This window comes from Cupriavidus sp. IDO (genome assembly GCF_000812465.1).
Lineage (GTDB): Bacteria > Pseudomonadota > Gammaproteobacteria > Burkholderiales > Burkholderiaceae > Cupriavidus.
Window position 1 is genome coordinate 1 of sequence record NZ_JWMA01000181.1, and the last position, 55,409, is coordinate 55,409.

The 55,409-nt window shown below is 66.1% G+C and carries 52 protein-coding genes and 4 pseudogenes (1 of these 56 running past the window's edge); 18 read left to right on the plus strand and 38 right to left on the minus strand.

The features are described 5' to 3' along the window. Positions 1-116, plus strand: a pseudogene (locus RM96_RS40425) (esterase); the annotation flags it as partial. A 515-nt stretch (positions 117-631) separates the two neighbouring features. On the opposite strand, the gene RM96_RS32340 reads toward RM96_RS40425, so the two are convergent. From RM96_RS32340 to RM96_RS32370, 7 genes are read right to left on the minus strand one after another with little or no spacing between them, the layout of a single operon-like run. Beyond that, the gene (locus RM96_RS32340; protein WP_039015831.1) at positions 632-1,696 is read right to left on the minus strand and encodes a 2-aminoethylphosphonate aminotransferase; all 1,065 of its coding nucleotides are present in this window, start codon (positions 1,694-1,696) and stop codon (positions 632-634) included. Continuing rightward, entirely contained in the window at positions 1,696-2,892 is a 1,197-nt protein-coding gene (gene aepY / locus RM96_RS32345; RefSeq protein ID WP_039015832.1) for a phosphonopyruvate decarboxylase, read from the minus strand. The genes RM96_RS32340 and aepY overlap by 1 nt, the downstream gene beginning before the upstream one ends. After that, entirely contained in the window at positions 2,889-4,595 is a 1,707-nt protein-coding gene (aepX, locus tag RM96_RS32350) for a phosphoenolpyruvate mutase (RefSeq protein WP_039015833.1), read from the minus strand. Before aepX ends, aepY begins: the two co-directional genes overlap by 4 nt. Next, the gene (locus tag RM96_RS32355; RefSeq protein ID WP_039015834.1) at positions 4,592-5,365 is read right to left on the minus strand and encodes a phosphocholine cytidylyltransferase family protein; all 774 of its coding nucleotides are present in this window, start codon (positions 5,363-5,365) and stop codon (positions 4,592-4,594) included. The genes aepX and RM96_RS32355 overlap by 4 nt, the downstream gene beginning before the upstream one ends. 29 nt (positions 5,366-5,394) lie before the next feature. After that, entirely contained in the window at positions 5,395-6,399 is a 1,005-nt protein-coding gene (locus RM96_RS32360; protein WP_039015835.1) for a flippase-like domain-containing protein, read from the minus strand. Next, positions 6,396-7,223 (minus strand): HalD/BesD family halogenase, encoded by an 828-nt coding sequence (locus RM96_RS32365; RefSeq protein WP_039015836.1) that lies wholly within the window; start codon positions 7,221-7,223, stop codon positions 6,396-6,398. Before RM96_RS32365 ends, RM96_RS32360 begins: the two co-directional genes overlap by 4 nt. 7 nt (positions 7,224-7,230) lie before the next feature. Continuing rightward, positions 7,231-7,899, minus strand: coding sequence for a CDP-alcohol phosphatidyltransferase family protein (locus tag RM96_RS32370; RefSeq protein ID WP_039015885.1), 669 nt, complete (start codon positions 7,897-7,899; stop codon positions 7,231-7,233). Positions 7,900-8,138: 239 nt separating this feature from the next. Between RM96_RS32370 and RM96_RS32375 the strand changes: the two genes are divergently transcribed. Beyond that, on the plus strand, positions 8,139-8,285 hold the full coding sequence (locus tag RM96_RS32375) for a hypothetical protein (protein WP_193752567.1): 147 nt from the start codon (positions 8,139-8,141) through the stop codon (positions 8,283-8,285). 319 nt (positions 8,286-8,604) lie between these two features. Here the strand turns inward: RM96_RS32375 and RM96_RS32380 are convergent, their stop codons facing one another. Next, on the minus strand, positions 8,605-9,168 hold the full coding sequence (locus RM96_RS32380) for a PadR family transcriptional regulator (RefSeq protein WP_039015837.1): 564 nt from the start codon (positions 9,166-9,168) through the stop codon (positions 8,605-8,607). Between the two features lie 272 nt (positions 9,169-9,440). Here RM96_RS32380 and RM96_RS39620 point away from each other — a divergent pair, with 272 nt between their 5' ends. Continuing rightward, positions 9,441-9,593, plus strand: coding sequence for a hypothetical protein (locus RM96_RS39620; protein WP_193752568.1), 153 nt, complete (start codon positions 9,441-9,443; stop codon positions 9,591-9,593). 108 nt (positions 9,594-9,701) lie between these two features. On the opposite strand, the gene acpA is transcribed toward RM96_RS39620, so the two are convergent. Next, positions 9,702-11,834, minus strand: coding sequence for an acid phosphatase (gene acpA, locus RM96_RS32390; RefSeq protein ID WP_039015839.1), 2,133 nt, complete (start codon positions 11,832-11,834; stop codon positions 9,702-9,704). Positions 11,835-12,097: 263 nt separating this feature from the next. Here acpA and RM96_RS32395 point away from each other — a divergent pair, with 263 nt between their 5' ends. Next, entirely contained in the window at positions 12,098-13,453 is a 1,356-nt protein-coding gene (locus RM96_RS32395) for a cytochrome-c peroxidase (RefSeq protein ID WP_039015840.1), read from the plus strand. A gap of 54 nt (positions 13,454-13,507) precedes the next feature. Here RM96_RS32395 and RM96_RS32400 read toward each other — a convergent pair whose 3' ends face one another. The 3 genes and pseudogenes from RM96_RS32400 to RM96_RS39110 all read right to left on the minus strand — a co-directional run. Beyond that, on the minus strand, positions 13,508-13,945 hold the full coding sequence (locus RM96_RS32400) for a hypothetical protein (RefSeq protein WP_039015841.1): 438 nt from the start codon (positions 13,943-13,945) through the stop codon (positions 13,508-13,510). A gap of 177 nt (positions 13,946-14,122) precedes the next feature. Beyond that, on the minus strand, positions 14,123-14,317 hold the full coding sequence (locus tag RM96_RS32405) for a hypothetical protein (RefSeq protein WP_039015842.1): 195 nt from the start codon (positions 14,315-14,317) through the stop codon (positions 14,123-14,125). A gap of 197 nt (positions 14,318-14,514) precedes the next feature. Then, a pseudogene (locus tag RM96_RS39110) lies at positions 14,515-14,667 on the minus strand (phosphoribulokinase); the annotation flags it as partial. 16 nt (positions 14,668-14,683) lie between these two features. Between RM96_RS39110 and RM96_RS38185 the strand changes: the two are divergent. The 3 genes and pseudogenes from RM96_RS38185 to RM96_RS38195 all read left to right on the plus strand — a co-directional run. Further along, a pseudogene (locus RM96_RS38185) lies at positions 14,684-14,902 on the plus strand (hypothetical protein); the annotation flags it as partial. Then, positions 14,893-15,176 (plus strand): annotated as a pseudogene (locus RM96_RS40430) (hypothetical protein); the annotation flags it as partial. The pseudogenes RM96_RS38185 and RM96_RS40430, both read left to right, overlap by 10 nt. After that, the gene (locus RM96_RS38195) at positions 15,100-15,261 is read left to right on the plus strand and encodes a formate dehydrogenase accessory protein FdhE domain-containing protein (RefSeq protein ID WP_238587493.1); all 162 of its coding nucleotides are present in this window, start codon (positions 15,100-15,102) and stop codon (positions 15,259-15,261) included. The pseudogene RM96_RS40430 and the gene RM96_RS38195, both read left to right, overlap by 77 nt. A gap of 34 nt (positions 15,262-15,295) precedes the next feature. On the opposite strand, the gene RM96_RS32415 is transcribed toward RM96_RS38195, so the two are convergent. The 14 genes from RM96_RS32415 to RM96_RS32480 all read right to left on the minus strand — a co-directional run bounded on the left by RM96_RS32415 (position 15,296) and on the right by RM96_RS32480 (position 30,796). After that, positions 15,296-17,029, minus strand: a complete 1,734-nt coding sequence (locus RM96_RS32415) for a bifunctional protein-serine/threonine kinase/phosphatase (protein ID WP_039015844.1) — start codon at positions 17,027-17,029, stop codon at positions 15,296-15,298. Position 17,030: 1 nt separating this feature from the next. Beyond that, complete coding sequence (locus RM96_RS32420; protein ID WP_039015845.1) at positions 17,031-17,843, minus strand: formate/nitrite transporter family protein; 813 nt, start codon at positions 17,841-17,843, stop codon at positions 17,031-17,033. A 339-nt stretch (positions 17,844-18,182) separates the two neighbouring features. Next, entirely contained in the window at positions 18,183-19,220 is a 1,038-nt protein-coding gene (fba, locus tag RM96_RS32425) for a class II fructose-bisphosphate aldolase (RefSeq protein ID WP_039015846.1), read from the minus strand. A 41-nt stretch (positions 19,221-19,261) separates the two neighbouring features. Next, a complete protein-coding gene (locus RM96_RS32430) occupies positions 19,262-20,500 on the minus strand; it encodes a phosphoglycerate kinase (RefSeq protein WP_152624259.1) in 1,239 nt (412 codons plus the stop codon). Between the two features lie 9 nt (positions 20,501-20,509). Then, complete coding sequence (gap, locus tag RM96_RS32435; RefSeq protein WP_039015847.1) at positions 20,510-21,520, minus strand: type I glyceraldehyde-3-phosphate dehydrogenase; 1,011 nt, start codon at positions 21,518-21,520, stop codon at positions 20,510-20,512. A gap of 49 nt (positions 21,521-21,569) precedes the next feature. Continuing rightward, positions 21,570-22,265, minus strand: coding sequence for a phosphoglycolate phosphatase (gene gph / locus RM96_RS32440; protein WP_039015848.1), 696 nt, complete (start codon positions 22,263-22,265; stop codon positions 21,570-21,572). Further along, on the minus strand, positions 22,265-24,277 hold the full coding sequence (gene tkt / locus RM96_RS32445; protein ID WP_039015849.1) for a transketolase: 2,013 nt from the start codon (positions 24,275-24,277) through the stop codon (positions 22,265-22,267). Before tkt ends, gph begins: the two co-directional genes overlap by 1 nt. 9 nt (positions 24,278-24,286) lie before the next feature. Next, positions 24,287-25,165 carry a phosphoribulokinase gene (locus RM96_RS32450; protein WP_039015850.1) on the minus strand — a complete coding sequence of 293 codons (879 nt, stop codon included), beginning with the start codon at positions 25,163-25,165 and terminating at the stop codon, positions 24,287-24,289. Positions 25,166-25,176: 11 nt separating this feature from the next. Further along, on the minus strand, positions 25,177-26,271 hold the full coding sequence (locus RM96_RS32455; RefSeq protein ID WP_039015851.1) for a class 1 fructose-bisphosphatase: 1,095 nt from the start codon (positions 26,269-26,271) through the stop codon (positions 25,177-25,179). Positions 26,272-26,323: 52 nt separating this feature from the next. After that, entirely contained in the window at positions 26,324-27,034 is a 711-nt protein-coding gene (gene rpe / locus RM96_RS32460) for a ribulose-phosphate 3-epimerase (RefSeq protein WP_039015852.1), read from the minus strand. Position 27,035: 1 nt separating this feature from the next. Continuing rightward, positions 27,036-27,800, minus strand: a complete 765-nt coding sequence (locus RM96_RS32465; protein WP_039015853.1) for an HAD family hydrolase — start codon at positions 27,798-27,800, stop codon at positions 27,036-27,038. Positions 27,801-27,803: 3 nt separating this feature from the next. Further along, positions 27,804-28,727, minus strand: a complete 924-nt coding sequence (gene cbbX / locus RM96_RS32470; RefSeq protein WP_039015854.1) for a CbbX protein — start codon at positions 28,725-28,727, stop codon at positions 27,804-27,806. A gap of 146 nt (positions 28,728-28,873) precedes the next feature. Beyond that, on the minus strand, positions 28,874-29,293 hold the full coding sequence (locus RM96_RS32475) for a ribulose bisphosphate carboxylase small subunit (protein WP_039015855.1): 420 nt from the start codon (positions 29,291-29,293) through the stop codon (positions 28,874-28,876). A 42-nt stretch (positions 29,294-29,335) separates the two neighbouring features. Beyond that, complete coding sequence (locus RM96_RS32480) at positions 29,336-30,796, minus strand: form I ribulose bisphosphate carboxylase large subunit (protein ID WP_039015856.1); 1,461 nt, start codon at positions 30,794-30,796, stop codon at positions 29,336-29,338. A gap of 162 nt (positions 30,797-30,958) precedes the next feature. Between RM96_RS32480 and RM96_RS32485 the strand changes: the two genes are divergently transcribed. Beyond that, the gene (locus RM96_RS32485; RefSeq protein WP_039015857.1) at positions 30,959-31,909 is read left to right on the plus strand and encodes a LysR family transcriptional regulator; all 951 of its coding nucleotides are present in this window, start codon (positions 30,959-30,961) and stop codon (positions 31,907-31,909) included. An 84-nt stretch (positions 31,910-31,993) separates the two neighbouring features. On the opposite strand, the gene RM96_RS32490 is transcribed toward RM96_RS32485, so the two are convergent. The 3 genes from RM96_RS32490 to RM96_RS32500 form a co-directional block, all read right to left on the minus strand. Continuing rightward, a complete protein-coding gene (locus tag RM96_RS32490; RefSeq protein WP_039015858.1) occupies positions 31,994-32,458 on the minus strand; it encodes an RcnB family protein in 465 nt (154 codons plus the stop codon). A 159-nt stretch (positions 32,459-32,617) separates the two neighbouring features. Then, on the minus strand, positions 32,618-33,508 hold the full coding sequence (locus tag RM96_RS32495) for an IclR family transcriptional regulator (protein WP_082016819.1): 891 nt from the start codon (positions 33,506-33,508) through the stop codon (positions 32,618-32,620). A 130-nt stretch (positions 33,509-33,638) separates the two neighbouring features. Beyond that, the gene (locus RM96_RS32500; protein WP_039015859.1) at positions 33,639-35,204 is read right to left on the minus strand and encodes a class I adenylate-forming enzyme family protein; all 1,566 of its coding nucleotides are present in this window, start codon (positions 35,202-35,204) and stop codon (positions 33,639-33,641) included. 197 nt (positions 35,205-35,401) lie between these two features. Between RM96_RS32500 and RM96_RS32505 the strand changes: the two genes are divergently transcribed. Further along, positions 35,402-36,130, plus strand: coding sequence for an SDR family oxidoreductase (locus RM96_RS32505; protein ID WP_039015860.1), 729 nt, complete (start codon positions 35,402-35,404; stop codon positions 36,128-36,130). A 214-nt stretch (positions 36,131-36,344) separates the two neighbouring features. Here the strand turns inward: RM96_RS32505 and RM96_RS32510 are convergent, their stop codons facing one another. The 3 genes from RM96_RS32510 to RM96_RS32520 form a co-directional block, all read right to left on the minus strand. After that, a complete protein-coding gene (locus RM96_RS32510; protein WP_039015861.1) occupies positions 36,345-36,962 on the minus strand; it encodes a 2-hydroxychromene-2-carboxylate isomerase in 618 nt (205 codons plus the stop codon). Positions 36,963-37,217: 255 nt separating this feature from the next. Beyond that, positions 37,218-39,248, minus strand: a complete 2,031-nt coding sequence (locus RM96_RS32515) for a sensor histidine kinase (protein WP_052279884.1) — start codon at positions 39,246-39,248, stop codon at positions 37,218-37,220. Between the two features lie 5 nt (positions 39,249-39,253). After that, positions 39,254-40,657 carry a sigma-54-dependent transcriptional regulator gene (locus RM96_RS32520; protein WP_039015862.1) on the minus strand — a complete coding sequence of 468 codons (1,404 nt, stop codon included), beginning with the start codon at positions 40,655-40,657 and terminating at the stop codon, positions 39,254-39,256. 286 nt (positions 40,658-40,943) lie between these two features. On the opposite strand from RM96_RS32520, the gene RM96_RS32525 reads away from it, so the two are divergent. The 9 genes from RM96_RS32525 (at position 40,944) to moaA (ending at position 49,772) form a co-directional block, all read left to right on the plus strand. Beyond that, a complete protein-coding gene (locus tag RM96_RS32525; protein ID WP_039015863.1) occupies positions 40,944-42,374 on the plus strand; it encodes an L-lactate MFS transporter in 1,431 nt (476 codons plus the stop codon). A 37-nt stretch (positions 42,375-42,411) separates the two neighbouring features. Beyond that, positions 42,412-42,534, plus strand: coding sequence for an MFS transporter small subunit (locus RM96_RS39735; protein WP_202966766.1), 123 nt, complete (start codon positions 42,412-42,414; stop codon positions 42,532-42,534). A gap of 280 nt (positions 42,535-42,814) precedes the next feature. Further along, positions 42,815-44,263, plus strand: a complete 1,449-nt coding sequence (locus RM96_RS32530) for a cytochrome ubiquinol oxidase subunit I (protein WP_039015864.1) — start codon at positions 42,815-42,817, stop codon at positions 44,261-44,263. 13 nt (positions 44,264-44,276) lie between these two features. After that, positions 44,277-45,284 (plus strand): cytochrome d ubiquinol oxidase subunit II, encoded by a 1,008-nt coding sequence (cydB, locus tag RM96_RS32535; RefSeq protein WP_039015890.1) that lies wholly within the window; start codon positions 44,277-44,279, stop codon positions 45,282-45,284. Beyond that, complete coding sequence (locus RM96_RS38200) at positions 45,284-45,433, plus strand: DUF2474 family protein (RefSeq protein ID WP_082016821.1); 150 nt, start codon at positions 45,284-45,286, stop codon at positions 45,431-45,433. Before cydB ends, RM96_RS38200 begins: the two co-directional genes overlap by 1 nt. Before the next feature lie 4 nt (positions 45,434-45,437). Continuing rightward, a complete protein-coding gene (locus RM96_RS32540) occupies positions 45,438-47,531 on the plus strand; it encodes an FUSC family protein (protein ID WP_039015865.1) in 2,094 nt (697 codons plus the stop codon). Further along, positions 47,518-47,730: a DUF1656 domain-containing protein gene (locus RM96_RS32545; protein WP_039015866.1), complete on the plus strand. Its 213-nt coding sequence runs from the start codon at positions 47,518-47,520 to the stop codon at positions 47,728-47,730. The genes RM96_RS32540 and RM96_RS32545 overlap by 14 nt, the downstream gene beginning before the upstream one ends. Continuing rightward, complete coding sequence (locus RM96_RS32550) at positions 47,727-48,542, plus strand: HlyD family efflux transporter periplasmic adaptor subunit (protein ID WP_039015867.1); 816 nt, start codon at positions 47,727-47,729, stop codon at positions 48,540-48,542. Before RM96_RS32545 ends, RM96_RS32550 begins: the two co-directional genes overlap by 4 nt. 129 nt (positions 48,543-48,671) lie before the next feature. Then, positions 48,672-49,772 (plus strand): GTP 3',8-cyclase MoaA, encoded by a 1,101-nt coding sequence (moaA, locus tag RM96_RS32555; RefSeq protein WP_039015868.1) that lies wholly within the window; start codon positions 48,672-48,674, stop codon positions 49,770-49,772. Positions 49,773-49,777: 5 nt separating this feature from the next. On the opposite strand, the gene RM96_RS32560 is transcribed toward moaA, so the two are convergent. The 6 genes from RM96_RS32560 to RM96_RS32585 all read right to left on the minus strand — a co-directional run. After that, a complete protein-coding gene (locus RM96_RS32560; RefSeq protein WP_039015869.1) occupies positions 49,778-50,044 on the minus strand; it encodes a transcriptional regulator in 267 nt (88 codons plus the stop codon). Beyond that, positions 50,031-51,491: an aminotransferase-like domain-containing protein gene (locus RM96_RS32565; RefSeq protein WP_039015870.1), complete on the minus strand. Its 1,461-nt coding sequence runs from the start codon at positions 51,489-51,491 to the stop codon at positions 50,031-50,033. The genes RM96_RS32560 and RM96_RS32565 overlap by 14 nt, the downstream gene beginning before the upstream one ends. A 67-nt stretch (positions 51,492-51,558) precedes the next feature. Further along, positions 51,559-52,767 carry a molybdopterin molybdotransferase MoeA gene (locus tag RM96_RS32570; protein WP_039015871.1) on the minus strand — a complete coding sequence of 403 codons (1,209 nt, stop codon included), beginning with the start codon at positions 52,765-52,767 and terminating at the stop codon, positions 51,559-51,561. Further along, entirely contained in the window at positions 52,761-53,600 is an 840-nt protein-coding gene (gene fdhD / locus RM96_RS32575; protein WP_039015872.1) for a formate dehydrogenase accessory sulfurtransferase FdhD, read from the minus strand. Before fdhD ends, RM96_RS32570 begins: the two co-directional genes overlap by 7 nt. 153 nt (positions 53,601-53,753) lie before the next feature. Further along, the gene (locus RM96_RS32580) at positions 53,754-54,200 is read right to left on the minus strand and encodes a phosphate-starvation-inducible PsiE family protein (protein WP_039015873.1); all 447 of its coding nucleotides are present in this window, start codon (positions 54,198-54,200) and stop codon (positions 53,754-53,756) included. Between the two features lie 16 nt (positions 54,201-54,216). Next, positions 54,217-55,409 carry the 3' portion of an FdhF/YdeP family oxidoreductase gene (locus RM96_RS32585; RefSeq protein WP_039015874.1) on the minus strand. The gene runs 1,135 nt beyond the window's last position, so the window shows 1,193 of its 2,328 coding nt (coding positions 1,136-2,328); its start codon lies beyond the right edge, outside the window — the gene reads right to left on this strand; its stop codon occupies positions 54,217-54,219.

Here is a 55,409-nt window from a genome sequence, read left to right on the forward strand (position 1 = left end):
GTGCCGGACATGCGTGGTCGGGCGGCAGCCGCCGCGGCACCTACACCGATCCGAAGGGGCCCGACGCCAGTGCGGAAATGCTGCGATTTTTCCTCGCAAATCCGCGCGCGGACTGAAGCGCGCACGCGGCGGAAACGCGCCGGCTTCTCGCTCCAGATCGCGTCACTCGGATCTCGACGCTGGCATGAGATTCCAGGAAAGGTGAGCAGACGAACTGGGTTACGCCAGATTCAGACACATTCCAACTTTGCTTTTGAGCAAACAGGTAACAACGGCCGAAAACCGCGCCGACTAGACATTTGCAAGTTCCCGAAATGATTTAACATAACATACATTATGCGCAGACACTGTAGCGGCTAAGCGGCTTTGCGGCCCAATTCATTGCACCTTCCGTAGTCGCCGCCATATTCCATAATTTCATGATCGTCAAATTACCGACTCATCTGCCGAAATGCCGGATGCCAGGACCCCTGCCATCTGCGAGGCAAACTGCAAGAGTTTTCATAAGGGTTTATGTGATTAGGCATCGTCGTTCGGCGGCGATGTGTTGGCAGTCAACGATCCCGACGAGCAGCAAAAGCGATTGCGCTACAACGAAACTGTGCGGTCACTGCAGCAAGCCGAAGTGGCATCAAGTCATCAATGCCGCAACCCCCTGCAGCAGGCGCTCGATGTCGTGCGCCTGAATATGCCCCATCGTGGAGATCCGGAATAGTTCGTTCGACAGCTGCCCCTGCCCTGCATAGATCACGAAGCCGCGCGCTTTTAAGCCGTCGTGCAACTGCGTGTACGACAAGCTCGCCGGCAAACGGTAAGCGCGCAGGACGACAGAGGACTCGTCCGCGGGCAACGGGCTTGCGATGCCACGCAATGCAAGTCCCGCGCGCACTTGCTCGGCCAGGGCTGCATAGTGCGCGTGCCTGGCGGGCTGGCCGCCGCTTTCGTCGAACTCGCGGAGCGCTTCCACCAGGGCGTAGTAGGCGTGCACGGACGGGGTGAAAGGGGTATTGCGCTGATCCTGCAGGCGTGCCAGCCGGCCAAGATCCAGGTAGTAGGTCCGGCTTTCTGCCTGGGCCAGCGCGTCACGCCGCGCGATCACGAAGGCGGCGCCCGGCACGCCGTGCAGGCACTTGTTGGCAGTGGCGGCCACGGCGGCAATGCTGCCGCCGAAGTCGATCGTCTCGGCGCCGAAGCTGCTGACCGCGTCGACCAGCAAGCGAACGCCTCGCTGGCGGCAAACGGCGTCGAGCGCGTGCAGATCGTTCAAGCGCCCGGTCGTCGTTTCATGGTGGATCACCGCCACATGGCCGATGGTCCGGTCCGCGTCGAGCATGGCGGCCAGCCGGTCGAGATCGGGCGCCTGCAGCCAGTCATGCCTGATCACCTCATGGTCGATGCGGTATTGACTCGCAATCTGAGTGATGCGCTCGCCGTACACACCGTTCTCGACAATGAGCAGCTTGCCGCGTGCGGGCACCAGCGCGGCAATCATGCTTTCGACCGCTGCCGTGCCTGACCCGGTCATCAATATCGCGGCCCACTCGGCAGGGTCCAACTGGTAGATGTCAAGCAGCCGCGCGCGCGCCTCGTCCTGCAAATCGAAGAATTCGCTTTCGCGATGACATAGGTCGGGCTGCAGCAGGCTGCGGCGGACGCGTTCGGACAAGGTCACCGGGCCGGGGTTGAGCAATAGCATCAGTTCTCTCCGTGATCAGCGCCGATGTGGCGCGCGAGGCGGGACTTCACTTCCGCGGGGGTGATGGTGGGCCGGGGCAGGCCATCCGGCGTGCCGGCGCGTATCATCAGGCGCACGAAACGCGAGCCGGGAGCGGGTGCAGCCGGATCGACAGACACAGCCGCCGCAAGCCAATCGTCAAGCAGTTCGAGGCGGTCGCCTTCGACCGCCGAGGCATAGCCGCAAGCCGCCGCCACGCCGGCGAATGACACATTGGGCGACACCGTGGCCTGTGCGCCGGTCGAGTCGTGGGCGCCGTTGTCGAGCAGCACGTGCGTGAGGTTCGACGGCCCGTATGCGCCGAGCGTGGCGAAGTTGCCCATGCGCATCAAGGCGGCGCCGTCGCCGTCGATGGCGACCACATGCAGGTCCGGGCGCACCAGTGCGAGGCCGAGCGCAAACGACGCCACGCAACCCATCGAGCCCACCATATATAGCTGGTTTGGCCGGTCATCGAGCGCATACAATTCGCGGCCGCAGAAACCGGTCGATGCCAGTACCACCGTCGAAGCGGCCGGCGTATGCGCAATCACGCGCTGCAGGGCATCGCGACGCGAAGGCAGCACATCCGGCGCGCCCCCCCGCCATTGCGTGCGCGCCTCGCATCGCGCACGCGGCGCGGGTCGATCCCGCGGCTTGAGCGCATAGGGCGCGACACTGCCCTTTTGCATGACCAGCGCGTAAGGGCGTCCGGTCGCGTCCATATGCGCCATCGCGCGGTCGAGCGCCGGGCCGATGGCGGCCGCATCGGTCGGGAACAGCTCCCAGGGTATCTCCATGGTGTCGAGCATCGCAGGCGTGACCGGGCCCATCAGCGCGTGCTGCGGCTCGTCCGCGGTGCCCGGCTGCCCTCGCCACGTCACGATCAGCAATTGCGGCAGGCGAAACGTCCAGGTCAGCGAAGTGAGCGGGCTCACCGCATTGCCAAGGCCGGAGTTCTGCATCATCGTGATGCCGCGCTGGCCCCCTCTGGCCCCGAGCGTCACGCCTGCAATCAGCGCTACCGCGTCGCCTTCGTTCGCCGACGAGACGTAGTGCAACGATTGATCCTGCAGCACGTAATTGATGAAGGGGGTGAGATACGAGCACGGCACCCCCGCATACCAGGAGAAGCCACGCGCCAGCGCCGCCTCGATAAACTGAGCTGCTTCGATCATCGGCGTTTCTCGCTGCCGGGTACGGCCTGGCCGAACGGCATCCGGGCATGCGCGAATTCGCCCGCGCGCTGGTAGTCCTCCAGGTCGTTCACGCTGCGCCAGTGGCCGTGCACATATTTCACGTCGATCTCCTCGCCTGCGTCGATCAAGGCGTTGAGCAGGTCAGGCATGTCCAGCGTGTCGGAATCCGCTCGCGCACGCAGGCCGGCAAGCGTCTGCTGCAAGGCCTCACGCCCGGCGCCGCGCACGCACAGCAGGCCGATCCAGCGCCCCTGCGGCGCCTGCCCGCCGGTGACGGCCACTTCCCGCGCCTTGTTCGATACATGCCGCAGCAAGACCTTCTGGCCGAACAGGGCGCGATCGTCAGGCGCGGAGCAGTAGGCGAAATCGCGTACGCTCTGATTCGACGGTTGCGTCTGCGACGAGTCGACCACCACGCTGAAGCGACAATCGGTCTCGAACAGGTCGCGCAGGAAGTAGCTGCGAAAGAGCAGGTCACCGTAGGCGATCACGGTATCTGTATGCAGGCCGTCGGCCGCGCACGCAAGCGACGCCAGTTCGCCGGTACTCGCGTGGCGCTCGTTGCGCACCAGCTTGACACCCGCGCTCTGGATCGCATCGGCATGATAGCCGCCGACCACGGTGATGTCGTGGATGCCCTGCATCTTGAAGGCGTCCACCAGCCAGCGCAGCAGCGGCTTTCCCGCGACCGGGAGCATGACCTTGGGCCGCTCGGCAGTCAGGGCGTCAAGCCCTTCACCCCGGCTCGCCGCCAGCACAACCGCCGCGCCGGGCGCCTCGGAGCCGGACAGGTACAGCCGTTCGGCGGCGGAGTACTCGTCGGCATCCTGCAGGCGGAAGATCTCGCTCACCGACGCGATACGGTCCTCGACATGAACCAGCGTCTGGGTGTCGTGGATCTCCCTGGCCACCGCCTGCATCGACGATGCCGCCGCACGGATCAGGTGGTTGGCCCAGATCACGAGGCTGATGCCGGCCTGGCGAAACACCTCGGTGGGGGTGCTGTAGTACTTGGTCGGCACGATCACCAGCGGAGCGCGGCCGGCCCACTCGCTTGCGAACTCGAGGATCTCATCCGGCCGGGACAGCTTGCTGTGGATCAGGATCGCGTCGGCACCGGCCTGCCGATAGGCCTCGGCCCGGCGCAAGGCCTCGTCCATGCTCCAGCCTGCGATCAGTGCTTCCACGCGCGCGACGATAGAGAAATTGGCATCCGTCTGCGTATCCTTGCCTGCCTTGATCTTGCCGCAGAATTCGTCGATCGTGGCCAGCGGCTGGCGTTCGCCGTCGATAAAGCTGTTGGTCTTGGGGAACTGCTTGTCCTCGATGCACAAGCCCACGATGCCGCGCTGTTCGAGCTTCCTCACCAGGCGCCGCACATTGTTGAAGTTGCCATAGCCGGTGTCGCCGTCGACCAGGATCGGCAAGCCGCTGGAATCGGCCATGAATTCAAGCGTGTCGACCACCTGGGTCCAGCTTGCCTCGTTGTTGTCGCGCACGCCGAATTGCGCCGAGATCGCCAGGCCGGAGGCCCAGATGGCCTTGAAGCCTGCTTCGCGCACAATCCGGGCCGAGAGCCCGTTGTGGGCCTCCATCATGAATTCGAGTTCGCTGCCCACCAGCAACTGGCGCAGCGTGGCGCTGCGCGACGCCGTCGACAAAGCCGGATCGCGTGCGTTCATGGCGTGACTCCCGAGGCGACTCCAGACCGGCGGAGCTCTGGCAACACTTCATCGCGCGCGCGTACGACGTCGCCCGGGAAGTCGATCTCGAGCCAGGGCGCACCGGTCACGTCCGCGATCTCGAATGCGTGGCCGCCCTCCAGCAGCAGATCGCGCACGGCTTCCTCGTGCGGCATCTTCTCCTGGTTGCGCTCGACATACCCCGCGACGATCTGCGCCAGGCGGCGCGCGGTCTGCTCCCTAAAACGGAAGAAGCCGACCGACTCGCCGATCGTGTCATATTCCAGGCCCACCGCGACCTGCTTGCGCAGCTCGACTGGAACGCCGTCCCGCAGGCAAAGCTTGACTGGCTCGTCGCCGGTTTCGAAGTCGCGGTCGATCAGCAGGCGGTTGACGCTGTCGCCGGCAACCAGCGCGGCGAGAATGCGCTCGTCGTAGAGCACGTCGGCGTCCATCAGCAGCACGTCGCCGCCGCGCGTGAGCGCGTCGGCGACGGTATGCACGGTCAGGACGCTGCCGAGCGCGTAGCGCGGATTCAGAACGATTTCAGGATGGGGTAAACGTCCGAGCCGATCAAGTTCGGCCTTGACCTGTTCAGGCTGGAAACCGAGCGCAAGCACGATCTCCGTGACGCCCGCCGCGTCCAGCATGCGTAGATGCCGTTCCAGCAGGGTGATGCCATCGAAGCGCAACAGGCACTTCGGGAATTGCTCTTCGGGCGGTTGCTGCAAACGCAGGCCAAGGCCCGCGGCAAGAATAATCGCTCGCATATTGTTCTCCGCTCCCCTGCAAATCGCCATCAATCGGTAGCCGGCACACCCCCCATGCTTCGCCGCCGGTGGTTTCGTTCACTCCAGTACAAATACAGAAGCCCGGGCGCGCCAAGCGCGATTTCCCGGGCGCGCTTGATCAGCGACAGGGCCAGCGCCGCATCGGCAGGCAGGCCCACCAATGGCGCGAGCAGCAGGTAGCCAGCCTCCTGGGCACCCAGCGAGCCGGGAATCGCAAACGCGGCGCCGCGGATCGCCTGCCCGGCGCTTTCCAGCAGCAAGGCGTCGAGCCAGCTGACGGGATGGCCGAGCAACCGCAGGGCCAGCCACACCTCCCCGGTGCCGACCAGCCAGCCCGCCAGGCTCAGCGCGAAGGTCGCGGCGACCTTGCCGGGCGCGCGATAGATCTGCCGCACGGCTGCGTCCACGGCATCGGCACGCGTCGTCAGCGCAGACCAATCGCGCTTTCCCGGCAATTTCGACAGCAAGCGCAGCACGCGCCCAAACAGGCCGCGCCGCTGCGCCACATAGAACCCGACCATGCACAGCGCGAGCAGCGCGGTGACGGCAATGGCCGGCAGGCGCAAATCCTCGCTAGCGCCGCGCGCCGTGGACGCGCCGAACAGCACGAGTCCGAGCACCGCGAACACCAGTTGCGCGATCGCTTGCAGCGTCGTGCTGACGGTGATGGCCGCGGCAGCGTCGCGCATGCGCACACCGCGTTGCGCGAGATGGCGCACCATCAGCACCGGTCCACCTAGCTGTCCGGCGGGCAGCAGGCTGTTCACGGACTCGCCCACCCAGCGCGCAAGCAGTGCATCGCGCATGGTGCGATGCCCGGTGTGGCGACCGAACAGTACGAAAATGGCACCTGCATCCAGCGCCAGCGGCAGCAGGTGAAACGCCACCACCAGCAGGCTCAGCCAGCCCGCGGACATCAGCGTCGACGCCACCGAGCCGAATCCGGTGAAGGCAATCAAGGCGACAAAGAGCGCCGCACCGACCGACAGCGAAATCATCGACGCACGCGTCATACCCGGGGCTGCTGGCCCCTGGCCAGCCGTTTGAATACTTGCCGGAAACCGAAATAAGCGAGCGCGTCCTTCATATTGGAGACGAAACGCAGCCAGGGCCGCATGCCCGGGTCGGTGACGTATTCGAAGGTCAGCGACACCCGCATCTGGTTCGCCCCGAGCGGCGTGATGCGGTGGCGCAGCTTGTCGCCATCGAAGAAAACGAGGCCACCAGGGGGAATCTGTACCGACCCCGCTTGCGTGGGCACATCGGGCTCGCGCGTGTGCAATTCGTAGTCGAGACGGCACGACGATTCGTCGATCACGCCGAACAGCAAGGTATAGCGCCGGCCGTTGTAGTAAGAGGTGTCGTAATGCCAGCCGATATGATCGCCCTCGCGCGTGTAGTAATAGAGTGCGTAGGCATGCGGATCCTGCTCTGGCGAAGGCAGCAGCCGCTCGCCGCAGATCTGTTCGAGCCAGCCGATCAGCGCCTTGGACCGATAGAGTTGCGCGATAAAAGGCGCGTGCTGGTCGATCGTATGGCGGCTGACGCTGCCGCCCTGCTTGTGGCCCGGGAGATAATTGCGATTGATCTGGTCTCGCAAGGCCTGGGCGCTGGCAACCAGCCCTTCCGTGACTTCATCCGGCAAAAATTCGCCCACATGCAAGAACGCACCCTGGCGCTCGAATTCCGCGCGCAGCCCACTGTGCCCGAGTGTGACAACACGTGCGGCCACATCTGCATCGGGATCGGCGCGCGCATCGGCAGGGTCGGCGAACGGCTGATGCCGCTCGCCAGGCACGGTGAGAAGATCCGGGTCCGCTTCGGCTTGTTCGCTCATCGGCGCCTCATGGTCTGGAAGCCGCTGTAACGGGGCGAGCGCGCCGCACGACGCGCCAGTAGTCGATGACCACCCATGCCGCGAACAAGGGCGCACCGATCGACGCCGCCGTCAGGAACGGGGCGACGGCACTGCTCAGGGTCACAAGTGGCACGAGGTAGAGCACATCCTCCGTCTCGAAGCCACCGATCGAGGCCTGTTTCGTGGCGGTCTTGCCAGCAAGCGCTTCGATGCGCATGCGCAAGAAGAAGATCAGCGCCACGGCCACGCCCGCCACGCTGCCGCGCACGACCACTGACACCGCAGCGTCCTGAAACTGGCCCGAGACGCCGATCCCCATGCTGACGAAGAGCAGGATAGTGACCACTGCGTCGCTGAAAAGATCGTAGAAATGGCCTAACTTGCTGGATTTCCCGCTGATCCTCGCGAGTTCTCCGTCAGCGTGGTCAATAAAATTGGAAAGCACGACCAGCAGCGCACCGCCATTCACCCAGGCGAAGCTGCCTTGCGCGAGGCACGCCGCGCCGGCCATGCCGGTCAAAAGCCGGAGTGTAGTCAGATGATTGGGCGTAACCCAGGAATCCTTGAGCGGTTCGACAAGCCGTCGCGCCAGACGTGCGTCCCATGTGCGCGGAGATGGCGGCGGCGCAGGCGGGTCCATCGGATGGTTGCTCATCTTGCAAATACCCCATGGCAGGAAATGCGACATGGACAGGACTGCAGGGCAAGTTCGCGAGCTTTGCTTGGCAGTGTTTCAATCTGAAGGACCAAGGTCGATCGCGCGCCAGATTCCGCACTGCAGTCGCGTTCATGTAATCGCGTCCAGACACTGCAACCGCAAGCCCCGGGCCAGGTGCCGTCCCTTGCGTGCACAAGACAAGTGCACTCCGGCCTTCATTGGCGTCAATGATAGACGTGATTCCGACAAGCTGTCGAGGCAGCGACCGTCTCAACCTCGAGCCCCTGATCCCCCTCCTCTACAAGCTGGACAAGATCGAGCAGGCCTACGCGCTATTCGCCATTCAGCGCGACGGCGTGCTGAAGGTGGCTATCACGCCCTGACGGCCGCCTCGGCAGGTTCAGCAGGTACAACCCGCGCCAGCGCCGCCATGGGCATTGGCCACCAAGAACAGCCGCCGGAACGGGAACAAGGTGGTGCCGTCCGCCAGCGCCATTCCTTGACCGGGTCGTCGCCGTGCAGCACCTGCAAGTACTCGGTTCCCCAGATGTCGAGGCTGGCACGCATCGGCGCAAGCAGCGCGCGCTCGACCGGGGCGGGGTCCGTATGCAACGCGTTGATCTGATGGAAGATTCTCTGCGATTCTCTCGGCCCATCAGTTCAAACTCGCAACCGGTTGCGAAGCCCTGAATTCGCCCGGGGTCAGGCAGGCCTGCGAGCGATCATTTCCGCCACCTCGTCGCACCACGCGATATAAGTCTGTTCCGCCAGCACGCCGCGGCGCGTCACCAACAGCGGTCCAAGCTGCTGCTCGGTCAGCACGGCCTGCCTTTCGAGAAAGAACGCAAGCTGGGCCTGGTGGTCCGCACGCACCTCGCGGATCTGCTGCAACGCCATCTCGCGCGGCAGCAAATCGAAGCACAACACCCGCAGTATCTGCTCGTCCTTGATGGCCGGGCGCGGTGAACCATTCGCCACCCAGGCCGTCAGCTTCTCGCGTCCAGCAACGGTCATACTGTAGATCGAGCGTTCCGGCCCGCGCGTGCCTGGCAAGCGCTCTGATTTGATGAATCCATCCGTCTCCAGTTCTCGCAAAGCCGGGTACACCGAGCTGTGTTCAACCGACCAGCAATGCTGGCCCGCCATCTGCAGCCATTTGGTCAGTTCATAGCCGGAACGCGGCTGGCTATGTATCCCGGCAAGAAGAACATGCTTCAGCGGCTTTTCCTTGCTTGCCCTGGCTTCCTTCAGATCACTCACTCGCATTGCTCCTTAATTGCGTCAACGCGCACGCGGAATGACTATGGTTTTTTTGACATAGTTAGAAACCCGTGGAACTATGTATTTATCAACATACCCGATTTTACCCTATCCCCCGGGCAGCGACTGCGCCAGGCGTCGCAGCGTCGACCGGGTGCAGCCAGTCCGCGTGTCGCCGCCTCTGAGCGCCAAGGTTGGCTGGAGAGGCTGCGCCGGCCGGTGCCGACAACATCAGCTACATCGGTTTCATTTTGCTCATTGATACAAGGAAGAGAATCATGCCCAAAGAAACCATGCTCGTCACCGGCGCCGCCGGCAGCGTCGGCTCGACCGCGCGCGCGGCTATCGCCATGTTGCCGACAGACTTCGCCGCAATGACGCTGCGATGGCGACGGTCCTTGCGCGCAGATCAGCCGTATCGCTGGGCCTGAACGTATCGAACCCGACCACGCCAAGCCGTAAAAAAAGGGCAGCCCGTGCAGGACTGCCCCCCCTTGCTCCACGCCTCAGGCATCACGGCCTGCCGGCGCATCAACAGCTCACTGCTGTGCCGGGAAAGTCAGCGCATTGGTCAGGTCACCCATCGGCCTGGCGTTGTTGAGCACCAGCGAGGCATCGCGCAATTTCAGCCCCGGCAGCGTTGGCAGCGCGAAGCGGTGCGTGATGAAGCGCAGCACCGAGGCGGTGTCGTACTGGGTGTGGTCAACGTAGCCCTTCTTCGCGAACGGCGACACCACGATCGCCGGGATCCGCGTGCCCGGGCCCCAGCGATCGCCAGTGGGCACTGCCGCGTGGTCGTAGAAGCCGCCGTTTTCGTCGTAAGTGACGACGATCAGCATGTTCTTCCACTGCGGGCTCTGCTGCAGCTGGCCGATGACGCCGGCAATGTGCGCGTCGCCGTCGGCCACGTTGGTATAGCCAGGGTGCTGGTTCAGGTTGCCTTGCGGCTTGTAGAACGTCACGGCGGGCAGCTTGCCGGCGGCGGCATCCTGCAGGAACTGGCTGTCATAGTCCTTCAGGTGCGCGTTGCGGTAGTCCGCGTGCGCGACCGGATCGAACGAAGCGTAGTAGTTGAACGGCTGGTGGTGCGGCTGGAAGTTGGGCGTGGTGTTGTTGTAGATGCCAGTCGGGTCCTGCGCCACCTTGGACCAGGCGCCGGCGTACCAGGCCCAGCTGATGCCGCGCGCGTCCAGCAGGTCGGCGATGGTGGTCTGGCTCTGGGTGGGCAAGGTGGTCGAGCTGGCGGGGTCGGCGAACAGCTTGGTGCCGTCGCTGGCCGTGGGCTTGTTGCCGCTCGGCTGGTAGGCCGGCTGCATGGTGTTGACCGCGTAGAACATGCCGGCGGCATCCTTCGGCGTGAGCGCGCCGTCGTTCAGGTACGTGGCCGCGCCGTTGAGCACCGAGGACGGGTTGCTGGTGCCCGGGGTAAGGCGCACGAAATTACCGCCCGCGTCGACGTCGATCGCGGAGATCTTGCCCTTGGCCACCGAGGTGTCGGCGTTGGGATACTGCGGCGCACAGGCGCAGATCAGGTACTGGTGGTTCAGGAACGAGCCGCCGAACGCGCCCATGAAGAAGTTGTCGGCCAGCACGTAATGCTGGGCGATCTTCCACATGGCCATGCTGCTGCCATCGTAGTAGCCCATCGACAGGCCGCCGGCATCGGAGTAGGCAGCGTACTTGTCGTTCTTGCCGCCATGGATCTGCATCTGGTTGTTATAGAAGCGGTGCACCAGGTCACGCGTGGTGACCGACTGCGACACCACCACGCCAGTGCCGTTGACGCCGGCCGGGTCATCGATGCGGAACGGCTTGTTGGCCCAGTTCGCGGTGCTGGATTGCGGCAGCGTGACGGTCTGCCCCGCTGCGGTCAGGCCGCCCCAGGTGGGCGGCAGCACGGGAAGCGTGGAGCCGTCGAAGTCCTTCTGCGGCTCGGCGTTGCCGGTCGAGGCCGGGTTCACGCCCGGGACGCCGTTGGCGCCGGGGAACAGGCCGTAGAGGTTGTCAAAGCCGCGGTTCTCGGCGTAGATCACTACCACGGTCTTGATATTCTGCAGCGCCAGGCGCTTGGCCACGCGCTCACGCACGTCCTGGCCGATATCGCCGCCGTCGGCCACCGACTCGGCGATCAGGTCGACGGTCTGCTCGATCTCGGCCTGCAGGATGGCCTTGATCTTGCTGTCGCTTTCCTTGTTGTGGTCGGTCAGCAGCTTCTCCGCCGGCACGCCCAGGCGGGCGGCCACCTGGGACTTTGCGTCATCCAGGCTGCCGCCGTTGCTTTCCATCAGCGCGACCAGTTCGGTGGAGATGGCGCTGACGATGCCATTGGCGCCTGCCGGCGCGCGGAACACCAGTGGGCGCGTCACGGCGTTATGCACGCCGCCGTCTTCATTGCGGAAGGCATCGGTGCCGATCTCGGCCACCACGGCGCCCACGCCAGGCAGGGTGAATGCGCCCTGCGCGTCGGTGAAGGTGCTGGCTTCGCCGCTGTCGCACTTGCCATTGTTGTTGGCGTCGAGACAGGCGCGGGCATGTTCGAAATAGCTGCCGGTGACGACGCCGGAGGTGCTGGCGGACGGTGTGGAATTGCTGCCGGAGTCGCTGCCTCCGCAGGCAGTCATGCCCAGGGCAGTCAGCACTGCCAGGGACAACGGTCGGAATGCTCGGCTCATATCGATCCTTGTTCTATTTACTGGTCGGGGACATTGCTCTTGAAACGCCGCAGGAGTCTCGCGCCGCTCTGTTTCAGCTTGATGACCAGCGTGGACCACGTAGGAAGCCACGGATCGCGCGATGATCGCCCGGGTGCGTCATGGCACTGTCATGGAGCCTTGCTAGGCTGTCCCGCCATCTGATACCCGGGTTGCGTCTCCGCCCGGGTCTTGTGCATTTGGCCGCCCCGCTTCTGCCTCCCGCTCCCCTGCCCCCTTCCTTCATGCTGCCGATCCCGTCGCTGTTGAACGCCCCGAGACCCTCGTTGCAGCCGTGGGGACGCGCTGCCGCCGGGGTCTTGCTGATACTCGCGATCGCGCTGCTCGGGGCATGCGGCAGGCAGCAGGCGCAAGCGGTGCAAGGATCGCCGGCTGCTTCCGGCGTGGCCGCAACCGCCAGCCAGCCCGTGCCGGCCTCCGCGAACGCCTTCTACACGATGCTTGCGACGCGCAGGCCATCGGTACCGGCCATGCGCGCACTGGGCAAGGCATTGTTTTTCGATCAGACGTTGTCCGCATCGGGAAAGCTTTCCTGCGCGAGCTGCCATAGCCCCGACCATGCCTACGGGCCGCCGAACGATCTGTCAGTACAGCTTGGGGGTGCCGATATGCGGCGCACCGGCGTGCGTGCCGCGCCGTCGTTGCGCTACGAGCAGAACGTGCCGCCGTTTACGGAGCATTTCCACGAGAACGACGGCAACGACAGCGAAGACCAGGGGCCGACGGGCGGGCACAACTGGGACGGCCGGGCGTCCTCTACCCATGAGCAGGCGCGCATTCCGCTGCTCTCGGCCCACGAGATGGCCAACCAGGATCCGGCAGCGGTGGTGGCGCGCGTTCGCGCGGGCCATCACGCTCAGACATTCCGCGAAGTGTTCGGGCCGGACATTCTCGACCGCGACGACGCTGCCTTCCAGGCCGTGCTGATGGTGCTCGAGGTGTTCCAGGAAACGCCGGCGGAGTTCTACCCCTACACCAGCAAGTACGATGCCGTGCTGCGCGGAAAGGCGAAACTGAGCCCGCAGGAGGCGCGCGGACTACAGTTGTTCAACGATCCCGCCAAGGGAAACTGCGCCGCGTGCCATCCCGGCACGATCAGCGCCGACGGGGTGTTCCCGGCGTTCAGCGACTTCGGGTTCATCGCGCTTGGCGTGCCGCGCAACCGCAAGCTGGCCGGCAACGGCGACCCCGCTTTCTTCGACCAGGGCTTGTGCGGCCCCGACCGCACCGACCTGAGCAAGCAAGAAGCCTACTGCGGCTTGTTCCGGACGCCATCCTTGCGTAATGTGGCGACGCGCAAGGCCTTCTTCCACAATGGCGTGTTCCACTCGCTGGAGGAAGTGATGCACTTCTACGCCGAACGCGACACCCGCCCGGGCAAGTGGTATCCGCGCAAGCCGGACGGCGGCGTGGACAAGTTCGACGACCTGCCCGAGCGCTATCGCGGCAACGTCAATATGGAGCCGCCCTTCGGCGGCCGTCCGGGCGGCCGTGCCGCGCTGACCGAAGGCGAGATCCGCGACGTGATTGCGTTCCTGAAAACGCTGACCGACGGCTACCGCGCTCCGGCGGCACCCTGATCGGGGTTCCAGCCTCGGTTCAGGCGAAACCACCGTGCCCTGCGGGACCAGCGGTCAGCCGAAGCAGCCCAGGTAATACTGCTGGGCACGCAGCGCGTCGGCATGCTCGCGGTAGCGGTCGGCGCGGCTCCAGTACTCGGTCTCGCTCATTGCACGCTCGGTCGCGCGCAACCGGTAATCGAGGATCAGGCACTGGTTCAGGAAGAGGTTCTGGGTCCGCAAGTTCCAGTCGTCGTCCCGTTCGCGCTGCGCCCTGACCTGCTCCGCGGTCTGCGCGCGAATACGCGAGTAAGCCTCGTTTGCCCGAGAAGTCTTCGCGACGTTGGGCACCGTTTGCACGTGGCCCTGCAAGGTGCTGGTGACATGCCTGTAGCCGGCCGGGCAGGACGCCGACGTGTACAGGACATCGCTCTGGCTGACGCATTTGGTGACGGCCTGCGCCAGGCCGCTGGCGGCCAGCAGCGCCAGCATCACGGCAAGTTGTCTGGACATGGCGATACCCCTCGTCGAACCACGATGAAATCAATGTAGTTCGGATTTGCACCGATGCCAGCGTGTCGCGCAGCCGCTTGTCATGTGGAATGCGGGGGTGCGGAACCAGGCACTCGCCTGCGGTCCTGCTCCCCTCCCCGGCTGACCCCAAGCCCGGTCGTCAGCCGTGGCCAGTCATCATCCCAGCTCCTGAAAGGCGTGCCCATTGGCCTCCAGCCCCTTCACGAGGTCGGGTGGCAGTTCGCTCTCCGAGACCGTGCCCTCAAGCTGCCACTGCTTCGCGTCCTTGAGGTCGGGGAGTCCTGCGCCCTTGCGCACATAGAGCCCCAGTGTCGGTTTCTGCAGATTGATGTAGAAGTCGAATTCCTGCATTTGCGAATCTCCCGTGAAAGCAGTGATTGCTCTTCCGAATTCGGGACTGGCCAGTCATTACATCACTTCCGAACGCACCGCACCGTACGGCTACCGACTTGTACGAAGGTGCACCGCTGTCCTCGTCGATGTAGTCGAGCGGCACCAGCTGGTTTGCTTCCCGATAGTAGGCCGTGACCGAGCCCGCTGCAATGTCATATCAGCAGGTTGGGATACAGGGCAACACCGACATCGTCGGTGATCACGCCACCATGCAGCCCCTCGTAGAACAGCAGGTTGGTGTCGGCCGGCAAGGGCGTCCACGTCCACTCGGTGAAGGTGCCGGGCTCCTGCCCGAACGGGGCCGCCTCCAGAAAGCCAGGCAATTTCGACCTGATGTACGAGGGCAAGGTCAACGGCTATGTCGTCCAGGGGTTCAACCCCCTGGCCGCGATGCCTGACAAGAACAAGTCCTCGGCCGCGCTGTCGAAACTCAAGTTCCTCGTGGTCATCGACCCGCTGGTGACCGAGACCTCGAACTTCTGGCGCAACGAGGGCAAGTTCAACGACGTCAAGACCGAAGAGATCATGACCGAGGTCTTCCGGTGTGGCGCGCCTATATCGCCGAGTATTTCCCGATTCCCCTGCTCCGTCTCGCGATCCTGGCCCATTCCGTTGCCTCGGGCTGATTCTGCTGATCGCGGGTCATATCTACCTGGCGATCTGGGTACGCGGTTCGATCACGGGCATGGTGACAGGCTACGTCTCGCGCGCCTGGGCCAAGCAGCACCATGACCGCTGGTATGCGCGGCGTGTGCCACGGTTATCTGAAGGTCATCTCACTGGAACGCGACCCGCAAGCCGAGGCCGTGGCCGATGACCTTGCCACCCTGACCTTGGACGATGCCGTGACGGCGGAGGGCTATCAACGCACCAGGTTCAATCCCTTCGCTCTGCCGGGATGAGGCCGCATTCGAGGATGACGCCGCCGATACGCTCTCAATGACCTGTGAGCCGCAAGCCCAGCAGCAACATTACCGATAGTGCCAGCAGCAGCGTCAGTGACTGCCAGAAGCACACCGGATTGCGTTCAATAAGCGGGATCGGACGGCGACTTTGGTATTGACGTCCGGGGGTATGCAGGTCCTGAATGAACTCGGACAGCGCTTCCTGCCGCTTTCGCCCGCAGGGATGCAAGGCTCTGCGCAGCACACCATCGATCCACGGGGGCAATTCGGGCCGCCGCTCACGCGCAGGGATATAGCGCAGGCGCCGAAGATCACGGGCTGTGCGCAGGCGTGTTACCTGCAGGCCATAGGGCAATTGCCCCGTCAGCATCTGGTACGTGATCACTGCCAGCGAGAACAGGTCGGACGCGGTGCTGCCGCCCAGTCCAAGGAAATACTCCGGGGCGGCATACTGCAATTCGCCGACCGGCGCCTGCGCGTATGGGGTGCGCGTACCTTCGGCCAGGCCCGCCACATGCACTGCCCCAAAGTCGATGATCCTGACCGTGCCCGCGCCGTCTATCATCACGTTCTCGGGCCGCAAGTCCTGGTGCAGCATTTGCCGGTGGTGAAAGGCCTGCAGCCCTTTGGCGACTTGTTCCACGATCCGGCGCACGATGTCGAGATCCGGAGACGGGTGGTCTGTCATCCACTGCGCCAGTGTATGCCCGTCAACATACTCCATCGCAACGTGCAAATACTGTCGCGGACGGTCGGCCGCATGGGGCTTGAGCACATGCGCATTATCGATCCTGCGTGCCACCCACTCCTCCAGGAGGAAACGGTCAAGGTGGTCCGGATCCTCGCGCAAATCGACGGATGGCGTTTTCAGCGCGACATGACGGCCACTGCGCTGGTCCACTGCCAGGTGCACATGGCTGCGTGAACTCGCATACAGCTCGCGCACAATGAGGTAGCCATCGAAGTGCATGCGCGGCTGCAACGGAGGTGGCAGGGCCAGGCACCGGCGTTCGGTATGAAGGTCCTGCGTATCGAGGTCCGGCAGCTCATCCACCCGCACCAACTGGACAGTGACGTTATCCTCGCTGCCTTGCGCCAACGCGGTGGAGACAAGCATTGCCGAGGCTGCATCCAGATCATCGCCATGCACTGCGAGCGCCTGGTGCACGGCTTCGCTGTCGAGGTATTCATAGGCGCCGTCAGTGGCAAGGATGTAAACCTCGCCGACTTCGGCTCGCCAGCTGCGGTGGTCGATCTCGACGGTGGGCCCCACACCGAGCGCACGGCCCAGGTAAGACTCGACCGAAGACACGCGGATGCGATGGTCTTCCGAGAGTTGTTCCCAAGCCTGCGGATGCAGCCGGTAGATGCGCGAATCGCCGATATGAAGCAGGTGTACCTCTCGACCCTTGAAGATCAAGGCGCTGAAGGTACAGACGTAGCCGCGGTCCTTGTCGAAGCGCGCATCGCTGCGCTGGGTGTGTGCGTGCAGCCAGGAATTGAGTGCCGCGAGCACACGTTGTGCCGACCGTCGCACGGTCCACGTTTCGGCCGTGCAATAGTAGTCGTCCAGGAAGCCGTGGACGGCGGCGGCACTGGCCACCTGGCTGACCGCGCTACTGCCGATGCCGTCGGCCAGCGCAACGGCGATGCCCTTGGTGCTGAGCCGTGGCTCGGCAGGAAGCGTTGCGCCATGGAAATCCTGGTTGACGCGCTTGCGCCCGGCTTGCGAATGCTGGCCGACTGAGACGCGCAGGGTGCTCATTTCAGGCCAGGGCGCGTTTCGGTGCGGTCTTGTAGTGGGTGGAGTACAGCGCCGCCCCGACGAACGTCAAGCCACCGACGACGTTGCCGAGCACGGTCGGAATTTCATTCCAGAGCAGGTAGTCCATCAGCGTGAACTTGCCGCCAAGCATCAGGCCGGAGGGAAAGAGGAACATGTTTACGATGGAGTGTTCGAAGCCCATGTAAAAGAACACCAGGATAGGCATCCACATCGCAATGACCTTGCCCGACACCGAGGTTGACATCAGGGCGGCGACCACCCCGGTGGACACCATCCAGTTGCACATAACCGCGCGAATGAAGAGCGTCAGCATGCCCGCTGCGCCGTGGGCGGCGTAGCCAACGGTGCGGCTCTCGCCAATGCTGCCTATCTTCTGGCCGATCACGTTCGGGGCTTCGGTGAAGCCAAACGTAAAGATGATGGCCATGAATACTGCTACGGTGAGTGCGCCAGCGAAATTGCCGCAGAAGACGAGCCCCCAGTTGCGCATCACGCCGCCCCACGTGGCACCTGGCCGCTTATCGAGTACGGCGAGCGGAGCCAGCGTAAAGACACCGGTCAACAGGTCAAATCCCAGCAGGTAGAGCATGCAGAACCCCACCGGGAACAGCAATGATCCGATCAAAGGATTGCCGGTATTGACGTTGACACTGACCGCGAACGCGGCAGACAACGCCAGGATTGCGCCAGCCATGTAGGCTCGGATGAGGGTGTCCCGGGTGGACATCAAGAGCTTGGATTCACCAGCATCGACCATCTTGCCGACAAACTCGGCAGGAGCTAAATAGGCCATCGCGCATTCCTTTAATCGGTGAGATCAAAAAAAAACGTCCGCATCCAGGTAGCAGCCCATGCTGCTGCCCCGGATGCGGACGCCGTTGTCCACGTGGTCCGGTCCGCCGCTTCACCGACAGCGGGGACCGGTACCAGGCCGCCATTGGCCTGATGGCAACCAGCTACGCATATCCCATGCCTGGGCGTGCCACGACTGCATGCCTGTCTTCCAGGCACTTGCGGTGGAAGACTTGCACGGATCTGGTGCAAGTTCGGGCGCGGGTGCGCGAGGCAATCTCAATTCTGGTGCGGGCTCAGCTGCGCCGGCGCCGCAAGGTCGGGCGAAGCGCATCGCCCGCTAGCGGTAGCGCTGGGCCATCTTCTCCATCGGCACCGGCTTGATCCGCGACGCCTGCCCGGCACAGCCGAAGGCCTCGAAGCGCAGCTTCACCACGCCCCTCGCCCCCTTCTTGGCCGCCAGCAGCGCCTTGCGCGGATCGAACTCGCTGCGGTCTTCGGCCAGCGACTTGCGGATGGCTCCGGTCATGGCCAGGCGGATATCGGTGTCGATATTCACCTTGCGCACCCCGGTCCTGATGCCGCGCAGGATCTCCTCGACCGGCACCCCGTAGGTCTCCTTGATGTCGCCGCCGTACTGGCGGATGATCTCCAACCACTCCTGCGGCACCGAGCTGGAGCCGTGCATCACCAGGTGCGTATCGGGAATCTGCTCGTGGATCTCGCGGATGCGGTCGATCGCCAGGATGTCGCCGGTGGGCTTGCGCGAGAACTTGTAGGCGCCGTGGCTGGTGCCGATGGCAATGGCCAGCGCGTCCACGCCGGTGCGCGCAACGAAGTCGCGCGCCTGCGCCGGGTCGGTCAGCATCATGTCGTGCGACAGCGTGCCCTCTGCGCCTACGCCGTCTTCTTCACCGGCCTGGCCGGTTTCGAGCGAGCCCAGGCAGCCCAGCTCGCCCTCCACCGACACGCCAACCGCATGCGCCGTCTCGCACACGCGCCGCGTGACGTCGACGTTGTAGTCGTAGTCGGCCGGCGTCTTCATGTCTTCGCGCAGCGAGCCGTCCATCATCACGCTGGTGAAGCCGGAGCGGATCGACGCCTGGCAGACCGCCGGGCTGGAGCCGTGGTCCTGGTGCAGCACGATGGGGATGTCCGGATGCGTCTCCGCCGCGGCCAGCACCATATGGCGCAGGTAAGCCTCGCCGGCATACTTGCGGGCGCCGGCCGAGGCCTGCAGGATCACCGGGCTGTCGGTTTCCTCGGCCGCTTCCATGATGGCGTGGATCTGTTCCAGGTTGTTGACGTTGAAAGCCGGCACGCCGTAGCCGAACTCTCCCGCGTGGTCCAGCAACTGGCGCAAGGATATGAGTGCCATGATGAAGCTCCTTTAGTCGATGTGGATTCGGTGAGGTGGGTTCAGGTGAAGGCACGCTGCTCGAGCACTTCTAGCGCCGGCAGCTTCTTGCCTTCCAGGAATTCCAGGAAGGCGCCGCCGCCGGTCGAGATATAGCCAATGCGGTCGGCAATGCCGTACCTGGCGATGGCGGCCAGCGTGTCGCCGCCGCCGGCGATCGAGAATGCCTTCGAGTCCGCGATGGCCTGTGCCAGCACCCTGGTGCCATTACCGAACTGGTCGAACTCGAACACACCGACCGGGCCGTTCCAGACGATGGTGCCGGCGGCCTTGAGTTGCCCGGCCAGCATGGCCGCGGTCTTCGGGCCGATGTCGAGGATCATGTCGTCGTCGGCCACGTCCGTCACGTCCTTGACGGTGGCGGCGGCGGTGGCGCTGAATTCCTTGGCGCAGACCACGTCAACCGGAATGGGCACCGAAGCGCCGCGGGCGGCCATGATGTCGATGATGGCCCTGGCGTCGGAGACGAGGTCGGCCTCGGCCAGCGACTTGCCGATTTTCAAGCCGGCGGCCAGCATGAAGGTGTTGGCGATGCCGCCGCCGACGATCAGGTTGTCCACCTTGTCTGCCAGCGACTTCAGGATGGTCAGCTTGGTCGAGACCTTGGAGCCGGCCACGATGGCCACCAGCGGACGTGCCGGCTGGCCCAGGGCCTTGCCCAGTGCGTCGATCTCGGCGGCCAGCAGCGGGCCGGCGCAGGCGATCGGGGCGTATTTGGCGATGCCATGGGTGGTCGCTTCGGCGCGGTGGGCGGTGCCGAAGGCGTCATTCACATAGACGTCGCAGAGCTTGGCCATCTTCTGCGCCAGTTCGTCGCTGTTCTTCTTCTCGCCCTTGTTCACGCGGCAGTTTTCCAGCAGCACCACCTGCCCTGGCGGGACCTGGAAGCCACCCTCCGTCCAGCCAGACAACAGTGGTACCTGGTGGCCCAGCAGCTCCGACAGGCGGCGGCCCACCGGCGCCAGGCTGTGGCGCGGGTCCGGTTCCCCTTCCTGGGGCCGGCCCAGGTGCGAGGTGACCATCACCGCGGCCCCCGCCTGCAGGCAGGCCGCGATGGCGGGCACGGAGGCACGGATGCGGGTGTCGTCGGTGATATGGCCCGCGTCATCCTGCGGGACGTTGAGGTCGGCGCGGATAAAGACCCGCTTGCCAGCCAGCCCGCCGGCTGCGAGTAGTGCGGCCAGCGTGTGCGGCGCCGTGGATTTCGGTTGCGCGTCCGTAGCATGGGAAGTACTCATCATGGCCACCCGTCAGCGTGCATTGGCCAGGGCCACCGCGGTATCCAGCATGCGGTTGGAGAAGCCCCATTCGTTGTCGTACCAGGCCGACACCTTGACCAGCGTGCCGTTGACCTTGGTCAGCGTGGCGTCGAAGGTGGACGAGGCCGGGTTGTGGTTGAAGTCCACCGATACCAGCGGCGCGGTGTTGTAGTCGAGGATGCCCTTTAGTTCGCCATCGGCAGCCGCCTTCAGGATGCTGTTCACTTCCGCCACGGTGGTCGGCCGCGCTGCCACGAAGGACAGGTCGACCAGCGATACATTGATGGTGGGCACGCGCACGGCAAAGCCGTCCAGCCGGCCGTCCAGCTCAGGCAGAACCAGCCCTACCGCCGCGGCGGCGCCGGTCTTGGTCGGGATCATCGACATGGTGGCCGAGCGCGCGCGGCGCAGGTCCTCGTGGTAGACGTCGGTCAGCACCTGGTCATTGGTATAGGAATGCACCGTGGTCATCAATCCGTTCACCACGCCCAGCTTTTCATGCAGCGGCTTGACCAGCGGCGCCAGGCAGTTGGTGGTGCACGAGGCATTGGAGATCACCGTGTCGCCCGCCTTCAGCACGCCGTGGTTCACGCCATAGACAATGGTCGCGTCCACGTCTTTGCCGCCCGGCGCGGAGATGATTACCTTCCTCGCGCCGGCCTTCAGGTGGGCCGACGCCTTCTCCTTGCTGGTGAAGAGCCCGGTGCACTCCATCACCACGTCCACGCCCAGCTCGCCCCACCGCAGCTCGGCCGGGTTGCGCTGGGCCACCACGCGGATGCGGTCGCCGTTGACGCGGAAGGCATCGCCGTCGACCGAGACCTCGCCCGGGAAGCGGCCGTGGACGGTGTCGTACTGGGTCAGGTGGGCATTGGTGGCGGCGTTGCCGAGGTCGTTGATGGCAACGAACTCGATGTCGTGGCGCTTGCCGCCTTCATAGTGAGCGCGCAGCACATTTCGGCCGATGCGCCCGTAGCCGTTGATGGCAACCTTGATAGTCATGTTGTCTCCGTTTGCTTGTCTAGGTATCTTTGCCGGCTTCCGCCGGATATCAGGCGGCGGGCGCCAGCCGCGCCGGCGTCAGCAGCACCGGCAATGCCTCCATCGAATCGATCAGCGCATCCGCGCCCAGCGCCGCGGGTCCGCCGGGCCCGGCATAGCCGTAGCGCACCAGGCAGACCGGCATGCCGGCCGCGCGCGCAGCCGCCACGTCCACCGGCGAATCCCCAACCAGCACGCCCTGCGCCGGATCGACGTCGAGCAGGCGGCAGGCATGGCGCAGCGGTTCGGGGTGCGGCTTCATCTGCGCGATCGAATCGCCTGCCACCAGCACGTCCAGGTATGCCGCCAGGCCGGTCATGGCCAGCAGCGGCGCCGCCAGCGCGTGCGGCTTGTTGGTGACGCAGGCAAGCCGGAAGCCGTCGCGCCTGAGCGCGGCCAGGCCCGCTTCCACGCCCGGGAACACTGCCCCCAGGCGGCCATTGGTGTCGTCGTAGTGGCAATGGAACAGCGCCTCGGCGTCGGCGGCGTCCACCCGCGGCGCAAGCTGCGCAGTCTCCAGCACCCGCCGCACCAGGTTGGGCACGCCGCGGCCAATGAAGCCGGCCACGGTATCGAACGGCAGCGGCGGGCTGCCGAGGTCGGCCAGCATGCGGTTGGCGGCCTCGACAATGTCCGGCGCGCTGTCGACCAGCGTGCCGTCCAGGTCGATCAGCACCGCGGCGCAAGGCAGGGATACGATCGCCATCACTTGCCCTCCAGCAGCGCGCGGGCGGCATCAGCGACATGCGCCGGGGTCAGGCCGAAGTGCTGGTACAGCGCCTCGGCCGGGGCGGATTCGCCGAAGCTGTCGATGCCCAGCGCCACGCCGCCCTCGCCCACTACGGCCCGCCAGAACCAGGTGGCGCCCGCCTCCACGCTGACGCGCGGCACGCCCGGCGGCAGCACCGTGTCCCGGTAGGCCGCTTCCTGCGCGTAGAACAGCTCGACGCAGGGCATGGACACCACGCGCGCGGCGATGCCGGACTCGGCGAGGTCAAGCGCCGCGCGCTGGGCGATCTCCACCTCGGAACCAGTCGCCACCAGTACCACGCGCGGCGCCACGGTATCGCGCAACACATAGCCGCCGCGCGCGATGGCTGCGCGCTGGCCCGCGTCGCGTTCGAACGGTGTCAGCGCCTGCCGCGACAGCACCAGGCACGTGGGCCCATGCTCGCGCCGCAGCGCGGCCTGCCAGGCGTACGCGGTCTCGGCCCCGTCGCACGGGCGCCAGACCCGGTTGTTGGGGATCAGCCGCAGGCTGGCGGCGTGCTCGATTGGCTGGTGCGTAGGGCCATCCTCGCCCAGGCCGATGGAATCGTGCGTCAGCACGTGCACCACGCGCAGGCGCATCAGCGCCGCCATGCGGATGGCATTGCGCGAGTAGTCCGAGAAGGTCATGAAGGTGCCGCCGTAGGGGATCAGCCCCCCGTGCAGCGCAATACCGTTCATCACCGCGGCCATGCCGAACTCACGCACGCCGTAGCTCACGTAGTTGCCGTGCCCGTCATGGTTGACCCATACCGATGCTTTCACGTTGGTCAGATTCGAACCGGTCAGGTCGGCCGAGCCGCCCAGCAACTCCGGCAAAGCCGGCGTCAGCGCCTCCAGGCAGAGCTGCGAAGCCTTGCGCGTGGCGATCTTGCCTTGCAGTGCCGAGGGCGCGTCCAGCAACGCCATCAGTTCCGCGTCGAAGCCTTGCGGCAGGCGGCCGTCGGTACGGCGCAGGAATTCCTCGGCCAGTTCCGGATGCGCGGCACGATAGCCGGCAAAGCGCGCCTCCCATTCGGCCTCGCGCGCGGCGCCCTGGGCGCGCGCGCACCAGGCGTCGGCCACGTCCGCCGGCACGGTGAAGGGCTCGGCCTCCCAGCCCAGCGCCTCGCGCATGGCAGCGATTTCCGGCGCGCCCAGCGGTGCGCCATGCACATCGTGCCCGCCGGCCTTGGCCGGCGCGCCGTTGCCGATCACGGTGCGGCAGCAGATCAGCGTGGGCCGCTCGCGCTCCGCCATTGCCGCCTGCAGCGCCGCGTCTACGGCCTGCGCGTCATGCCCGTCGACGCCGGCGATCACATGCCAGCCGTACGCGGCAAAGCGCTGCGGGGTATCGTCGGCAAACCAGCCGGAGACGTCGCCGTCGATGGAAATGCCATTGTCGTCGTACAGGCAGATCAGCTTGCCCAGCCTGAGCGTGCCCGCCAGCGAACAGGCCTCGTGGCTGAGGCCCTCCATCAGGCAGCCATCGCCAAGGAAGACATAGGTGTGATGGTCGACGATGTCGAAGCCGGGCCGGTTGAAGGTGGCGGCCAGCAGCTTTTCCGCCAGCGCCATGCCGACGGCATTGGCCAGGCCCTGGCCCAGCGGCCCGGTGGTGGTTTCCACGCCGGGCGTCACGTCGACTTCCGGATGCCCCGGCGTGACCGAGTGCAGTTGGCGGAACTGGCGCAGCTGTGACATCGGCAGGTCGTAGCCGGTCAGATGCAGCAGCGCGTACTGCAGCATGGAAGCGTGGCCGTTGGACAGCACGAAGCGGTCACGGTCGGGCCACGCCGGATTGGCCGGGTTGTGGCGCAGGTGGCGCCGCCACACGACCTCCGCCATCTCGGCCATGCCCATCGGTGCGCCGGGGTGGCCGGATTTGGCCAGCTCTACCGCGTCGGCGGCCAGGAAGCGCAGTGCGTTGGCGCAGCGCGCTGCGGAGTCGATGCGTTCGGGTGCGTTCATCTCGCCTCCTTACAGGGTGGCGCGCTTGCGGCGCTCCATCATGCGCAGCACGAAGGGCGTGAAGATCAGCTGCATGGCCAGTTCCATCTTGCCGCCCGGCACCACGATGGTGTTGGCGCGCGACATGAACGAGTCGTGGATCATGCTCAGCAGGTACTGGAAGTCGATGCCCTTCGGGTTGGCAAAGCGGATCACCACCATGCTTTCATCGGGCGCGGGGATCTCACGCGAGATGAAGGGGTTGGACGTGTCCACGCACGGCACGCGCTGGAAGTTCACATGCGTGCGCGAGAACTGCGGGCAGATGTAGTTCACGTAGTCCGGCATGCGGCGCAGGATGGTGTCGGTCACGGCCTCGGTCGAATAGCCACGCTGCTTCTTGTCGCGCCAGAGCTTCTGGATCCATTCCAGGTTGATGACCGGCACCACGCCGATCAGAAGGTTGGGATGCTGGGCGACATTGACCTCGTCGGTGACCACGCCGCCGTGAAGGCCCTCGTAGAACAGCAGGTCGGTGTCGGCCGGCAACGGCTCCCACGCGGTGAAGGTGCCAGGCTCCTGCCCGTATGGCGCCGCCTCCTCCACGCTGTGCAGGTAGTGCCGGTGCATGCCCGTGCCGGATTCCGCATAGGAGCGGAACAGGTTCTCCAGGTCGCCGAACAGGTTGTTCTCCGGGCCGAAGTGGCTGAAGTTCATATTGCCGGTGCGCTCGGCCTCGGCCATCTTGACCTTCATCTCCGCACGGTCGAAGCGGTGGAAGCTGTCGCCTTCGATCACCACCGACTTCACGCCTTCACGGCGGAAGATGTTTTCAAAGGTACGGGTCACCGACGTGGTACCGGCGCCGGAAGAGCCGGTGATGGCGATGATGGGATAACGTTCTGACATGGCCAGGCACCTCAGGCAGACGCGCGGAACAGGCTGCGCTCGTTGAACAGGGGATTGGGAAGATCGGGTTCGGACTGGTCGGTGTGGTAGCCCTCGATCCGCTCCACCTCATTGCGCGAGCCGAAGATCACGCCGATGCGCTGGTGCAGACCGTTCGGCGCGACCGACACCAGCGGCTGCCTGCCGGTGCTGGCGCGCCCGCCGGCCTGCTCCATCAGAAACGCGATCGGGTTGGCCTCGTAGAGCAGGCGCAGGCGGCCCGGCCTGGCGGGGTCCCTGGTGTCGCGCGGGTACATGAAGACGCCGCCACGCATCAGGATGCGGTGCGCCTCGGCCACCATCGACGCGATCCATCGCATGTTGAAATCCTTGCCGCGCGGCCCGCTCTTGCCGGCCATGCACTCCGAGATGTAGCGCGTGACCGGCGCTTCCCAGAAGCGGCTGTTCGAGGCGTTGATGGCGAATTCCTGGGTATCGGCCGGCACGGTCAGCCTGGGGTGCGTCAGGAAGAACTCGCCCAGGTTGGGATCGAGGGTGAAGCCGTTGACGCCATTGCCGACGGTCAGCACCAGCATCGTGGTAGGACCGTAGAGCGCGTAGCCGGCCGCCACCTGGGCCGTGCCCGGTTGCAGGAAGTCCTGCTCGGTGACGGTGTCGGCGCCTTCGGGCGCGCGCAGCACCGAGAAGATGCTGCCGACCGAGACGTTGACGTCAATGTTGGACGAGCCATCGAGCGGGTCGAACACCAGCAGGTATTTGCCGCGCGGGTAGCACGCGGGAATCTGGTACGGCGCCTCCATTTCCTCGGAGGCCATGCCGGCCAGGTAGCCGCCCCACTCGTTGACGCGCAGGAAGGCCTCGTTGCTGAGCACGTCCAGCTTCTGCTGGATCTCGCCTTGCACATTGACGGCGGCGCCGCTGCCATCGTCGCTGCGGGCGCGGCCGTGCAGGCCGCCCAGCGCGCCGAAGGCCACCGCGCGCGCGATCTCCTTGCAGGCCATGGCCACGTTGAGGATCAGGCCGTTGAAGCCGCCGCTGGCGCTGGGATAGCGGCGGCGCTCCTCGATCAGGAACTGCGTCAGGGTCATCCGCTGGACTTCAGGCATGACAGGTCTCCTCTTCAATTGCTATGTGTTCTTGTGTTGGCGCCGGTGCGGGCTAGGTAATGGTTGCCGCCTGGCGCAGGCGGCGCAGGATGTCCCAGTAGCCGCCGTCGGCATCCGGCGCGCCGAACACCGCGCTGCCGGCAACAAAGGTGTCCGCGCCCGCGCGGGCGATGTCGGCAATGTTGTCGGCCTTGACGCCGCCATCGATCTCCAGCCAGACCGGACGCCCGCCGGCCGCCACCTGGCGGTCGATGCGCGCGCGCACCTGGCGCAGCTTGTCGAGCACGCCGGGGATGAACGCCTGGCCGCCGAAGCCCGGATTCACGCTCATCAGCAGCACCAGGTCGAGCTTGTCGAGCGTATGGTCCAGCCAGCCCAGCGGCGTGGCCGGGTTCAGCACCAGGCCGGCCTTGCAGCCGTGGTCGTGGATCAGGCCGATGGTGCGGTCGACATGCCGGCTCGCCTCCGGATGGAAGCTGATGATGCCGGCGCCCGCCCTGGCGAACATCGGGATCAGCGCATCGACCGGCTCCACCATCAGGTGCACGTCGATGGGAATCGAGACCAGCGGCCGGATCGCCTCGCACACCAGCGGGCCGATGGTCAGGTTGGGCACGTAGTGGTTGTCCATCACGTCGAAGTGCACCAGGTCCGCGCCCGCCGCCTCGACCGCGCATACCTCTTCGCCCAGGCGCGCGAAATCGGCCGACAGGATGGATGGGGCCAGGCGGATGACGCTGGTGTCCCGGTCGGTGGTGTGCATGTCAGTGCCCCTCGAAAAGGTTGCCGGTATGCCAGCGGCTCAGCGCGGCGAGGTCGGCCCAGCGGTGGTCCGCGCCGAGCAGGTGCCTGGGCATGGGTTCGCCGGGATCGCCAAGGTGCGGCAGCACCAGCAGCGCGCCGTCGAAGCGGTCGTGCGCGCTATAGGCGGTGGGCGTGACCACGGTGGGGATGCCGGCCGCCTGCGCGGCGCGCAGCCCGTTCTCCGAATCCTCGATGGCCAGGCAAGCGCCGGCCTCCAGGCCGAGCCGGTCCAGCACGGCCAGGTAAACATCGGGCGCCGGCTTCTTGATCGCGGTGGTGCCGGCGTCGCAGATGGCGGCAAAGCGCCGGCGCCAGTCCGCGCCAAGGGGCGCCTGCAGCAGCGCGTCGAGATTCGCCGGCGTGGTCGTGGTGGCAATGGCGAGCGGCATGCCGGCCTGCCCTGCCTCGGCGATCAGGCGCGCGATGCCCGGGCGCAGGGGCAGGCCGCCCGCACCCACGCGCTCGGCATAGTGGCGCGTCTTGATGGCGTGCACGGCGTCGATCGTTTCCTTGACCTTGCACCCGCGGGCTTCTTCCGGGTCGACCATGCGCCAGTAATGCATCAGGCGTTCCTTGCCTCCGGCCACCTTGAGCAGGCGCGTGTAGAGGGCCTCATCCCAGCACCAGTCGAGGCCGACTTCGGCAAAGGCGGCATTGAAGGCCTGGAGGTGGGCGGTCTCGGTATCGGCAAGCGTGCCGTCGACATCGAAGATCAGGGCTTTCATGGCTTACTCCGCGGCCGCGGCCTGCGAGAACACGCGGCTGGCGAGCAGGTCGCCGGCCGTGATGGTGGTCAGGGCACGGTCGTCAATCACCGTGCCGGGATCGTCGAGCAGGCGCGAGGCATGGCGCAGCCGGGCCCGGTCCAGCGCATTGCGCACGCTGCGGGCATTGGCGAAATGCGGCTGCGCCATACGCCGGGCCAGGTAGTCGGCAAATACCGCCCGGCTTTCGTCGTCGAAGCGGTACTGCATCTCGGCCAGCATGAGATCCGCGATCTGGCGCAGCTCCTCGAGCTGGTAGTCGGGGAAATCGATATGGTGGGCAACGCGCGACGACATGCCCGGATTGGATTCGAAGAAGCGGTCCATGCGGTCCTTGTAGCCGGCCAGGATCACCACCAGGTCTTCGCGGTTGTTCTCCATCACCTGCAGCAGGATCTCGATCGCCTCCTGGCCGTAGTCGCGCTCGTTCTCCGGGCGGTAGAGGTAGTAGGCCTCGTCGATGAAGAGCACCCCGCCCATGGCCTTCTTCAGGATCTCCTTGGTCTTGGGCGCGGTATGGCCGATGTACTGGCCGACCAGGTCGTCGCGTGTGACGGCCACCAGATGGCCGCGGCGCACGTAGCCGAGCTGGTGCAGGATCTGCGCCATGCGCATCGCCACGGTGGTCTTGCCGGTGCCGGGATTGCCGGTGAAACACATATGCAGGCTGGGCGCTCCCGCGCTGAAGCCGCGCGCGGCGCGCAGCTTGTCCACCAGCAGCAGCGCAGCGATATCGCGGATGCGCGCCTTTACCGGCTTCAGCCCGATCAGCTCGCGGTCAAGCTGGGCCAGCAGCTCGGTGATGCCCGAGCTGGACAGCGATTCGGCCAGCGATCCGGGCAACGCAGCAGGCGGCTGCAGCGGTGCGGTCGTTTCAGGTGCGGACATGGCAGGCTCCGTACGTGTCTATCGGTTCGATGAAATCGAGGCGCGGTTCCCCCCGCCGCGCGGCCTGGCGGCAGCACAACCGTGGGATGGAACAGTCAGGGAATGGCCGGCTGCAGTGCCCTGCGCGCCGGCTCAGCCGGTTCCGCTCAGTAGCGGCTACCCTCGGGCCGCGCCTGCACGGCGTAGCTCTCGATCGAGTAGCGCATGGTGCGGCCGGGCTCTTCCTGACGAACCAGGCGGAAGCCGGGCTCGTCGGCGGGCCGGTTGACGATGAACGACATCACCACCGACTCCACCGTATGCGTCGAATCAAAGGCCGTGACGCGGATGTAGTGGTTGGGGAAGGTGCTGCGAGCGTTGTTGATTTCCATCAGGATGCCGGCCGCGTCGCGCAGGTCGAACATCGGCAGGCCGAACATCTCCCAGTACGTGTTGCGCGGATGCGGGTCGTCGGTGTATTCGATGCCGACCGCCCAGCCCCTGCCCAGGCAATATTCGAGCTGTTTGGTGATCTGCTCGTCGGTGAGGTCGGGCAGGAAAGAGAAAGTGCCTTGAGTGATGCGCATGATGTCCTCTCGTTCTGTGGGTTCGCTGTGGCAGCGTCAGGCTCAGGCCACCGAAGCGGTGGGCACGAAGTCCGAGGTGTCGGTCGGCGTGTAGTTGAAGGTGATGTCGCCCCAGGTATCGAGCGCCGCCCGCAGCGGACCGCACCAGCGCGCGGCGTCGCGCAGGATTTCCGGCCCTTCGTTGAGGATGTCGCGGCCTTCGTTGCGCGCCAGCACCATCGCTTCCAGCGCCACACGGTTGGCGGTGGCGCCGGCCTGGATCCCTTGCGGATGGCCAATGGTGCCGCCGCCGAACTGCAGCACCACGTCGTCGCCAAACAGGTGGATCAGCTGGTGCATCTGGCCGGCGTGGATGCCACCCGAGGCCACCGGCATCACCTTGCGCAGCGAAGCCCAGTCCTGGTCGAAGAAGAGCCCGCGCGTCAGGTCGGTATGGGTGTAGGCATCGCGGCAGACGTTGTAATAGCCCTGCACAGTGAGCGGATCGCCTTCCAGCTTGCCCACAGCGGTGCCGGTGTGCATGTGGTCGACGCCGGCCAGGCGCAGCCATTTGGCGATCACGCGGAAGGACACGCCGTGGTTCTTCTGCCGCGTGTAGGTGCCATGGCCCGCGCGGTGCAGGTGCAGGATCATGTCGTTCTGGCGGCACCAGTTGCTCATCGACTGGATGCAGGTCCAGCCGACGATCAGGTCGATCATGATGATGACCGAGCCCAGCGACTTGGCGAACTCCGCGCGCCGGTACATCTCTTCCATGGTGCCGGCGGTCACGTTCAGGTAGCTGCCCTTGACCTCGCCGGTGGCGGCCGAGGCCTTGTTGACCGCGTCCATCACGAAGAGGAAGCGGTCGCGCCAGTGCATGAAGGGTTGCGAGTTGATGTTCTCGTCGTCCTTCATGAAGTCCAGCCCGCCCTTCAGGCCCTCGTACACCACGCGGCCGTAGTTGCGGCCCGACAGGCCCAGCTTGGGCTTGGTGGTGGCGCCCAGCAGCGGGCGGCCGAACTTGTCCAGCCGCTCGCGCTCGACGATGATGCCGGTCGACGGGCCGGCGAAGGTCTTGACGTAGGCGACGGGGAAGCGCATGTCTTCCAGGCGGGCCGCCTTGATCGGCTTGAAGCTGAATACGTTGCCGATGATCGAGGCGGTCAGGTTGGCGATCGAGCCTTCCTCGAACAGCGACAGGTCGTAGGCGACGTAGCAGAAGAACTGCTCGGGGTTGTTGGGCACCGGATCGACCCGGTAAGCCTTGGCGCGGTACATGTCGCAGGCGGTCAGGCGGTCGGTCCAGACCACCGTCCAGGTGGCGGTGGAGGATTCGCCGGCCACCGCGGCGGCGGCCTCGACCGGGTCCACGCCGTCCTGCGGCGTGATGCGGAACAGCGCCAGCAGGTCGGTGTCCTTGGGCACGTAGTCAGAGTCCCAGTACCCCATTTCCTTGTACTTCATGACGCCGGCGTCGTAGCGCTTGCGCGGCTTGGCTTGCATCGTCTCAGGTGCGTTCATGCTTGTCTCCCTTGCGTGGATTGGCGGCGTGGCTGCGTTGTTGGAAAGATAATCGCCGACCCACATAAGGTAAATTCAGATATTCTTAGCCCCTGTATAAGGAATCCCTTAAGTGCGCACCAGGCCGCACATCATGGGACCCGCTAAAGCCGCCCCACTGCCATGTCCTTCCTGCGCGCCCTCACCCTTCGCCAGTTGCAGATCTTCGTCACCGTGGCCAGGCACGCCAGCTTCGTGCGCGCGGCCGAGGAGCTGCACCTGACCCAGCCGGCGGTCTCGATGCAGGTCAAGCAGCTGGAGTCGGTGGTGGGCCTGGCGCTGTTCGAGCGCGTCAGGGGGCAGCTCACGCTGACCGAGCCCGGCGATCGCCTGCTGCATCACGCTTCGCGGATACTCGGAGAGGTGAAGGATGCGGAGGAAGGACTGCAGGCAGTCAAGGACGTGGAGCAGGGTTCGGTCACGATCGGGCTGATCAGCACGGCGAAGTATTTCGCGCCCAAGCTGCTGGCCGGCTTTACCGCGCTGCACCCCGGCATCGACCTGCGCATCGCCGAAGGCAATCGTGAAACGCTGCTGCAGCTGCTGCAGGACAACGCGATCGACCTCGCGCTGATGGGCCGTCCGCCGCGCGAACTGGACGCCGTATCAGAGCCGATCGCCGCGCATCCTTACGTGCTGGTGGCCTCGACGCGGCACCCGCTGCGCGGCGAAAAGGGCTTCGACCTGCAGGAGCTGCGCCACGAGACCATCCTGCTGCGCGAACCGGGCTCGGGCACCCGCACCGTAGCGGAGTTCATGTTCCGGGACCACCTGTTCACGCCGGCCAAGGTGATCACGCTGGGCAGCAACGAGACCATCAAGCAGGCCGTGATGGCCGGCATGGGCATCAGCCTGCTGTCGCTGCACACGCTGTCGCTGGAACTGCGCACGGAGGAAATTGCGCTGCTGGACGTGACGGGCACGCCGATCGAACGCGTCTGGCATATCGCGCATATGGCAAGCAAGCGGCTGTCACCGGCCGGCGAGAGTTGCCGAGCCTATCTGCTTGAGCACACTGCGGAGTTTCTGGGGAAGGAATATGCGGGGCTGCTGCCGGGGCGGCGGGTGGCGTGAGTGCGCACCCGGCCCCGCTCGACTGGTGTCTCCGCTCGTCAGAACCGAGACACCAGGCCCGCCACCGTCAGATCGGTATCGCGGTTATTGGCCAATGACAACCTGGAGAACCAGACCGGTTGGAATGGCGACCAGGAGATATTCACCGCCAACGCCGACCCACTGGTATCCGCGCGGCGGAGGCGACAGGCGATAGGCGCGCCAGTCGTCGATCACGTACTGCCGGTCCCGGTACTCGCGAGGAACGCGTTCCCCCTTGTGCCATCGGCCCGGACCCGGGCGATCAGCGCGTCGGTCGTAGTCCGGGCCTCGGCCATAGTCCGGGCCACGGCCATGATCATCATAGTAGCCATGGTCTCTTTGAGCGCCTGGACCTCTGTCGCCAGGACCCTGCCCTCGGTCGCCAGGATGATCCCTGCCCTCTTCGTGGCCCATCGGTGGCCTTCCGCGGTCCTCGTCCCCCGGTCCCCTGCCCTGGGCATAACCCGAGATTGACGTAAGCGCCAACGCTGCAAGCAAAGCACTGGTGAATACCTTGTTCTTCCGCATCTGGATCTCCCAACGCCCGACTGAATGGAGGGCTGATGAAATCCAGTCTATGTGCGGTCGGCGATCCGGCGAGTAACGAAACGGTAAAGCGGATGCATCACATGCCCGGCGCACGTTGTCATCTCGTCTGAGCTGCGCGGCGCGATTCCCTGCACAGGGCTATGGCCTGCCTGCCGGCCTGACCGGCGCCGGCTCTTCGAAGTGTTGCCCGAGGTTGCGCTCGATGTCGCGCACGGTTTCCAGCAACCTGGGGCGAATTTCCTCCTGCAGGCGCTTCACCGGGAAATAGCCGGCGGCTCCGGCGACGCTGAGTGTCATCAGGGGCAGCCCGCGGCCAGGCCAGAATGCCGTGGCGATGCCATGGACGTCCTTGACCCAGTTTCCTGCCGACGTGGCACAGCGGGTCGCCTGGTATTCCTCGACCGCGGCCAGGATGCCCTTCTCGATCCGCGGCCAGTTGCCTTCGTCCAGTGCACGGATGCGTTCCATCAGGTCCGCCCGCTCGCTGGCGGGCATCGCGGCCAGCGAGGCGAGTCCGGCAGCACTGGTGCCGAGCGGGATGCGGGAGCCGACGTCGAGGCTGAGCGTCACAATGGAAGTGCTGCGGCAGCATTCGAGATAGAGCATGGACAGCCGGTCGCGCGCGGTCAGCGCAACCACGGCCCCGGTCTCCGCGGCCAGCGACTGCATGAGCGGCCGTGCCACCTGACGCACGTCGAGATTCACCAGCATCGAGCTGCCGAGTGCGGCAGTGGCCGTACCGAGGCGGTACTTGCCGCTGTCGGGCACGAGATGCAGGTAGCCCAGCTTCGTCAGCGTGTAGGTGAGCCGGGTGACGGTCGACTTCGGCAGGCCGCAGCGCATCGCGATCTCGTGATTGGCAAGGAAGCTGTCGCCACTGCGAAAGCAGCTCAATACCTCGAGGCCGCGCGCCAGCGCGGTGACGAAGTGCCGGTCCTGGCTTTCATCGGCGCCCGCTTCTTCATCGATCTCTGTTCTTTCGGTGACCAGGGTAGTGCCCGGATCCGCTTGCCTTGCCCTTGTTGCCATGTTGATTTTCCTTGCACAAATACCGCGATGCATTTCTGGCGGGTCCGCCGTTCGGGATGCCGCATCAAGCCGGACAAATTAGCATAGATTGCGGTCGCGTCGCGTCAGGGCTGACACCACGCCCCATTGCTTACAGCACGGTCTGCCGGGCATCCGCCGCGCTTGCCGCCAGCCGTTTCATCTCGCCCTTGAGCAGCTTCCCCGTGGGTGCCGCCGGCAACTGCGTCATCGACCGGATTTCGGTTGGCACCTTGTAGGGAGACAGGCGCTCACGCAAGTAGGCCTCCAGCATGTCACGCGCCACCGGGACGCCATCGGCCAGTTCGACGAAGGCGACGACCTCTTCATTGCCGTCAACCTGGCGGCCCACCACCGCCGACTGCACGATGGCGGGATGGCTGTTCAGCACCTGCTCGACTTCGACCGGATAGACGTTGAACCCCGAGCGAATGATCAACTCCTTGGTGCGGCCGACGATGAACAGCGCGCCGTCGTCTTCCTGTCGCGCCAGATCGCCGGTATTGAGCCAGCCTTCGGGGTTGATGGCTGCGCGCGTCTGCGCCTCGTCGCGATAGTAGCCTTTCATCAGATTGGGACCGCGGACCCAGAGCTCCCCCACGCCTCCCGGAACCACATCGTTGCCGAGCACATCCACGATCCGCACTTCCACGCCCGGCACCGGTGGCCCCACGGAGCAGTCCTGGCGGGGCCGGTCCAGCGGGGTTTGTGCGATGGTCGGCGACATCTCCGTCAGACCGTAGCCGTTCTGCAATGGCATTCCGAACGCTGCCTCCACCTTTGCCTTCAACTCAGGCGTCAGCGGAGCGCCGGCGGTACCGATGACACGCAGTCCGTGACCGTCCAGCACGGTGCCTGTGCGCGCGCACCAGTCGAGCAACCGCGCATACATGGCCGGAACGCCGATCAGGATGGTCACGCCGCCCTCGCGCAGTGCCGAGACCAGGGTTTCGGGCGAGAAGCGTTCCTCGAGGTACAGCGTGCAACCGCAGGAAAGCGACCCGATCAACTGCGACGACAGCCCGACAACGTGCGCCATCGGCAGCACCCCATAGACGCCATCGGCCGGCCCAAGGTGGCGCAGCTCGCGTGACAACGTCGCCGTGTAAAGCAGGTTGGCGTGCGTAAGCGTGACCCCCTTCGGCTGGCCAGAGGTGCCGGACGTATAGATCATGGCGGCGACCTGCTCCACAGGATCTTCGCTGACCGCCGCAACGTCGGAGGCTTCGTTCAGTGGTCCGACGGCCAGCTCGCCCACATACGGCCACGCGTGGCGAACTGCGCCGGCGCGGTCGGCATGTTCTGCCGCTTCCTTTGAAACATCCGAAGCATAGAGGACGCGCCTGGCAGCGGAATGCGCGACGAAGTTGTCGATCTCGCGTGGCGACAGGCGCGCATTCACGACCACGGCCCAGGCATCGCATTGACTCGCGGCGAGCACCAGTACGGCCAGGGCCGCGCAGTTTTCCGCAACCAGCATGAGGCGGTCGCCGGGCCTTACCCCAAGCTCGCGCAACTGCACGGCAGCCTCACGCGTCGCAGTAGCCAGTTCCCCATAGGTCAGCCGGCAGCGCCGGTCGACCAGGGCCAGCGCCTGCGGCTGACTGGCGACCCACGGTTCGATGACTTCGTGGATCCTGCGAGATGCAACCGCCCGGATGCTGTATTGGTCACTCATTCAGCTGCCTCCTGTCTCTGCATGATGGACTGCATAGCAGCCTAACATGCTGCATAGCAGTCTTCAAAGCGCTACATTACGATTGTTCCTGCGTCTAAATTCGGAAATCCGCATTGACATCGCTTCACATCGACTCGATACTAAACCGCAATGCAGTTTCATGTTCCGCAAAAATGCGCTAGAGAGAGGAGGATTCCATGAGTGACAAAAAAGCCATTCTGGTCGTCGGCGCCGGCGACTCCACCGGCGGCGCCATTGCCAGACGCTTTGCCCGCGAGGGCTATATCGCGTGCGTCACGCGGCGCAATGCTGACAAGCTCGCCCCCCTGGTGGCGCAGATCGAAGCCGAAGGCGGCGTCGCCCATGCTTTCGGTTCGGATGCGCGCAAGGAAGAAGACATGACGGCGCTCATCCAGGAAATCGAGTCGAAGATCGCGCCGATTGAAATCGCGGTTTTCAATATCGGCGCGAACGTCCGGTTCGACATTCTCGACACCACGGCCCGCGTGTACTTCAAGGTATGGGAGATGGCCTGTTTCGCCGGCTTCCTGATGGGCCGCGAGACCGCCAGGGTGATGGTTCCGCGCGGCCGTGGCTCGATCTTCTTCACCGGCGCCACCGCCAGCCTGCGCGGCCGGGCCGGTTATGCGGCTTTCGCCGGCGCGAAGCACGGTCTCCGGGCGCTTGCCCAGTCGATGGCGAAAGAGCTCGGCCCCAAGGGCATCCACGTTGCGCATCCCGTCGTCGACGGCGCCATCGATACCGAGTTTATCCGCGAGAACTTTCCGGAGCGGTACGCACTGAAGGATCGTGACGGGATCCTCAATCCCGAGCATATCGCCGACGCCTACTGGATGCTGCACCAGCAGCCTCGGGACGCGTGGACACATGAGCTGGATCTGCGCCCCTGGCTCGAGACCTGGTAAGCGTCGCGCAGTTTGTCGGTCAGCAAGCCGCGCAGATCCACGGCGGCATGGGCATGAGTGACGAGACGAAGATCTCGCACTCCTTCCGGCACCTCAGCGCTATCGACGCGAGCCCAGAGCAGTATCGAAGTTTTCGCGAGTGCCGCGATGTTACGAGAGAAGGCGGTACTTCACCGCCCATGCATGACACTTCGCAACCGGTCACCTGCGCGTTTCAGGCTGCGCGAACCCGCTCGATTTCCTCCTCGACATCACGCAACTGGTCCTTGCCGAAGAACATCTCGTCGTTGACAAAGAACGTGGGAGAGCCGAACGCACCACGCTCGAAAGCGCTTTGCGTATTCGCCAGCAGAATCTCCTTGACCTTCGGCTCGTTGATGGCTTGCAGCAAGCGAGCGCCATCCAGGCCAGCCTCATTCAATGTGGCTTCAATAACGGCCGCATCGTCCATCTTCTTCTCTTGCTCCCACATCGCGCTGAAGACTGCGTCGACATAGCGCTCGAAGGTGCCGTCAAGGCTGGCTGCTACCGCACCCCGCATGATCTGCAAGGTATTGACCGGAAAATGAGGATTGAACCGATAGGCGCTCAGGCCGTGTTTCCTGACAAAGCGGGCAATCTCCAGCCGTCCGAATTCCTGCTTGTTCTTGATGCCGGCAAAGGCTTCCGCAGGAGAGCGATTGCCGGTCAGCCGGAACAGCCCGCCCAGCAGGACTGGAACGTATTCAAACTTCACGCCGGCTCGGGCCTCGATGCCCGGAATGACTTTGTGGGAGAAATAGGAGTTCGGACTGCCGAAATCAAAAAGGAACTGGATGCTCACAGCGCTCATGGTTTGCCTCCTCACTAAGCATGCGTCACCGCATTGCGTGGAAATTGCGGAACAATGTACCGCATAGCGGGACGGTCGACAATAGCAGCTGCCGTGTTCATCGAAATTCCGCAGGATTCCATTCGCAAAAATAGAGACGCGGACTGCAGTGCGGTTCTTTTTTTGCGGCATGGTCCGCAAGCGGCGCGTTGGGCGCGCCGGGTCCGTACACAACCGGCAGCCCCTCGGATGCGGCCCCCGTTAGCCGCACGACAGTCAGGCCTCGGCCACGGATTTCGCCGGCGCCCCGTCCTCCCGCAGCCAGACGATGAACTCGGCGCCCTGCCCCACCGTGCTTTCCACGGTGATACGGCCGCCATAGCGCTCTACCAGCGCATAGCTGATGGACAGCCCGAGGCCGGTGCCCATCTGCTTCCTGGTGGTGAAGAACGGGTTGAACAGGTTGGGCAGGTCTTCCTCGCGGATCCCGTGGCCAGTGTCGCGCACGTGCAGGGTGACGCCGAGCGTCTCCCAGTCTCGCGTGGCAATCGTCAGGGTTCCGCCTTCCGGCATGGCGTGGATGGCATTGGTCAGCAGGTTGACGACCACCTGCTGCAGTTCGCTGCGGCTGATGCGCACGCGCCGCGTGGCCAGGCAGTCCAGCTCGATCCGGATCGCCGGCCCCTTCAGCATGTGCCGGACCAGGTCCACGCAGCCGCCGGCGACCTCGCCTACATCCAGGCTTTCCATATTGCCGGCGAATGCCTCTGGCCGGACGAACTGCAGCAGCCGGTTGGTCAGCAGGTGGATACGCCGCACCTGCTCGTCGATCAGCCGCAGCTCATGCCGGACCGGCTCCGCGGCGGGACCGAGGATCTCGCGGGCGACGTCCAGGTTGCCCTGGATCACCGCGATCGGATTGTTGATCTCATGCGCCACGCCTGCCGTGAGCTGTCCGGCGACGGCAAGCTTCTCCGACGTGATCAGCTGCTGCCGGGTTGCGCGCAGCACGGCATTCGCGTCCTCCAGCTCGCGCGTGCGCTCGGCCACCTTGCGATCGAGCGAATCCGCCCATTCCCTGAGCTGGTCATTGCGCTCGCGCAGCGCCAGCAGCAACTGGTCGAACTGGCTGGCGAGCTGGCCCAGCTCGTCGTGGCTGCGCACCGGACCCACGCGCGCATCGGCGTCGCCCGCCTTCAGCGCCTGCATGGTGCCGACCATCTGCGTCATCGGCGCGAACACGCGCCTGGCCCACAGCAGCGATAACAGCGTCCCCGCCACGGCCAGCAGCAGGAACAAGCCCACCAGCACGCCCAGCGCCAGGTCCTTTGCCTGGCTGATCGGCCTGGCCAGGTAGCCAACGTACAGCATGCCGATGCGCTGGCCGCGGCTGTCGACGATGGGCTCGTAGGCGCTCATATACCGGTCGCTGACCACGAAAGCCAGGTCCAGCCATTTCTCGCCATGCAGCAGCACCTTGTCGCGCACCTCGCGCGAGACGCGCGTGCCCAGCGCCCGCTCGCCATGGAACAGGCGCACGTTGGTGGCAATGCGCGTGTCGTCCAGGAACAGCGTCGTCGTACCCTGGCTGCCGCGGGGCAGCGATTCCGGCTGGTAGACCAGCGCGTTGATGGTGTCGATGAAACCGAGGTTGTTGTTCAGCAGCGTGCCGCCGTGCAGGACCGCCACGAGGTTGCCCGCGCCGTCAAACACCGGCGCGGCGGCGTGCACCACCATGCCGCGAGTTTCCTGGGTCCGGTTGGTCGGGCCCGCATTGGGCGTGGGGCGCAGCGCTACCTGCGCGCGGCGGGCAAGGTCCGCGGACACGCCGGCGAGTTGCGCGGCGGACCAGATATCGGTGGCGGCATCCGCGCGCCCGGCCGCGGCGGCGGCCACCACGCGCCAGCTGGCGTAGCCGGTACCCGCCGCACTGGCCGGCGCGGCGGCTAGCAGCCGTCCTTGCGGGTCGAGCAACTGCAGGAAATCGAGCCCATGCACGCGCCGCGCTTCGGCCAGAATGCCGGGCATGGCGCTGCCGTCCCCAAGCCCGTCCACCAGCGCATGCGACCTGGCCTCCTGCAGGACCCGCTCTTCCACGCCGCCGACCATATGCGCGAAGTACTCGTGGGCGACCAGCAGGTCGCTGTTGACCTTGTAGGCCAGCAGCGCATGGAACACGCGATCGCCCCATAGCGCCATCAGCAGCAGCAATGCCACCAGCGCGACCAGCAGTGGCGCAACCACGATAGACACCAGTTTGGCGCGCAGCGAAGCTCGATAGCGGCGCAGCAGCGCGGCGGAGCGAATCCGGATCAAAGGCGCAGGCCCCACTGCAGGCACTTCCGGTCCAGCGTGCGGCGCGAGATGCCGAGGCGGCGCGCCGCTTCCACCCGGTTGCCGCCTTCCGCCGCCAGCACCTGCAGGATGTGCCGCCGCTCCACCGTCTCCAGCAGCGTGGTGTCGTCGGCCGGCGTGGCGGTGTCCTCTGCGGCCTCGTCCGGCAAGCCTGCGAGCGCCGGATCGCCAGACTGCGCCAGCAATTCGACGGGGTATTCGCCAAGGATCAGCGCGCGCTCCACCAGGTTGCGCAGTTCACGCGCATTGCCCGGCCAGTCATAGGCCTTGAGCAGGCGAACCAGCGAGGGCGACAGTGGCACCGGGGGCAGGCCGAGTTGGGCGGACAACTGCTCCGAGAAATGCCCGGCCAGCGGCACGATGTCTTCCGGCCGCGTGCGCAATGGCGGGATCGCGACGGACACCACGTCGAGCCGGTAGAACAGGTCCTGGCGGAAGCGCCCGGCGGCGACCTCGCTGGCCAGGTTGCGGTTGCAGGCCGCGACGATGCGCACGTCCACGGCGATCTCGCGCTCGGTACCCAGCGGCCGGATGCGCCGGTCCTCGATCACCCGCAGCAGCTTGGCCTGCATCGCCAGCGGCAGTTCCGAGATCTCGTCCAGGAACAGCGTGCCGCCGTCGGCGTAGAGGAACAGGCCGTGGCGCGCGCCCGCCGCACCGGTGAAGGCCCCCTTGGTGTGGCCGAATAATTCGCTTTCGATGATCTCGGGCGCCATCGCGCCGCAATTCAGCGGCACGAACTGCCCCTGCCGCCCGCTGAGCCGATGCAGCTCGCGCGCTACCACTTCCTTGCCGGTGCCGGACTCGCCCGTCACCAGCACCGTAGAGGGCATCGGCGCCACCCGCGCCACCAGCGCCATCACCTTCTTCATCGCTTCCGACTCGCCGATGAAGTGCTTCTGGATGGTGTACTTGTCCAGTTCGCGGCGCAGCAGGTAGTTCTCGCGCGCGAGCCGGGTCCGGTCGAAACAGCGCCGGATGGCGTTGAGCATCTGGTCGACGCGGAACGGCTTGACGATGAAATCCGCCGCGCCCGAGCGCAGCGCGGCGATGGCCATATCCATGTCGGCAAAGGCCGTCATCAGAATGACATCAGCGGGGTTGCCGGCCGCGCGCAGCGCCTTGAGCCACTCCACCCCGCTCGCACCGGGCAGCGCCACATCGAGCAGGATCAGGTCGACATGCCGTTGCTCCAGCAGCGCGGCGCCCGCTTCGGCGCTGTCGGCCGTCACCACGCTTTCCACCTTGCCTTCCAGCGCCCGGGACAGGAACGAACGCATGCCGGCCTCGTCGTCCACCACCAGGATCGTCCGGCGTTGCCAGTTGTCGGCTTCGGCTGCGTTGCTTTGTCGTTCGTTCATCACTTGGTTGTTGCGGGGGCAGGAGCAGAGTCTAGCGACAGTGCGGCAGCCGGCTGTATTGGGAGTAAACCGAGCCAGGCCGCCAGGGATGGACAGTTTGACCCGCGCACCGGGCCGCGGCGGGACATTTTGTCCATGACCCGGGCCCTGGCGCGCGGCGGGCATGCCGCAAGCCATTGACGGCAAACGGAATCGGCCATGGGCATGGCCTTTGCTCAATGATGCGCTCCAGCCCGTCGCACCCGGCGAAACAAGAGGCTGCCACTTCCAGGTAGGAGACAACTTCATGTCGTATTCCGCGCAAGCGCAAACGCCGTCCCAGAAGTCCCAACATGCATCGCCGTCCCGGCCATCGTCGCGCCTGTCGCCCTTCTCCAAGGAGGCCATCATCGCCGGCCCGGGCTTTAACCGGTGGATGGTGCCGCCTGCCGCGCTGGCGGTGCACCTGTGCATCGGCCAGGCCTATGCCTTCTCGGTCTTTAACGAGCCGCTGACCCGCATCCTCGGCGTCACGCATTCCGCGCCGGGCGACTGGCAGCTGACCACGCTCGGCTGGGTGTTCTCGCTGGCGATCTTTTTCCTCGGCATCTCGGCGGCCTTTGCCGGCAAATGGCTCGAGAAGGTCGGGCCGCGGCGCACGATGTTCACCGCGGCCTGCTGCTTCGGCGGCGGCTTCCTGGTTTCGGCGCTGGGCATCTGGCTGCACCAGATCTGGATGCTGTACCTGGGGTATGGCGGGCTGGGCGGCATCGGACTCGGCCTCGGCTACGTCTCGCCAGTCTCCACGCTGATCCGCTGGTTTCCGGACCGGCGCGGCATGGCCACCGGGCTGGCGATCATGGGCTTCGGCGGCGGCGCGATGATCGGCGCGCCATTGTCTGTCGCCCTGATGAATCACTTCAAGAGCGCAACCAGTGCGGGCGTGGCGCAGACCTTCCTCGTCATGGGCGTGGTCTATTTCATCTCGATGTCGATCGGCGCCTTGGCCATCCGCATTCCTGCCCCGGGCTGGGCACCTCCGGGCTTTGTTCCTACCGCCAAGGCGAGCAAGATGGTTACGCACGCCAACGTGCATATCGACCAGGCGCTGAAGACGCCGCAGTTCTACCTGCTCTGGCTGATCCTGTTCCTGAATATCACCGCCGGCATCGGCGTGCTGGGCCAGGCTGCCGTGATGATCCAGGAAACCTTCAAGGGCAGCATCACCGCCGCCGCCGCGGCCGGCTTCGTCGGCCTGCTCAGCATCGGCAACATGACGGGGCGCTTCCTGTGGAGCTCGGCCAGCGACTACTTCGGCCGCAAGGCGACCTACGCCATCTTCTTCGCCTTCGGCGCCGCGCTTTACCTGACCGTGCCGGCCGTCGGCGCATCCGGCAACGTGGCCCTGTTCGTGCTGTGCTACTTCCTGATCCTGACCATGTACGGCGGCGGCTTCAGCACCATTCCCGCCTACCTGGCCGACATGTTCGGCACCGCCTACGTCGGTGGCATCCATGGCCGCCTGCTGACCGCCTGGGCCGCGGCGGGCATCGCCGGGCCGGTGCTGGTGAACTACATCCGCGAGCACAAGCTGGCGATGGGCGTGCCGAGGTCGGAGGTCTACGTCGATACGCTGCACATCATGGCGGGACTGCTGGTGGCAGGCTTCATGTGCAACCTGCTGATCCGGCCGGTACACGCGCGGCACCACCTGCGCGAAGCGGCCAGCGCAGCCTGACGCCATCCCCCACCCCAACTACACAGGAAACCCAACCATGCACACCGACCGCACTTTCGGCAAGACCATGCTGCTGCTCGCGTTCTGGGCCTACGTGCTGATCCCGCTCGGCGCGGGCATCTGGTCGACCCTCGGGAAGGCCATGACGCTGTTCGGCTGAGCAGCTGCGCAGGTTGTCCGCTGCATGGCGATCCGTCCTTGCAGCGGACGACGGTTCGCCGCCGAAGCAGGCTCCCGCCATGACTGTGATCCTGCGCAATCGCGCCACCTGTACCGGTGGCGCAAGGCGCCTGGCCAGCGCTGCTTCCGCCCTGAACAACTGAGCTTGACCGGTTCCTCGAGAACTGTATCCCTCGCGGACAAGCTGTCATCTCTACGCTTGTTCCTAGTGTCGCGCGACACGCCGTCGTGCCGGCGGCAACCCCACGGAGAGCACATCGATGCACGGACTCACTGCCCTGGAACTCGCCCGGATTCAGTTCGGATTCACGGTTTCCTTTCACATCTTATTTCCCGCTATCACGATCGGGCTGGCCTGTTTCCTGGCGTTCCTGGAAGCACGCTGGCTGTACACCCAGGACACCGTGTACAAGACCCTGTACCAGTTCTGGATCAAGATCTTCGCCCTGAACTTCGGCATGGGGGTCGTTTCCGGCCTGGTCATGGCGTATGAATTCGGCACCAACTGGTCGTTCTTTTCCCAGTTTGCCGGCGGCATTACCGGGCCGCTGCTGACCTACGAAGTGCTGACCGCCTTCTTCCTGGAAGCGGGTTTTCTCGGCGTCATGCTGTTCGGCTGGAACCGCGTCGGGCCCGGGCTGCATTTCTTCGCCACGGTGATGGTGGCCCTGGGCACCATCATCTCCTCCACCTGGATCCTGGCTTCCAACAGCTGGATGCATACGCCTGCCGGCTACGCCATCGTTGCCGGCAAGGCGGTGCCGACCGACTGGCTGGCGGTGATCTTCAACCCCTCGTTCCCCTACCGCCTCGCGCACATGGTCATCGCCGCGCTGCTGTCCACGGCACTGTTCGTGGCGGCAGCCTCGGCCTGGCAGCTCCTGCATGACCGCGCCGTCCATGCCGCACGGAAGATGCTGTCGGCGGCGCTGTGGATGGTGCTGATCATGGCGCCGGTGCAGGCGGTGGTGGGCGACGCCCACGGCCTGAACACGCTGGAGCACCAGCCCGCAAAGATCGCGGCGCTGGAGGGGCACTGGAACACCGCCGCCAGGGACGACAAGGGCGGCTTCCCCTTGATCGTCTTCGGCATTCCCGACATGGAGCGCGAGGAAACACGCTACGCCATCGAGATCCCGCGCCTGGGCAGCCTGATCCTCACGCACAGCCTCGACGGCCAGATTCGCGGCCTGAAGGACTTTCCCAAGGCCGACCGCCCCAATTCCACGGTGCTGTTCTTTACGTTCCGCGCCATGGTGGGCCTGGGCGTGGCGATGATCCTGTTCGGCCTGCTGGGATGGTTGCTGCGCCGCAATGGTGCCGTGTACAAGTCCCGGGCCTTCCTGCGGCTGGCTGTGCTGATGGGGCCCGCCGGGCTGATCGCGCTGCTGGCGGGCTGGATGACTACCGAAATCGGCCGCCAGCCGTGGGTGGTGTATGGCCTGATGCGCACCAGTGACGCCGTTTCCGCGCATGCCGCGGGGCCGGTGGCACTGTCGCTGGTGCTGTTCGTGGTGGTCTATTTCGTCTGCTTCGGCGTGGGCATCCGCTACATGCTCAAGCTGGCCAGCGCCGGCCCCGTGGCCGACCCGCACCCGCATGAGGAGCTGCCTGCCTACGGGCCGGGCAGCCTCGGCGCCGCTCCTGCGGGCATCGCCTCGGCTTCCGCATCCAGCGCCATGGCCCCGCACGGCCAGCGCAAATTCTGAACAGGTGATCAATATGGGCATCAACCTTCCCGTTATCTGGGCCGGCCTGATCTTCTTCGGCGTGATGATGTACGTCATCATGGACGGATTCGACCTCGGCATCGGCATCCTCTTTCCCTTCGTCGGCGACCGCCTTGATCGCGACGTCATGATGAATACCGTGGCGCCGGTCTGGGACGGCAACGAGACCTGGCTGGTGCTCGGCGGCGCGGCACTGCTGGGCGCCTTCCCGCTGGCTTACTCGGTGCTGCTCAGCGCGTTCTACCTGCCGCTGGTGTTCATGCTGCTGGGCCTGATCTTCCGCGGCGTGGCCTTCGAGTTCCGCTTCAAGGCCAGCGACCGCAGCCGCCCTTATTGGGACGCTGCGTTCACGTGGGGCTCGGTGGTGGCCGCCTTCTTCCAGGGCGTGACCCTGGGCGCCTACATCGACGGCATCGCCATGCAAGGCACTACCTACACCGGCGGTCCGTTCGACTGGCTGGCGCCGTTCCCGATCTTCGCTGGCGTGGGCGTGGTGATCACCTACGCCTTCCTCGGCGTCACCTGGCTCATCATGAAGACCGAAGGCCGGCTGCAATGGACCATGCTGCGCGTGACCAACGTGCTCACGGGCGTGATGCTGGCGATGGTCGCCGCGGTGAGCGTGTGGACGCCGCTGACCCATCCGGAGATCGCGCAACGCTGGTTCGCGCTGCCCAACCTGTTCTTCTTCCTGCCGGTGCCGCTGCTGGTGCTGGCCTCGGCCGCCGGCATCTACCGGGCCCTGCACAACCGCCCGAACGTGTCGCCGTTCCTGTACGCGCTGCTGATGATCTTCATGGGTTATACCGGGCTGGCCATCAGCATCTGGCCCAACATCATCCCGCCGTCGATCTCGATCTTCGATGCGTCGTCGCCCCCGCAAAGCCAGGGCTTCGCGCTGGTCGGCACCCTGTTCATCGTGCCGATCATCCTGGCCTACACCTCGTGGTCGTATTACGTGTTCCGCGGCAAGGTCAAGCGCGGGGAGGGGTATCACTGATGGCCGGCATCCTGCACTCCCGTGCCACTGCGCGGCTGGCGAGCCGCCTGGGCTGGCTGCTGGCCCTGTGGCTGGCGGGGGTCGGCACGGTCTTCGTCTGCGCCACCCTGATGAAGCTGCTGATGCGCGCAGCCGGGCTCGCCAACTGAAGCCATGCCGTCCTCCAATCCGCTCTCCCGCCCCGCGCTGCCCGCGCGCACCGCCGGCGTGCCCGACACGCTTGCGGCAGCCTGGGCGGGACGCGCCGACCTCGCGCCGTGGCTGCATTCGCTGAAGGTGTTCGGCGCGGCGATGCTGGCGCTTTACGTCGCGCTGGCACTCGGCCTGCCCCGGCCCTACTGGGCCATGGCTACCGTCTACCTGGTGTCCAGCCCGCTGGCCGGCGCCACCTATGCCAAAGGCACCTACCGCGTCCTCGGCACGCTGCTGGGCGCCGTGTGCGCGGTGGCGCTGGTGCCCTTGCTGGTGGACGAGCCCGTGCTGCTGATGGCCGCGACCGCGTGCTGGACCGGCACCCTGCTCTACCTTTCGCTGCTTGAACCGGCGCCGCGCAACTACATCTGCCTGCTGGCCGCCTACACGCTGCCGATCGTGGCGCTGCCGACGGTGACCCACCCGGCTGGCGTGTTCGACGTGGCGCTGGCGCGCATCGAGGAAATCGTGATCGGCATCGTCTGTGCCAGCGTGGTCAGCGCGGTGGTCTTTCCGGTCCGGACCACGCCGGCGCTGGCCGCGCGCGCGTCCGCGTGGCTGGCCCACGCGTCGCGCTGGATCTCGGACATGGTGGCCACCGGCGCAAGCGCGGGCCAACGCCATGACAGCTTCAGCCTGCTGGCCGCCGATATCCTGGCGATGGAAACACAGCTTGCCCAGCTGACCTATGAATCCGACGGCGCGCAGACACTGCGGCGCGCGCGTGCCCTGCACCAGCGCATGACAGCGCTGCTGCCGCTGGTGCTGGCACTTACCGATGCCGCCAACGCCTTGCGACGGCATCCCGCGGGCATGCCCGACATGGTCGCGCTGCGGATGCAGGCCACGCTGGCATGGATCGCCGGCGACGCAGGCGCGAGCCGGCCCCCGCGCTCCTGGTATCCGTCCGGCACAGCGCCGGCCACACCTGCGGACTGGCATGCAAGGCTGGCCGCGGCCGCCTGCACCTACCTCGATGACCTGGCCGACCTGTGGCAAGACTGCCGCCTGCTGGAGGCCAGCCAGCGCCAGGACGGGCGCGAGCCCGCCGCGCTGCGCTATCGCGTGGAACCAGCCGGGCAGGCGCGGCACCATGATCACGCGCAGCTCTTGTTCCGCGGCGCCACCGCCGGTTCGGCCACCTTCGTCGCGGGCCTGCTGTGGATGGCGTCAGGCTGGATCGACGGCGCCGGCCCGGTCGGCCTGGCCGCGCTTGCCAGCTGCTTTGTCGCCACCACCGCGGAGCCGCGGCTGATGGCCGGCCGGGTGGTTGCATGGAGCATCGCCTGTGCCTTGCTGTCCTGGTACTACCAGTTCGTGGTGCTGCAGCTGGCCCATGATTTTGGCTCGCTTGCCGCCTTGCTGTTCGGCCCTTACCTGGTCATCGGCGCCATGACGACGCAGCCGCGCAACGCGCTGTTCGGCGTGTTGCTGGCCGTCACCGCGGCATCGTTCCCGGGCCCGCAGCACCTGACCGCCGCCAGCCTTGCCGGCATCTTCAACAGCAGCCTGGCGAGCCTGGCAGCGCTGGTCTTTGCCGCGCTGTGGGCGGTGCTGATGCAGCCCTTCGGCCAGCAGCTGGTGGCATACCGCCTGGCCAGGGCCAACTGGGACGAGATCGCGCTGGCCGCGCATCCGCGTGCCGCGGTCAACAGCGCCAGGCTGCGCGGCCGCATGCTGGACCGGCTGCTGCGCCAGTGGCCGCCCCTGACGCGCCGGAACAATGCCAGTGGCAGGCAGGCCGGCAACGCCGTTGCCGACTTCCTGGTCGAATCCGCCGCGCTCGCGCTGCGGCGCGCCTGCGCCAGCCTGCCGACGCCGCGCCGCCGTACCGTGGAACGCGCGCTGGCCGGAATAGCGCGCCACTACCGCGAGTGCGCACACGCCGGCCATGCCTGTGCGCCCGCGCCGGCGCTGGCCGCTCGCATCGACGCGGCGTTCGCTGCCCTGGCCACGACGGCCAATGGCGGTCCCCGCGCTGCGCTGGCGGCGCTCGCCACCATCCGGCTGGCGCTGTACCCGCAAACCGAAGCAAATCAGCATGCACGCTACTGAGCTCGACCTGTACGGCGTATTCGTGCCCGCCACCGTGGTGTGGATGCTGGCCGCGTTCGCCGTCACCGCCGGCGTGCGCGCCGTGCTTGCCCGGATCGGCTTCTACCGCATTGTGTGGCACCGGTCCCTGTTCAATTTCTCGCTCTACATCCTCGTTCTGGGCGCGCTCGTCGCGCTCGTCTGGCAGGTTCCGACATGATTCGCAAGCTTTCGCTGCTCGGCCCCGTCGCCGTGACCCTGGTGGCCGTGATCGCCGCGGCGCTGACCGCCTGGCACCTTTGGCAGTACTACACCGAAGCGCCCTGGACGCGCGACGGGCACGTGCGCGCGGACGTGGTCCAGGTTGCGCCGGACGTCTCGGGCCTGGTCACGGCCGTGCCCGTCGGCGACAACGCCCGCGTGCAACGCGGCCAGGTCCTGTTCGTGGTGGACCAGGACCGCTTCGCCCTGGCGCTGAAACAGGCGCAGGCCGAGGCCGCTTCGGCGCGCGCCGCGCTGGCACAGGGCCGGCGCGATTCCGCTGCCATGGCCGCCGCGCAGGCACGGGCGGACGAAGCCGATGCCGCGGTGGATGTGGCAACCCTGAACTTGGCCCGCTGCCGCGTAACCAGCCCGGTGGACGGCTATGTCAGCGACCGCCTGCCGCGCGCCGGCGACTTTGCCACCCGCGGCAAGCCGGCCTTGTCGGTGGTCGCCAGCGGCTCGCAGTACGTGGAGGGCTATTTCGAGGAAACCAAGCTGCCCGGGATACGCGTCGGCAGCGCCGCCGAGGTGCACATCATGGGCCAGCGCGCACCCTTGCGCGGGCATGTGCAGAGCATTGCGCCCGGCATCGAAGACCAGGATCGCAACAGTGGCCCGAATATGCTCCCCAGCGTCAACCCGACCTTCAACTGGGTGCGGCTGGCGCAGCGCATCCCGGTGCGCATCGCGCTCGACGAGAAGCCGCCCGGCGTACACCTGATCGCCGGCCAGACCGCCACGGTCCGCATCCGGGAGCCGCGCGAATGAGGCAGCGCCTGCGAGACTGTTCTGCTGCCGCTCGCGGTGATTTGTACCCCTGCGCGGAAGCCATCCGTCCCTACCATGGACTGCACGGGGCGCGCCATGCCCCAGCCCATTGCCACAGGGAGATTCGCCATGCAAGCCGCACTTGTGCAAGACACGCCCGCCGCCTCCAGCCTTGAGGCGCTCGTACCGGACCAGGCATCGAGCGTCTGCCGGGACCAGTTGGGCCGCCCGCTGCGCGACCTGCGTCTCTCCGTGATCGATCAGTGCAACTTCCGCTGCACCTACTGCATGCCGAAGGAACGCTTCGGGCGCGACTATCCGTTCCTGTCCCCCGGGCAGCGCCTGTCGGATGCGGAGTTGCTCCGGATCGTGCGGGCCTTTGTCGGCCTGGGCGTGGAGAAGGTGCGCCTGACCGGCGGCGAGCCGCTGCTGCGCAAGGGCATCGAGTCGCTGGTCGAGCGCATCGCCGGCATGCGCACTGTCGACGGCCGCCAGGTGGAAGTGGCCATGACCACCAATGGCAGCCTGCTGGCCCGCAAGGCCCGCTCGCTGCGGGACGCCGGCCTCGGCCGGGTCACGGTCAGCCTGGACAGCCTCGACGACGGCATCTTTCGCGCCATGAACGACGTCGGTTTCCCGGTCGGCCGGGTGCTGGAGGGCATCGATGCGGCATGCGCGGCAGGCCTGGCCCCGGTCAAGGTCAACTGCGTGGTCGAGCGCGGCACCAATGACGCGCAGGTGCTGCCGCTGGTCCAGCACTTCCGCGGCAGCGGCGTCACGTTGCGCTTTATCGAATACATGGATGTGGAAGGCCCGAGCGCGTGGTCCCGGTCACGCGTGGTGCCGTCCGACGAGATCCGCGCCATGGTCGGGCGTGCGCATGCTTTGCTGCCGGTAGCGCGGCGGGACGGCGAGACTGCCAGCAACTACATGCTGGCCGATGGCAGCCTGAAGCTGGGCATTATCTCCAGCGTGTCGCACCCCTTCTGCGGCGACTGCACCCGCGCGCGCGTTTCGGTCGACGGCCGGCTCCACCTGTGCCTGTTCGCCACGCAATCCGTCGACCTGCGCCCGCACCTCTCTGCCACCAGCCCGGCGCAAGCCGTGGCGGATGCCGTCCGGCAGGCGTGGCAGGCACGCGGCGACCGCTATTCCGAACTGCGCGCGGCAGGGCCCGCCAGCGGCAAGCGTCAATACCCCACGGTACGCATGTCACTGGTGGGCGGCTGAGCCGCTCAGTCAGTCTCCGGGAAGACCTGCGCGGCAAGCTCCGCGCCGGCCGGGGTCAGGGCGGCATGGCCGTGCCCTGCCTCGTCGATCGCAAAATCGGCCAGTCCGGCCGACTGCAGTTGCGTCAGCACGCGCCGCAGCACGCTCATCGGCAGTTGTGCCCGCTTGGCGATCTTCGCGAGCGACCAGGGGCTGGCGCCGGCTACCCGTCCCGCCTGCGACAGGGTCTGGAGGACGGCGAGGATGGCGGGATCGATCTCAGTGTCTTGCATGATCTTGCTTGTGTTCGTCCGGCTGCTGGCTGCGCGCCAGCAGGTGCCGGGCGATCTTGCCCAGCGTCTGTACCGCGGATTCAATGTCGGGCGTCCATTCCGCGCTGTAGTTGAGCCGGATGCAGTGGCTGTAGGTGGCACCGGGCGCGAACATATGACCCGGCGCCACCGTGATGCGGTGCTCCAGCGCGGCGTGGTACATCTCCATGGCATCGATGCCTTCCGGCAGCTGCACCCACAGCACATAGCCCCCCGTCGGCCGCGACGTGGTCGTGCCATCGGGGAAGAACCTGCGCACGGCGGTGGCCATGATGCTGGCCTGCTGCGCATAGGCCTTGCGCACCCGTCTCAGGTGGAAGTCATAGCCGTCGTTCTTCAGGAATTCCGCGATCGCCAGTTGCGGAATGGCCGGCGTGGTCAGCGTATTGAGGAACTTGAGCCGTTCCACCGCTTCGCGGTAGCGGCCCGGCAGCGCCCAGCCAATCCGGTAGGCATTGGTCAGCGTCTTGGAGAATGACGAGCAATGCAGCACGATGCCGGCCGTGTCATAGGCCTTCAGTGAGCTGGGATGGGCCTCTCCGTAATAGAGCTCGCCGTAGACGTCGTTCTCGATGACCGGGATATCCTTCGCGGTCAGCATCGCCACCAGGCTGCGCTTCTTTTCATCGGTCATCTGGAAGCCGAGCGGGTTCTGGAAGTTGGGCATCACCATGCAGGCTTTCACGCCCTTCTCGTCGATCAGCCGCTCCAGCGCGCCGATATCGATGCCCTCCACCGGATCGGTGGCCACCTCGATGGCCCGCATGCCCAGGCGTTCGATGGCATGGAGCATGGCGTAGTAGGTCGGGGATTCCACCGCGATGGTGTCGCCCGGCCTGGCCACCGCCTGCAGGCAGAGGTTGATGGCCTCGGTAGCGCCGATGGTGACGATCACCTCGTTCGGGTCGATGGCGTAGCCGTTCTCGAGATAGCGCCGCGAGATCTGCCGGATCAGTTCCGGGCTGCCGGGCGGCAGGTCGTCCAGCATGGTCCACTTGGCATAGCGGCGCGCGATATTGTTCGCGTACTGGTTGATGCGCTGCCAGGGAAACAACGAGGGGTCCGGATAGGGCGAGCCGAGCGGCACGGCGTCGTCGGAGCGGATCGAACGCAGCGTGGAAAGCACCAGCGCGCTGACGTCCACCGCCGAAGGCTTGGCACTCGGCTTCGACGGCCGCAGTTCGAACACTGGCTCGCCAGGCCGCGCGCGCACAAAGTACCCGGACTGCGGCCGGCTTTCGATAATGCCGCGGCTCTCCAGCATGACGTAGGCCCGGATCACAGTGGTGATGCTCATGCGGTGGTGCTGGCTGGTCTGCCGTACCGATGGGATCCGCTCTCCCGGCAGCAGGACACCCTGCTGCACCAATGCCTCGATGTCCGCAGCCAGCTTTTCATAGAGTTTCACGCTGCGCTCCCCTTGCCTGCCAATTCGCTTCTCCCCGGCCGGGTCTTCCCTCGCCCCGGGGCCACCGTCAGCTGAGCCAACGATGGAGATCATAGTACGGCAGCGGCACATTTTGGAGTTGCCCGGCACTTTGCGGCCCGACGCGCACAAAGCCACTGGCATGGCCAAGCGCCGACACGGAGGCCGCGCCCTGCTGCGCGCTGACCTGCGCGAAGCTCTCGCGGCCGCCAGGATGGTCGACCTCGCCCACGCGCCAGAAGGCGTCGCCACATTGCGCGCGTGCGCCCGCCAGCGCCGCCCTGACCCGGCCAACCGGCGGGAACAGCTCCGAGCGCCCCTGCAGGCGGCGCAGCAGCGGTGTCACCAGCAGCGCGAAGGTCGCATACGCCGCCGCCGGATTGCCGGGCAGGCAGACCACGGGCTTGCCGCGCAGGCGCCCCACCGTCACCGGCTTGCCGGGCTTCATGTTGACGCCGCGGCAGAGCAGTTCGCCGCCGGCCGAGGCCAGCGCCGCGGCTACCAGGTCGCGCTGGCCGACCGAAGCCCCGCCGGCGACCAGCACCAGGTCGGCGTCGGCCGCCAGTTCCCGCAGCATGTCATGCAGGGCGCGCTCGTCGTCCGGCACATGGCGGTGGCAACGGACGACGGCGCCCATCGACTGCACCAGCGACTCGATCATCGGGCCATTCACGTCATGCACCTGGTACACGTCGCGCGGTTCGTCGTGCGCGGCCACCTCGTCGCCCGAGGTCAGGATGGCGACCTCAACCAGGCGGCAGACCGGCACCTCCGTCAGTCCCTGGGAGGCCAATGCGGCAATATGGCCGGACCGCAGCAGCGTTCCGGCCGGCAGCAGCAGGTCGCCGCGGCGGGCGTCCTCGCCTTTGCGCCGGATGTGCTGGCCTGCCACGGGCGGCCGGGCACAGACGACGCCCCGATAGCTTTCCTCGGCATCCTCCTGCACGACGACGGCATCGGCCCTGGGCGGGATCACGCCGCCGGTATAGATGCGGATGGCATGGCCCGGCAACAGCGGCTCCGGGCGCGTGCCGGCGTAGACAACCTGCTGCAGCGGCAGGCAGGCATCGCGACAGTCTTCGGCGCGCACCGCGTAGCCATCCATGGCGCTGCGGTCCGCCGCCGGCGTGTCGATGACCGCGGCCAGGTCGCGCGCCAGCACGCGGCCAGTCGCCAGTCCCAGCCACACCGTTTCCGTTTCCCGCACCGGCTCCGCGCACATCGCGAAGACGGCCTGCGCCTCGTCGAAGTTCAGCATGCCGCGCCTCCAGCATCCGGTGCTGCGCCGGTATAGTCGACGTAGCCGTCCTTGCGGCAGAAGCTGAGCAGGTGCAGGCCGGCCTGCTCCGCGATGCGGATCGCCAGCGAGGTCGGCGCCGAGATGGTGGCCAGCAGTTGGATGTTCATGCGCGCCGCCTTGCGCACCAGTTCATAGCTGGCGCGGCTGGACAGCAGCACGAAGCCGTCGTCCATCGCCACGCGCTGCATCGCCAGGTGGCCGATCAGCTTGTCCAGGCCGTTGTGCCGGCCAACATCCTCGAAGACATGCAGGATCTCTCCGTGCGCATCGCACCAGGCCGCGGCGTGGACGCCACCCGTGGCCCGCATCAGCCGCTGGTGCGACGGCAGCGCCGCGACGGCACGCTCGATCACCTCACGCGAGGGCACCAGCCGCTTTGCCGGCGCGGGCATGCGCGCGGGCTGCAGGTCGAGCAGCTCGAGGCTTTCGATGCCGCAGACGCCGCAGCCCGTGCGGCCCGCCAGCGCGCGCCGGCGCTCCTTCATGGCGGCGAAGGCGTGCGCGCTGATCCGCAGATGGACTTCGGCGCTGTGCCGGTGCACGCGCACTTCCACGTCGTGGATCTGTGCGTTGTGGGTAACGATGCCCTCGGTCAGGGAAAAGCCCACTGCGAACGCTTCCAGGTCCAGCGGCGTGGCCATCATCACGGCGTGCGAGATGCCGTTGTACACGAGGGCGACCGGAAGCTCTTCCGCCACGTTGTCGGTGGCTTGCTGCGGCGCGCTGTCCTTGTGCCGCACAATGCTGCGCGCTACATAGCCTGAGTGTTCGACCAGTTCGGTGCAATCCATGGGAACCTCGTGAAGATGGATGACGCGCCGGCACGAGGGCGGCGCTATCGGGAGTTGTCGGGGTCTGTTGGGAATGATGGTAGGCAGGGGTCGCACTACACGAGGCATACAGTTGCGCTGCTCCGCGACACTCACAGATGCGGGCCCCGCCCTTCACTCCCCGGCGCCGCTTTCCCCGTCGTCGTTGCTGGGAAAGCGGTATTGCCCGTAGCGCAGGATCAGCACGCCAATGGCCAGCATGACCACGCCGGCGCACAAGGCCAGCATGTGAAACTCGGTGGACTCGTTGAAGCGCAGGATCAGGTCGCGCGCCAGCGACACCATCGCGATATACAAGGGAAAGCGCACCGGCAGCTGGCCGAGCTTCAGGTAGCGCACCACCATGGCCAGCACCTCCAGGTAGAGGAACATCAGCAGCAGGTCGGTGATCGAGAACACGCCCATGGCGGCGACTTTCCAGCCTTCCTGCGCCATGGCGAACGTCGTGGCCAGGCCGATCACGACCAGCCCCCCCAGTTCCACCATGCCCAGGAAGGACTCCAGCCGGGCGCGCACCAGGCCCTGGCCCGGCCGGGCGCCAGGCTTTCTGTCCATGCTCATGGCTCTGCCGGTGCGGTTACGCTGTCGCCGCGGGCTGGCGGCGGGACGGGGTCAGCAGCACCGGCACCGACTTCGAAGTGGGCGTGCCGCAGCCATCGCCGGTGCTTTCCAGTGGCACCAGCGGATTGGTCTCGGGGTAGTAGGCGCCGACGCAGCCTTGCGGAATGTCGTACTCGACCAGCACGAAGTCCTCGACATGGCGTTGCACGCCGTCATCCCAGACGCTGGTGATGTCCACGTGCTGCCCCGCCTTCAGTCCAAGCCGCGCCAGGTCGGCGGCGCTGATGAAGACCACCCGGCGCAGGCCGAACACGCCGCGGTAGCGGTCGTCCAGGCCATAGATCGTGGTGTTGTACTGGTCGTGCGAGCGCGTGGTCATCATCACCATCAGCTTGTCGCCATACTGCTTGCGCGCACGGTGGATGGGCGTGTCCTTGTCGATCTGGTGGACCAGGAACTGCGACTTGCCCGACGGTGTGTGCCACACGCGGTTGCACGCCGCAGGCGTCAGATGGAAGCCGCCCGGCACGGCGACGCGCTCGTTGTAGTTCTCGAAGCCGTCGATGACCTGCTCGATGGCGTCGCGGATGCGGGCATAGTCCTGCGCGTACCACAGCCAGTCGATCTTCTCCGAGCCGAGCGTGGCGGCCGCCATGCGCGCAACGATGGCCGTCTCCGACAGCAGGTGCGGCGATGCCGGCGCGTTCATGCCGAAGGAAATATGGACCATGCAGACCGAATCCTCGACGGTCACGCCTTGCGGCACGCCCTCCTGCAGGTCGATCTCGGTGCGGCCCAGCGTGGGCAGGATCAGCGATTCCTTGCCGTGCACCAGATGGCTGCGGTTGAGCTTGGTGGCGATGTTCACGGTCAGCGCGCACTGGCGCAGCGCCTCGTGGGTGCGCGGCGTGTCGGGCGTGGCGGTGGAGAAGTTGCCGCCCAGGCCCACGAAGACCTTGACCTTGCCCTCGAGCATCGCGCCGATGGTTTCGACCACGTCATACCCGTGCTCGCGCGGCGGCTCGAAGCCGAAGGCGGTGCCCAGGCGGTCCAGGAAGGCAGCTTCCGGCTTTTCCTCGATACCCACCGTGCGGTCGCCCTGTACGTTCGAATGCCCGCGCACCGGCAGCAGTCCGGCACCTTCGCGGCCGATATTGCCGCGCATCATCATCAGGTTAGACAGGATCTGCACCGTCGGCACGGAATGCT

What these genes read in the sequence shown, in the direction of transcription:
- RM96_RS32400 (WP_039015841.1), bottom strand. Translation starts at nt 13,945, where the DNA reads ATGTCCAGACAACTTGCCGTGATGCTGGCGCTGCTGGCCGCCAGCGGC.
- rpe (WP_039015852.1), bottom strand. Translation starts at nt 27,034, where the DNA reads ATGCACACCACCGACCGGGACACCAGCGTCATCCGCCTGGCCCCATCC.
- RM96_RS32370 (WP_039015885.1), bottom strand. Translation starts at nt 7,899, where the DNA reads ATGAGCAACCATCCGATGGACCCGCCTGCGCCGCCGCCATCTCCGCGC.
- aepX (WP_039015833.1), bottom strand. Translation starts at nt 4,595, where the DNA reads ATGAACGCACGCGATCCGGCTTTGTCGACGGCGTCGCGCAGCGCCACG.
- RM96_RS32495 (WP_082016819.1), bottom strand. Translation starts at nt 33,508, where the DNA reads ATGGCAACAAGGGCAAGGCAAGCGGATCCGGGCACTACCCTGGTCACC.
- RM96_RS32570 (WP_039015871.1), bottom strand. Translation starts at nt 52,767, where the DNA reads ATGCTGAACTTCGACGAGGCGCAGGCCGTCTTCGCGATGTGCGCGGAG.
- RM96_RS32365 (WP_039015836.1), bottom strand. Translation starts at nt 7,223, where the DNA reads ATGAGCGAACAAGCCGAAGCGGACCCGGATCTTCTCACCGTGCCTGGC.
- RM96_RS32450 (WP_039015850.1), bottom strand. Translation starts at nt 25,165, where the DNA reads ATGTCAGAACGTTATCCCATCATCGCCATCACCGGCTCTTCCGGCGCC.
- RM96_RS32420 (WP_039015845.1), bottom strand. Translation starts at nt 17,843, where the DNA reads ATGGCCTATTTAGCTCCTGCCGAGTTTGTCGGCAAGATGGTCGATGCT.
- RM96_RS32550 (WP_039015867.1), top strand. Translation starts at nt 47,727, where the DNA reads ATGATTCGCAAGCTTTCGCTGCTCGGCCCCGTCGCCGTGACCCTGGTG.
- RM96_RS38195 (WP_238587493.1), top strand. Translation starts at nt 15,100, where the DNA reads ATGCGCGGCGTGTGCCACGGTTATCTGAAGGTCATCTCACTGGAACGC.
- RM96_RS32500 (WP_039015859.1), bottom strand. Translation starts at nt 35,204, where the DNA reads ATGAGTGACCAATACAGCATCCGGGCGGTTGCATCTCGCAGGATCCAC.
- RM96_RS32475 (WP_039015855.1), bottom strand. Translation starts at nt 29,293, where the DNA reads ATGCGCATCACTCAAGGCACTTTCTCTTTCCTGCCCGACCTCACCGAC.
- RM96_RS32510 (WP_039015861.1), bottom strand. Translation starts at nt 36,962, where the DNA reads ATGAGCGCTGTGAGCATCCAGTTCCTTTTTGATTTCGGCAGTCCGAAC.
- RM96_RS32545 (WP_039015866.1), top strand. Translation starts at nt 47,518, where the DNA reads ATGCACGCTACTGAGCTCGACCTGTACGGCGTATTCGTGCCCGCCACC.
- RM96_RS39735 (WP_202966766.1), top strand. Translation starts at nt 42,412, where the DNA reads ATGCACACCGACCGCACTTTCGGCAAGACCATGCTGCTGCTCGCGTTC.
- RM96_RS32540 (WP_039015865.1), top strand. Translation starts at nt 45,438, where the DNA reads ATGCCGTCCTCCAATCCGCTCTCCCGCCCCGCGCTGCCCGCGCGCACC.
- RM96_RS32480 (WP_039015856.1), bottom strand. Translation starts at nt 30,796, where the DNA reads ATGAACGCACCTGAGACGATGCAAGCCAAGCCGCGCAAGCGCTACGAC.
- tkt (WP_039015849.1), bottom strand. Translation starts at nt 24,277, where the DNA reads ATGAACGCACCCGAACGCATCGACTCCGCAGCGCGCTGCGCCAACGCA.
- RM96_RS32490 (WP_039015858.1), bottom strand. Translation starts at nt 32,458, where the DNA reads ATGCGGAAGAACAAGGTATTCACCAGTGCTTTGCTTGCAGCGTTGGCG.
- cbbX (WP_039015854.1), bottom strand. Translation starts at nt 28,727, where the DNA reads ATGTCCGCACCTGAAACGACCGCACCGCTGCAGCCGCCTGCTGCGTTG.
- acpA (WP_039015839.1), bottom strand. Translation starts at nt 11,834, where the DNA reads ATGAGCCGAGCATTCCGACCGTTGTCCCTGGCAGTGCTGACTGCCCTG.
- aepY (WP_039015832.1), bottom strand. Translation starts at nt 2,892, where the DNA reads ATGATCGAAGCAGCTCAGTTTATCGAGGCGGCGCTGGCGCGTGGCTTC.
- gap (WP_039015847.1), bottom strand. Translation starts at nt 21,520, where the DNA reads ATGACTATCAAGGTTGCCATCAACGGCTACGGGCGCATCGGCCGAAAT.
- RM96_RS32465 (WP_039015853.1), bottom strand. Translation starts at nt 27,800, where the DNA reads ATGAAAGCCCTGATCTTCGATGTCGACGGCACGCTTGCCGATACCGAG.
- fba (WP_039015846.1), bottom strand. Translation starts at nt 19,220, where the DNA reads ATGGCACTCATATCCTTGCGCCAGTTGCTGGACCACGCGGGAGAGTTC.
- RM96_RS32525 (WP_039015863.1), top strand. Translation starts at nt 40,944, where the DNA reads ATGTCGTATTCCGCGCAAGCGCAAACGCCGTCCCAGAAGTCCCAACAT.
- RM96_RS32355 (WP_039015834.1), bottom strand. Translation starts at nt 5,365, where the DNA reads ATGCGAGCGATTATTCTTGCCGCGGGCCTTGGCCTGCGTTTGCAGCAA.
- fdhD (WP_039015872.1), bottom strand. Translation starts at nt 53,600, where the DNA reads ATGGATTGCACCGAACTGGTCGAACACTCAGGCTATGTAGCGCGCAGC.
- RM96_RS32580 (WP_039015873.1), bottom strand. Translation starts at nt 54,200, where the DNA reads ATGAGCATGGACAGAAAGCCTGGCGCCCGGCCGGGCCAGGGCCTGGTG.
- RM96_RS32340 (WP_039015831.1), bottom strand. Translation starts at nt 1,696, where the DNA reads ATGCTATTGCTCAACCCCGGCCCGGTGACCTTGTCCGAACGCGTCCGC.
- RM96_RS32455 (WP_039015851.1), bottom strand. Translation starts at nt 26,271, where the DNA reads ATGCCTGAAGTCCAGCGGATGACCCTGACGCAGTTCCTGATCGAGGAG.
- RM96_RS38200 (WP_082016821.1), top strand. Translation starts at nt 45,284, where the DNA reads ATGGCCGGCATCCTGCACTCCCGTGCCACTGCGCGGCTGGCGAGCCGC.
- RM96_RS32415 (WP_039015844.1), bottom strand. Translation starts at nt 17,029, where the DNA reads ATGAGCACCCTGCGCGTCTCAGTCGGCCAGCATTCGCAAGCCGGGCGC.
- RM96_RS32485 (WP_039015857.1), top strand. Translation starts at nt 30,959, where the DNA reads ATGTCCTTCCTGCGCGCCCTCACCCTTCGCCAGTTGCAGATCTTCGTC.
- RM96_RS32505 (WP_039015860.1), top strand. Translation starts at nt 35,402, where the DNA reads ATGAGTGACAAAAAAGCCATTCTGGTCGTCGGCGCCGGCGACTCCACC.
- RM96_RS32395 (WP_039015840.1), top strand. Translation starts at nt 12,098, where the DNA reads ATGCTGCCGATCCCGTCGCTGTTGAACGCCCCGAGACCCTCGTTGCAG.
- RM96_RS32380 (WP_039015837.1), bottom strand. Translation starts at nt 9,168, where the DNA reads ATGCGAGTGAGTGATCTGAAGGAAGCCAGGGCAAGCAAGGAAAAGCCG.
- RM96_RS32405 (WP_039015842.1), bottom strand. Translation starts at nt 14,317, where the DNA reads ATGCAGGAATTCGACTTCTACATCAATCTGCAGAAACCGACACTGGGG.
- gph (WP_039015848.1), bottom strand. Translation starts at nt 22,265, where the DNA reads ATGGCGATCGTATCCCTGCCTTGCGCCGCGGTGCTGATCGACCTGGAC.
- RM96_RS39620 (WP_193752568.1), top strand. Translation starts at nt 9,441, where the DNA reads ATGCCCAAAGAAACCATGCTCGTCACCGGCGCCGCCGGCAGCGTCGGC.
- RM96_RS32360 (WP_039015835.1), bottom strand. Translation starts at nt 6,399, where the DNA reads ATGACGCGTGCGTCGATGATTTCGCTGTCGGTCGGTGCGGCGCTCTTT.
- cydB (WP_039015890.1), top strand. Translation starts at nt 44,277, where the DNA reads ATGGGCATCAACCTTCCCGTTATCTGGGCCGGCCTGATCTTCTTCGGC.
- moaA (WP_039015868.1), top strand. Translation starts at nt 48,672, where the DNA reads ATGCAAGCCGCACTTGTGCAAGACACGCCCGCCGCCTCCAGCCTTGAG.
- RM96_RS32430 (WP_152624259.1), bottom strand. Translation starts at nt 20,500, where the DNA reads ATGATGAGTACTTCCCATGCTACGGACGCGCAACCGAAATCCACGGCG.
- RM96_RS32520 (WP_039015862.1), bottom strand. Translation starts at nt 40,657, where the DNA reads ATGAACGAACGACAAAGCAACGCAGCCGAAGCCGACAACTGGCAACGC.
- RM96_RS32530 (WP_039015864.1), top strand. Translation starts at nt 42,815, where the DNA reads ATGCACGGACTCACTGCCCTGGAACTCGCCCGGATTCAGTTCGGATTC.
- RM96_RS32560 (WP_039015869.1), bottom strand. Translation starts at nt 50,044, where the DNA reads ATGCAAGACACTGAGATCGATCCCGCCATCCTCGCCGTCCTCCAGACC.